Origin of the sequence: Paeniglutamicibacter gangotriensis Lz1y (genome assembly GCF_000348945.1) — a bacterium.
In the GTDB taxonomy this organism is placed as follows: domain Bacteria; phylum Actinomycetota; class Actinomycetes; order Actinomycetales; family Micrococcaceae; genus Paeniglutamicibacter; species Paeniglutamicibacter gangotriensis.
Window position 1 is genome coordinate 1 of record NZ_AOCK01000013.1, and the last position, 57320, is coordinate 57320.

49 protein-coding genes and 4 riboswitches (1 of these 53 running past the window's edge) are annotated in these 57320 nt (G+C 63.6%); of the genes, 19 read left to right on the forward strand and 30 right to left on the reverse strand.

All coding sequences use genetic code 11. The features are described 5' to 3' along the window. Positions 1-622, reverse strand: a 622-nt coding sequence (locus ADIAG_RS17880) for a hypothetical protein (RefSeq protein WP_043475885.1), incomplete at its 3' end; no start/stop codon positions are given. A 190-nt stretch (positions 623-812) separates the two neighbouring features. Between ADIAG_RS17880 and ADIAG_RS17885 the strand changes: the two genes are divergently transcribed. Together ADIAG_RS17885 and ADIAG_RS17890 are read left to right on the forward strand one after the other, a co-directional pair. Further along, positions 813-1718: a hypothetical protein gene (locus ADIAG_RS17885; protein WP_007272838.1), complete on the forward strand. Its 906-nt coding sequence runs from the start codon at positions 813-815 to the stop codon at positions 1716-1718. A 60-nt stretch (positions 1719-1778) separates the two neighbouring features. Further along, complete coding sequence (locus ADIAG_RS17890; protein WP_152426211.1) at positions 1779-2243, forward strand: subtilase-type protease inhibitor; 465 nt, start codon at positions 1779-1781, stop codon at positions 2241-2243. Positions 2244-2259: 16 nt separating this feature from the next. On the opposite strand, the gene ADIAG_RS17895 is transcribed toward ADIAG_RS17890, so the two are convergent. Both ADIAG_RS17895 and ADIAG_RS17900 read right to left on the reverse strand, forming a co-directional pair. Continuing rightward, a complete protein-coding gene (locus ADIAG_RS17895; protein WP_007272840.1) occupies positions 2260-2925 on the reverse strand; it encodes a response regulator in 666 nt (221 codons plus the stop codon). A gap of 2 nt (positions 2926-2927) precedes the next feature. Continuing rightward, the gene (locus ADIAG_RS17900; RefSeq protein WP_007272841.1) at positions 2928-4640 is read right to left on the reverse strand and encodes a sensor histidine kinase; all 1713 of its coding nucleotides are present in this window, start codon (positions 4638-4640) and stop codon (positions 2928-2930) included. Positions 4641-4847: 207 nt separating this feature from the next. On the opposite strand from ADIAG_RS17900, the gene ADIAG_RS17905 reads away from it, so the two are divergent. Both ADIAG_RS17905 and ADIAG_RS17910 read left to right on the forward strand, forming a co-directional pair. Continuing rightward, positions 4848-6275, forward strand: coding sequence for a CitMHS family transporter (locus tag ADIAG_RS17905; protein ID WP_007272842.1), 1428 nt, complete (start codon positions 4848-4850; stop codon positions 6273-6275). A 129-nt stretch (positions 6276-6404) separates the two neighbouring features. Continuing rightward, positions 6405-7976 (forward strand): Na+/H+ antiporter, encoded by a 1572-nt coding sequence (locus tag ADIAG_RS17910; protein WP_007272843.1) that lies wholly within the window; start codon positions 6405-6407, stop codon positions 7974-7976. A 33-nt stretch (positions 7977-8009) separates the two neighbouring features. Here the strand turns inward: ADIAG_RS17910 and ADIAG_RS17915 are convergent, their stop codons facing one another. The 5 genes from ADIAG_RS17915 to ADIAG_RS17935 form a co-directional block, all read right to left on the reverse strand. Continuing rightward, complete coding sequence (locus ADIAG_RS17915) at positions 8010-9119, reverse strand: ABC transporter ATP-binding protein (protein ID WP_007272844.1); 1110 nt, start codon at positions 9117-9119, stop codon at positions 8010-8012. Continuing rightward, positions 9109-9948, reverse strand: a complete 840-nt coding sequence (locus tag ADIAG_RS17920) for an ABC transporter permease (RefSeq protein WP_007272845.1) — start codon at positions 9946-9948, stop codon at positions 9109-9111. Before ADIAG_RS17920 ends, ADIAG_RS17915 begins: the two co-directional genes overlap by 11 nt. Then, positions 9945-10844 (reverse strand): ABC transporter permease, encoded by a 900-nt coding sequence (locus ADIAG_RS17925; RefSeq protein WP_007272846.1) that lies wholly within the window; start codon positions 10842-10844, stop codon positions 9945-9947. Before ADIAG_RS17925 ends, ADIAG_RS17920 begins: the two co-directional genes overlap by 4 nt. A 39-nt stretch (positions 10845-10883) precedes the next feature. After that, positions 10884-12008: an ABC transporter substrate-binding protein gene (locus tag ADIAG_RS17930; RefSeq protein ID WP_007272847.1), complete on the reverse strand. Its 1125-nt coding sequence runs from the start codon at positions 12006-12008 to the stop codon at positions 10884-10886. A gap of 331 nt (positions 12009-12339) precedes the next feature. Then, on the reverse strand, positions 12340-13281 hold the full coding sequence (locus tag ADIAG_RS17935; RefSeq protein ID WP_007272848.1) for an NADP-dependent oxidoreductase: 942 nt from the start codon (positions 13279-13281) through the stop codon (positions 12340-12342). A 355-nt stretch (positions 13282-13636) separates the two neighbouring features. On the opposite strand from ADIAG_RS17935, the gene ald reads away from it, so the two are divergent. Continuing rightward, on the forward strand, positions 13637-14755 hold the full coding sequence (ald, locus tag ADIAG_RS17940) for an alanine dehydrogenase (protein ID WP_007272849.1): 1119 nt from the start codon (positions 13637-13639) through the stop codon (positions 14753-14755). Positions 14756-14837: 82 nt separating this feature from the next. Here the strand turns inward: ald and ADIAG_RS17945 are convergent, their stop codons facing one another. Continuing rightward, complete coding sequence (locus ADIAG_RS17945) at positions 14838-15239, reverse strand: YchJ family protein (protein ID WP_043475888.1); 402 nt, start codon at positions 15237-15239, stop codon at positions 14838-14840. Between the two features lie 200 nt (positions 15240-15439). Between ADIAG_RS17945 and purS the strand changes: the two genes are divergently transcribed. From purS to ADIAG_RS17975, 6 genes are all read left to right on the forward strand, one after another. Beyond that, positions 15440-15691 carry a phosphoribosylformylglycinamidine synthase subunit PurS gene (gene purS / locus ADIAG_RS17950; protein WP_007272851.1) on the forward strand — a complete coding sequence of 84 codons (252 nt, stop codon included), beginning with the start codon at positions 15440-15442 and terminating at the stop codon, positions 15689-15691. Continuing rightward, positions 15691-16446 carry a phosphoribosylformylglycinamidine synthase subunit PurQ gene (gene purQ, locus ADIAG_RS17955; RefSeq protein ID WP_007272852.1) on the forward strand — a complete coding sequence of 252 codons (756 nt, stop codon included), beginning with the start codon at positions 15691-15693 and terminating at the stop codon, positions 16444-16446. Before purS ends, purQ begins: the two co-directional genes overlap by 1 nt. 38 nt (positions 16447-16484) lie before the next feature. Further along, on the forward strand, positions 16485-18770 hold the full coding sequence (gene purL, locus ADIAG_RS17960) for a phosphoribosylformylglycinamidine synthase subunit PurL (RefSeq protein WP_043475955.1): 2286 nt from the start codon (positions 16485-16487) through the stop codon (positions 18768-18770). Between the two features lie 314 nt (positions 18771-19084). Next, positions 19085-20419, forward strand: coding sequence for a Fic family protein (locus ADIAG_RS17965; RefSeq protein WP_007272854.1), 1335 nt, complete (start codon positions 19085-19087; stop codon positions 20417-20419). Positions 20420-20660: 241 nt separating this feature from the next. Continuing rightward, on the forward strand, positions 20661-22565 hold the full coding sequence (locus ADIAG_RS17970; RefSeq protein ID WP_007272855.1) for an FAD-binding monooxygenase: 1905 nt from the start codon (positions 20661-20663) through the stop codon (positions 22563-22565). Positions 22566-22825: 260 nt separating this feature from the next. Continuing rightward, positions 22826-23608 (forward strand): SDR family oxidoreductase, encoded by a 783-nt coding sequence (locus tag ADIAG_RS17975; protein WP_007272856.1) that lies wholly within the window; start codon positions 22826-22828, stop codon positions 23606-23608. Positions 23609-23708: 100 nt separating this feature from the next. Here ADIAG_RS17975 and ADIAG_RS17980 read toward each other — a convergent pair whose 3' ends face one another. The 15 genes from ADIAG_RS17980 to ADIAG_RS18050 all read right to left on the reverse strand — a co-directional run bounded on the left by ADIAG_RS17980 (position 23709) and on the right by ADIAG_RS18050 (position 41401). Continuing rightward, positions 23709-23999 (reverse strand): antibiotic biosynthesis monooxygenase family protein, encoded by a 291-nt coding sequence (locus tag ADIAG_RS17980; protein ID WP_007272857.1) that lies wholly within the window; start codon positions 23997-23999, stop codon positions 23709-23711. 93 nt (positions 24000-24092) lie between these two features. Further along, complete coding sequence (locus ADIAG_RS17985; RefSeq protein WP_007272858.1) at positions 24093-24758, reverse strand: DNA alkylation repair protein; 666 nt, start codon at positions 24756-24758, stop codon at positions 24093-24095. A gap of 168 nt (positions 24759-24926) precedes the next feature. Then, complete coding sequence (locus ADIAG_RS22580; RefSeq protein WP_007272859.1) at positions 24927-26330, reverse strand: DUF1990 family protein; 1404 nt, start codon at positions 26328-26330, stop codon at positions 24927-24929. An 8-nt stretch (positions 26331-26338) separates the two neighbouring features. Next, entirely contained in the window at positions 26339-26665 is a 327-nt protein-coding gene (locus tag ADIAG_RS17995; RefSeq protein WP_007272860.1) for a putative quinol monooxygenase, read from the reverse strand. A 24-nt stretch (positions 26666-26689) separates the two neighbouring features. Beyond that, positions 26690-27085 (reverse strand): MmcQ/YjbR family DNA-binding protein, encoded by a 396-nt coding sequence (locus ADIAG_RS18000; RefSeq protein WP_007272861.1) that lies wholly within the window; start codon positions 27083-27085, stop codon positions 26690-26692. Between the two features lie 155 nt (positions 27086-27240). Further along, positions 27241-28209 (reverse strand): class C sortase, encoded by a 969-nt coding sequence (locus tag ADIAG_RS18005; RefSeq protein ID WP_235045956.1) that lies wholly within the window; start codon positions 28207-28209, stop codon positions 27241-27243. A gap of 136 nt (positions 28210-28345) precedes the next feature. Then, the gene (locus ADIAG_RS18010; RefSeq protein ID WP_007272863.1) at positions 28346-29821 is read right to left on the reverse strand and encodes a SpaH/EbpB family LPXTG-anchored major pilin; all 1476 of its coding nucleotides are present in this window, start codon (positions 29819-29821) and stop codon (positions 28346-28348) included. Between the two features lie 111 nt (positions 29822-29932). Beyond that, positions 29933-32413: a DUF7927 domain-containing protein gene (locus tag ADIAG_RS18015; RefSeq protein ID WP_161623978.1), complete on the reverse strand. Its 2481-nt coding sequence runs from the start codon at positions 32411-32413 to the stop codon at positions 29933-29935. A gap of 542 nt (positions 32414-32955) precedes the next feature. Continuing rightward, positions 32956-33384 (reverse strand): CoA-binding protein, encoded by a 429-nt coding sequence (locus ADIAG_RS18020; protein ID WP_007272865.1) that lies wholly within the window; start codon positions 33382-33384, stop codon positions 32956-32958. A gap of 131 nt (positions 33385-33515) precedes the next feature. After that, positions 33516-34934 carry an NtaA/DmoA family FMN-dependent monooxygenase gene (locus ADIAG_RS18025; RefSeq protein WP_007272866.1) on the reverse strand — a complete coding sequence of 473 codons (1419 nt, stop codon included), beginning with the start codon at positions 34932-34934 and terminating at the stop codon, positions 33516-33518. Further along, positions 34935-36170, reverse strand: a complete 1236-nt coding sequence (locus ADIAG_RS18030) for an acyl-CoA dehydrogenase family protein (RefSeq protein ID WP_007272867.1) — start codon at positions 36168-36170, stop codon at positions 34935-34937. It lies immediately after the preceding gene. A 46-nt stretch (positions 36171-36216) separates the two neighbouring features. Then, complete coding sequence (locus ADIAG_RS18035; protein WP_007272868.1) at positions 36217-37854, reverse strand: dipeptide ABC transporter ATP-binding protein; 1638 nt, start codon at positions 37852-37854, stop codon at positions 36217-36219. Positions 37855-37867: 13 nt separating this feature from the next. After that, entirely contained in the window at positions 37868-38758 is an 891-nt protein-coding gene (locus ADIAG_RS18040; protein WP_007272869.1) for an ABC transporter permease, read from the reverse strand. 18 nt (positions 38759-38776) lie between these two features. Next, positions 38777-39736, reverse strand: a complete 960-nt coding sequence (locus tag ADIAG_RS18045) for an ABC transporter permease (RefSeq protein WP_007272870.1) — start codon at positions 39734-39736, stop codon at positions 38777-38779. 6 nt (positions 39737-39742) lie between these two features. Then, positions 39743-41401 (reverse strand): ABC transporter substrate-binding protein, encoded by a 1659-nt coding sequence (locus tag ADIAG_RS18050; protein WP_007272871.1) that lies wholly within the window; start codon positions 41399-41401, stop codon positions 39743-39745. 105 nt (positions 41402-41506) lie between these two features. Beyond that, a riboswitch (SAM riboswitch) is annotated at positions 41507-41601 on the reverse strand. A 425-nt stretch (positions 41602-42026) separates the two neighbouring features. On the opposite strand from ADIAG_RS18050, the gene ADIAG_RS18055 reads away from it, so the two are divergent. Further along, a complete protein-coding gene (locus tag ADIAG_RS18055; protein ID WP_235045957.1) occupies positions 42027-42650 on the forward strand; it encodes a DUF1345 domain-containing protein in 624 nt (207 codons plus the stop codon). A 69-nt stretch (positions 42651-42719) separates the two neighbouring features. On the opposite strand, the gene ADIAG_RS18060 is transcribed toward ADIAG_RS18055, so the two are convergent. Together ADIAG_RS18060 and ADIAG_RS18065 are read right to left on the reverse strand one after the other, a co-directional pair. After that, positions 42720-44123 carry an LLM class flavin-dependent oxidoreductase gene (locus tag ADIAG_RS18060; protein WP_007272873.1) on the reverse strand — a complete coding sequence of 468 codons (1404 nt, stop codon included), beginning with the start codon at positions 44121-44123 and terminating at the stop codon, positions 42720-42722. Between the two features lie 79 nt (positions 44124-44202). Beyond that, entirely contained in the window at positions 44203-45540 is a 1338-nt protein-coding gene (locus ADIAG_RS18065; RefSeq protein ID WP_007272874.1) for an acyl-CoA dehydrogenase family protein, read from the reverse strand. A gap of 6 nt (positions 45541-45546) precedes the next feature. Further along, positions 45547-45643: riboswitch (SAM riboswitch) on the reverse strand. 421 nt (positions 45644-46064) lie between these two features. Next, a riboswitch (SAM riboswitch) is annotated at positions 46065-46154 on the forward strand. Positions 46155-46158: 4 nt separating this feature from the next. Here ADIAG_RS18065 and ADIAG_RS18070 point away from each other — a divergent pair. The 4 genes from ADIAG_RS18070 to acs all read left to right on the forward strand — a co-directional run bounded on the left by ADIAG_RS18070 (position 46159) and on the right by acs (position 50994). Beyond that, on the forward strand, positions 46159-46971 hold the full coding sequence (locus tag ADIAG_RS18070) for an ABC transporter ATP-binding protein (RefSeq protein WP_007272875.1): 813 nt from the start codon (positions 46159-46161) through the stop codon (positions 46969-46971). 97 nt (positions 46972-47068) lie between these two features. After that, a complete protein-coding gene (locus tag ADIAG_RS18075) occupies positions 47069-48097 on the forward strand; it encodes an aliphatic sulfonate ABC transporter substrate-binding protein (protein WP_007272876.1) in 1029 nt (342 codons plus the stop codon). Then, a complete protein-coding gene (locus ADIAG_RS18080; protein ID WP_007272877.1) occupies positions 48097-48918 on the forward strand; it encodes an ABC transporter permease in 822 nt (273 codons plus the stop codon). Before ADIAG_RS18075 ends, ADIAG_RS18080 begins: the two co-directional genes overlap by 1 nt. A 105-nt stretch (positions 48919-49023) precedes the next feature. Beyond that, a complete protein-coding gene (gene acs, locus ADIAG_RS18085) occupies positions 49024-50994 on the forward strand; it encodes an acetate--CoA ligase (protein WP_007272878.1) in 1971 nt (656 codons plus the stop codon). Between the two features lie 4 nt (positions 50995-50998). On the opposite strand, the gene ADIAG_RS20525 is transcribed toward acs, so the two are convergent. Both ADIAG_RS20525 and ADIAG_RS18095 read right to left on the reverse strand, forming a co-directional pair. Further along, complete coding sequence (locus ADIAG_RS20525) at positions 50999-51646, reverse strand: methyltransferase domain-containing protein (RefSeq protein ID WP_007272879.1); 648 nt, start codon at positions 51644-51646, stop codon at positions 50999-51001. A 32-nt stretch (positions 51647-51678) separates the two neighbouring features. Continuing rightward, positions 51679-52230 (reverse strand): histidine phosphatase family protein, encoded by a 552-nt coding sequence (locus tag ADIAG_RS18095; protein WP_043475901.1) that lies wholly within the window; start codon positions 52228-52230, stop codon positions 51679-51681. 130 nt (positions 52231-52360) lie between these two features. After that, a riboswitch (SAM riboswitch) is annotated at positions 52361-52456 on the forward strand. Between the two features lie 172 nt (positions 52457-52628). Between ADIAG_RS18095 and ADIAG_RS18100 the strand changes: the two genes are divergently transcribed. Both ADIAG_RS18100 and ADIAG_RS18105 read left to right on the forward strand, forming a co-directional pair. Continuing rightward, positions 52629-53999 carry an O-acetylhomoserine aminocarboxypropyltransferase/cysteine synthase family protein gene (locus ADIAG_RS18100; protein ID WP_007272881.1) on the forward strand — a complete coding sequence of 457 codons (1371 nt, stop codon included), beginning with the start codon at positions 52629-52631 and terminating at the stop codon, positions 53997-53999. Then, positions 53999-54496 (forward strand): CoA-binding protein, encoded by a 498-nt coding sequence (locus tag ADIAG_RS18105; RefSeq protein WP_007272882.1) that lies wholly within the window; start codon positions 53999-54001, stop codon positions 54494-54496. Before ADIAG_RS18100 ends, ADIAG_RS18105 begins: the two co-directional genes overlap by 1 nt. A 303-nt stretch (positions 54497-54799) precedes the next feature. On the opposite strand, the gene ADIAG_RS20530 is transcribed toward ADIAG_RS18105, so the two are convergent. Both ADIAG_RS20530 and ADIAG_RS18110 read right to left on the reverse strand, forming a co-directional pair. Then, positions 54800-55165, reverse strand: a complete 366-nt coding sequence (locus ADIAG_RS20530) for a hypothetical protein (RefSeq protein ID WP_007272884.1) — start codon at positions 55163-55165, stop codon at positions 54800-54802. Between the two features lie 223 nt (positions 55166-55388). After that, the gene (locus ADIAG_RS18110; protein WP_043475904.1) at positions 55389-56168 is read right to left on the reverse strand and encodes a carbon-nitrogen hydrolase family protein; all 780 of its coding nucleotides are present in this window, start codon (positions 56166-56168) and stop codon (positions 55389-55391) included. 98 nt (positions 56169-56266) lie between these two features. On the opposite strand from ADIAG_RS18110, the gene ADIAG_RS18115 reads away from it, so the two are divergent. Continuing rightward, positions 56267-57320, forward strand: partial view of an MFS transporter gene (locus tag ADIAG_RS18115; RefSeq protein WP_043475906.1) — the 5' portion only. 575 nt of this gene lie beyond the right edge of the window; the window shows 1054 of its 1629 coding nt (coding positions 1-1054); its start codon is at positions 56267-56269; the stop codon falls past the right edge of the window.

Sequence of the window (57320 nt, forward strand, 5' to 3'; positions counted from 1 at the left end):
AGTCGTAGGTGTAGGCCAGGCGGCGGACTTGGTCGGTGAGCATGCGCTCTCCCATACCTTCCAGGGCACCGGGGGAACGGAGCAGGTCTGCGTCGAGCTGTTGGCGGTCTGCCGCCAGCAGGTGCGCGGATTCCTTGTCGATGATCATGGCCTGGGTTTCGTTGATGTCCCCGGCCAGTAGGGCTGCGAAGGTCAGGGGCAGGTCGGCGATCATGCGGGCGCAGTAGGCCATGAAGGCCCGGCCCTTGGCCGAGGATTCGCGGCGGGCTTGGCCTGCTTGGACTCCGATGCCGTAGGCGGGATTGTTTTCGTGGGTTCCGGATTCGACACGGATCTCCACCAGGCCTTTTTCCATCATGGATGCTGCAACGACTTGGGCTCCGCAGGCGGTGCCTTTGATCCGTTCGATCCTTTCCATGATTTCGTATTGCTCTGCGGCGGTGCCGCCGGGGAATAGTTGCGCTAGTCCGTTGCGGATGGTTTCGAGGTAGGCGAGGTCTTCGGTGTGGCTCCTGCCCGGGCGCGGTGGGGCGGGAATGATCCGGGGTGTGGGGTGTCCGGATCCAACGGTTTCGTCTGGAGGTTCGCCTCGCGAACCTGTTTGATTCTTTTCTTCGAACATACCTCCATTCTACGCTTGGGAACCGACGATTTGAAGAGGTAACTCTTTCTTGGGATTCGCTAAAGTCTCATGTCAGGTGTTGATTTTGGTTATCCACAGTACGACGGTAGACCCTTGACAAACCGGGCATCCCCGGAGCGCCAAAAAATCGAAATTGAGCCTGACAACTACTCCAAGCGATAATGAATAGATGCTTCCCTCCACGCTCACCTGGCTGCCCGAAGAGCAGTGGCGATCCGCGGCCGACGCCCACCGGGCACGAGCCACACGATTTGGCGAGCCTTTCACCGAGCGTCGAATGAAGCGACAAAAACACCCCGTCGAAGATTTCCTCTTCACCTATTACACACAGAAGCCCGGCCAGCTCTACCGCTGGCATCCGGGCCCCGGTGTGGTGCTCGCCGGAGCCGGGGCCGAGGAACGCGCGAACTGGAAGTTCTATCTCGAGGTTGTGCATCCCGAAACCGGCGAGCGCGGCTACACCGTTGACCTCGAGTCCTTCGCACACACCCGCACCGATGCCATTCGTTTTGCCAACGTCATCCTGGCCGGTGCCGTCACCCGCCCCGGGAACTTTGCTTGCTTCGGGCTGCACGAGTGGGCGATGGTCTACAAATCCGCGGGAAACGGGATCCGGCACGAATACTTGCCGTTGCGTCTGGGTGCCGAGGGGACCGACGCGGTGGTCGAGGAACACCGGATCCGCTGCACGCATTTTGATGCCTTTCGCTTCTACACACCCGAGGCCGTTCCTTTGAACGCACTGCAGCCCACCCGCGAGACCCAGCGCGACCTGGAGCAGCCCGGATGTCTGCATGCCAACATGGACCTGTACAAATGGGCCTACAAGCTGACCCCGGCGGTACCTAGCGACCTCGTAATGGACTGCTTCGAACTGGCCTGGGACATTCGCAGCATGGACATGCAGGCCTCCCCCTACGACCTGTCCGATTGGGGACAGGAACCCATCCGCATCGAGACACCGGCGGGCAAGTCCGAGTATGTACGCCTGCAGAAGGACTTCGCCGACCGGGCCCAAGAGTTGCGCGCCCGTCTGCTGGCCGTTGCCCAATCATTGCCCTTGCCACAGACTTAAGGGAGCTGGCCAACGTTCCCGGCCGGCGTCAGGCTGGAGGGCCGCACCATGCAGCGCACGATGACTTTGTTGTTAGCCGGGCTGTTGTTGGGTGCCGCCGCACTGCTGGCCGGGTGCGCGGACGATGGCGGAAGCAGCCAGAGCCCCGCTTCGCCCTCATCCACGGGTTCCTCCGTTGAAGCGCCCCTGACCGATCTGCAGGTCTCGATCAGGGCCGATGGCGCCGTCGAGAGTGCGCACTACCGTCTGGTCTGCGACGGAGACGCGCCACTGCCCGAAAGCCAACACCCCAACGCGGCAAAGGCCTGTGAACTGGTTCAGGCCACCCCGGCCCTGCTGGCCAGCCCCAAACCCGGCGTCAACGACGCCTGCACCATGCAATACGGTGGACCGGCGGTGGGCGTGGTCAGCGGGACGCTGGACGGGCGGGTGGTGAACCGCGAATTCAACGTGCGCGACGGCTGCGGTATCTCGGACTGGGATGCGGCCGTGCCGCTGTTGGTCGAGATGCCCTCCCTGCAATGATCCCGGTGCGGTGGGCTCAGTCTTGGACCAGGTAGCGATGCTCGGGCCGGCCCCTGCTGCCATAGACCAGCTCGAGACGCAGCGACCCTGCTTGGACCAGGTTGGCTAGGTAGCGTTGCGCGGTGGCGCGGGAGATCCCTACGGCGGTGACCACCTCCATCACGGTGGCAGGCTCCCCCGCCGCTGCCACCGCTGCCAGTACGGCAGCCTCGGTGGGGGTCGCCGCGGCCACCCCGGCCTCCTCGCCGGAAAGCAGCGCGCGCTGCGCCCTGTCGATGCCCTGCTGGTCAAGTCCCGCGGAACCTTCCAGCTGCCGGCGGTAGCGGGCGTAGCCGCGCAGCCGTGAGGCGAGCACCTTCGGGTCGAAGGGCTTCACCAGGTATCCCAGCGCGCCGCGCCTGATGGCGGTGCGCACCGCATCGACCTCGGTGGCCGCGGAAAGCACAAACGCGTCCACATCCAAGGTCGCCAGCAAATCCAACCCGGACCCCTGCGGTAGGTACACATCCAGCAGCAGCAAATCGGGGCTTCCCTCGGCGACAGCACGGGGCACCATCCGGGCATCGTGCACCGGAGCCAGGGCGCGGAAGCCCGGCACTGCGTCGACGTAGCCGGCGTGCAGCGCCGCGACCCGGAAATCGTCGTCGACGACCAGGACCTTGTAGTCGGTGTTCTCGCTCATCTTCACTTCTTCCCTTCGAAGGTTCCGTGTGCCGCCGTGCCCTGCCCTGAGGACAGCACCCCGGGAAGTCTGGCGGCAAAGACCGCTCCGGTGTGTTCGTCGCCGCGGCCCTCGAGCTCCGATCCGGGATCGGCGATCCAGACGTCCCCGCCGCGGGTGCGGGCCAGTCGGCGGATCAGCGGCAGTCCCACGCCCTGGCCGTGTTCCTCTGATTCGGGCAGCGTCCCGGTACTGACGCCTTCGGCGAAGACCTCAAGCCCCGGTTCGACCCCCGTCCCGGAGTCGGCCACGGCCAGGTGCAAGGTGCTGCCCTCGGAGAGCAGGTCCACCTCGACCCAGCGCGGCGTCGGGCCTTGCACCGCGGCACGCAGCGCATTGTCGATCAGGTTGCCCAGCACCGCGGTGGCGTCCTGCGCGTCGTTCAGCCGCCCATAGAGCGCGCTGGCCTCTCCGACCCGCAGCACCACGCCGCGTTCGTACGCCTGGACGCCCTTGGCCCCGAGGAAGGCGCGCAGGTAGGTGTCCTCGATGGCCGCAAGGTTCTGCACCGGTTCGCGCACCGGCCCAGAATCGATGACTTCGCCCAGATAGTCGCGGGCTTCGGCCACGTCCCCGTGGTGCAGCAACCCGGAGATGGTGTGCAGCCGGTTGGCGAACTCGTGGCGTTGGGCGCGCAGCGCGCCGGCCATGGTCTCCACCGCATCCAACCGCTCACCGAGGGTCTCGATGGTCGTGACATCACGCAAGAGCACCACCTGGCCCAGGTCGGAGCCGTCGCGGGTCACCTGGTGCACGGTGGCGACCAGTGCAGCCTGCTCGGTTTCCAGGCGCAGTGTGGCCCCGGTGCCCTCGGCGATGGCAGCAACCAACGGCGCGGGCAGCTTCGCTTGGGCATAGGGCAAGCCGATGATGTCGTCCGATTCGTGGCGGTGCGGCAGGCCAAGCATGATCCGGGCGGCCTTGTTGCGCACCGAAATCCTTCCGTCCGGTCCGATGCCGATGACGCCGTCGGCCACTCCGTAGAGCACCGCGTCGCGATCGCGCAGCAGCTGTGCCATCTCGGCCGGCTCCAAGCCCAAGGTCTGGGATTTGAGCCGACGCACCAACCAGCGGGTGGAGACCGCGGACAGGAGCAACGCTCCCAGCCCCAGACCCAGCACCCAGGCGGTGGCGGTGCGCAGCCGCACGGCAAGTTCCTGGACCCCGACCCCGACGCTGACCTCGCCCACCACCGTGCCGGTGCCCGGGGCGAACACCGGGACCTTGGCGCGCACCGATTCGCCCAGGGTGCCGTGCTCGCGGGAGACCGATTCGCTTCCGGACAGCGCCGCCGGGTGGGTGGAAACCTTCTGCCCGATCAAGGCGGGTGTCGGATGTGCCAGGCGGATCCCGCGGTCCTCGGTAACCACCACAAAAAACGCGCCGGTGCGCAGCCGCACGGCCTCGGCCGCCTCCTGCACCGGCCCGGCGCGCAGCGCTGCCGAATCCAGATCCTGCGCGTCGGCGTAGCGCTTCACCTGCGTTTGGAGTTCCGGGTCGGCTGCCAGTGTGCGGGCGATGGCCAGGGCCCGTCCCTGCGCCTGGTCGTTGACGCGCTCGACGGTCACCCACAGGGCGCCGGCCGCGGCCGCCAGAATCATCAGCCCGACCACCACAAACTGCAGGGTCATGATGCGGGCGGCGAAGCCGCGCCCGGGCTTGGGCTCGTGAGGCATGCAACCAGTGTAGAACCCGCGGTGGGCTTTATGAGCAAAAAAGGTTTTAGGGGAAGAACGGGGCTTTGTGCGCACAACCACATCGGCGTGATCGGGAACACGTAGCGTTATGCATCACGGCGCACGGACCGGTTCTCGTTTCCTCTTCCGCGTCGCCGACTCCCATCATCTGCGTTTACACGCACCACTTTTCGAAGGAGACCCCCCATGCTGGTAGCACTCGGGTTCCTGATGGTCGCCACCTTCATGGCGCTCATCATGACCAAGCGCATGACCCCGTTGCTGGCGCTGATCATCGTCCCGACCGTCTTCGGCCTGTTCGCCGGCGCCGGCCTGGGACTGGGCGATATGGTCATGGACGCCGTGAAGTCCATGTCCGGAACCGCGGCCCTGTTGATGTTCGCCATCATGTACTTCGGCATCATGATCGACGTGGGGCTCTTCGACAAGCTCGTCGACGGCATCCTGAAGCTGGTCGGCAACGACCCGGCCAAGGTCGTCATGGGCACCGCGGTGCTCACCGGACTGATCTCGCTGGACGGCGACGGATCCACCACCTTCATTGTGGTCACCGCCGCGCTGCTGCCGATCTACCACCGTCTGGGCATGAGCCCGGTGGTGCTGACCTGTGTTGCCGGCTTGACCAACGGCACGCTGAACATCGTCCCGTGGGGAGGCCCGACCGCCCGTGCCGCCGCGGCCCTGCACGTGGATGCCTCGGAGATCTTCGTCCCGATGATCCCCGCGCTAGCCGTGGGCCTGATCGTGGTCTTCGGCTTCGCCTGGACCATGGGCGTCTCCGAACGCAAGCGCCTGCAGCGTGAGGACCCGCTGCGCTGGGGCCCGGGTTCGGTCATGACCGAAGGCACCGGCGGAACCGGTGGAACTTCCGGCTCCGGCAAGACCCCGGCCGGTGGCCGCGGCGTCGCCCTGCTGGACAAGGTTGCTGTCCGCGGCGACGGCACCGAGTCCGCCACCATGGACGGCACCGTGCTGGACCCGACCCGTCCGACCCTGCGCCCGAAGCTGTTCTGGTTCAACCTCTCGATGACCGTGGCCATCTTCGTGCTGCTGATCGCCGATGTGCTGCCACTGTCCTACCTGTTCATGATCGGCACCGCCGTGGCCCTGCTGGTGAACTTCCCGAAGATTTCGGACCAGGCGAAGATGATCTCCTCCCACGCTTCCTCGGTGATCGCGGTGGTTTCCATGGTGCTGGCCGCCGCGGTACTCACCGGCGTGCTCTCGGGCACCGGCATGGTCGATGCGATGAGCACCTGGCTGGTCGACGTGATCCCCACGACGATGGGCCCCTACCTGGCTATCCTCACCGGCATCATCTCCATCCCCGCCACGTTCTTCATGAGCAACGACGCGTTCTACTTCGGCATCCTGCCGGTGCTCACCGAGGCCGGCGCCCACTACGGCATCGGTGCCGTGGATATGGCCCGCGCCTCGATCACGGGCCAGCCGGTACACATGCAATCCCCCTTGGTCCCCGCGATCCTGCTGCTGGTCTCGATGTCCAAGGTCGATTTGGGCGATCACCACAAGAAGGTCCTCTGGCGTGCCGCGATCGTCGCACTCGTGATGCTCGCCGTCGGTGTGCTCACCGGCGCCATCGGCATCGGCTAAGCAACACCGCACCACACCGCAGCAGGCGGGGAGCCTTGGCTCCCCGCCTGCTGGCGTTTGGGCCCGCGCGTCAGCAGGGCCCACCGAGATGTGAAAAACTGGGGGCACACATCTTGAGGGGAAACACCCATGGAATTCCTGCTGTTGCTCATCGGCCTGCTCTTCGGCACGGTGCTGGTGGTGGGGCTCGGCGAACGGATCCGACTTCCCTACCCGATCTTGATGCTGATGTTCTCCGCCGGTGCCGCGTTCCTGCCCTTCATCCCCGAGGTCCACATCAAGCCGGAACTGATCCTTCCGCTCTTTTTGCCGCCGCTGCTCTACGCCGCCGCGCAGCGCAGCTCCTGGTCGATCTTCAGGTTGCGCTGGCGTTCGCTGGTGCTGTTGGCGGTGCTGCTGGTGGTGGCGACCACCGCCGTGGTGGCCTCGGTGGCCTGGCTGATGATCCCGGCCATGGCCCTGCCGGCGGCGATCGCGCTGGGCGCCATCGTTGCCCCGCCGGACCCGGTGGCAGTGGAATCTGTCGCCGGCAAGGTCAAGATGCGCCGCAAGCTGATCACGGTGCTGCAGACCGAAGGCCTGTTCAACGATGCCATGGCCATCGTGATCTTCCAGGTTGCTGTCACCGCCGCGCTCAGCGGCGGCGAGGTCGGCTGGGATCTGGTTCCCCGGTTCCTGATCGGCGCGGCCGGGGCGATCGTGCTGGGTCTGGCCATGGCCTGGCTGGTCGGCACGCTGAACCGCTTCGTTCCGGACCTGGTCGCCCGCTCGGCCACCACGCTGGTGGCCCCCTATGCCATCTATTTGATCGCCGAAGAAGTGCATTTCTCTGGTGTGGTCGCGGTGGTGGTCACGGCGCTGGAATTGGGCCGGCGCGCCCGCCCGCAGGACTCCGAAGAGCGACTGACCCGCACCGCCTTCTGGGACGTGGTGGAGCTGCTAACCACCGGGGTGGCCTTCGGCCTGGTCGGCATCGAGATGCGCTATATCATCGAAGACGAGGGCGCGAACCTGCTCTCCTTCATTCCCGGGATCGTGGCCATCTGCGCCGCGGTAGTGTTGGTGCGCTTCGCCTGGATGATGGCGATGTACAAGATCGGCGGCACCGAGAAGAAGAACAAGACCCCCGGTTCGCTCAAGGAGGTACTGGTGCTCTCCTGGTGCGGTATGCGCGGACTGGCCACCCTGGCCCTGGCCCTGGCGCTTCCGGCCACGATGTCCAGCGGTGAGCCGTTGGAGGGCCGTAACTTCGTGGTGGCCACAGCCTGCGCGGTGCTCATCACCACGCTGGTCCTGCCCGGGCTCACGCTGCCGGCGTTGATGCGCGCGCTGAAGCTGCCCAACGATCATGCGGTGGAAGAACGCACCCAGCGGGCGCTGGCCCGCCGCGCGGAGAAGGTCGCCCTGGAAACCATGAAGCGTTCCACAGCGGCCTCGGCGCTGCCGCAAAAGCGTCGCGAGGCGCTGGCCCGACGCATGTCTTCGCTGCACACCATCCTCGAGTCGGACCTGGAGCAGGACCCTCAGAAGATGCTTCAGCTCAAGGCGATCCTCACCGTCATGGACGAGGTGCAGCGCGAGGCTCTCGATGCTGCCCGCGGCGAAATGCTCAAGGCCCGCAATGAGCCGGGCAACGACCCGGAGCTGGTGGACCGGGTGCTGCGCCGGCTGGATCTGCGCACCGTCACCCTGGATCACTAGCCGGCAGCCCCGGAAAAACCCGCCTCTGCGCCCTCAGTGCTTGATCCCCTGCAGTGCCACCGGCACTGGGTCGAATCCCAGTTCCACACGCTGGCCCGCCGTGTAGGCGGTGTGGGCATCGTGCTGGACGGCAACGGATGTTTCTCCGGCGTGGTCCTGGACCGCGACCACGGTGCGGCGCATCGAGCCCAGGAACCCCGAGGAGACGATCGTGCCTGGCAGCCCGCCGGCCCCGGGGTCCTCCGCCGTGAAGATCCGAATGTGCTCGGGGCGCACGTAGGCGATCGCCGGCTGCCCGGGTACCGCCCCGTTCTCCGAGGCCACGGGAAGCTGCTGTCCGTGGATCGTGAACCGCCCGTCCTCGAAGCTGCCGGTGATCTGGTTGGAGATCCCCACGAACTCGGCAACAAAGGGGGTTGCCGGGCGATGGTAGAGCCCCTCGGGGGTATCAAACTGTTCGATGCGCCCGGCATTCATCACCGCGACCCTATCGGAGATCGCCAGGGCCTCCTCCTGGTCGTGAGTCACGAACACCGTGGTGATGCCCAGCTCCGTGACAATGGCGCGGATCTGTTCGCGCAATCGGATGCGGACCTTGGCATCCAGTGCCGAGAGCGGCTCATCAAGCAGCAGCGCCCGGGGCCGTGTGACAAGTGCGCGGGCCAGGGCCACGCGCTGCTGCTGGCCGCCGGAGAGCTGGTGCGCATAGCGGTCCCCGTAATCGGCCAGCCCCACTGACTCCAGCGCCTCGGCGACCCGCCGGACGCGTTCGGCGTGCGGAACCTTGCGCATACTGAGTCCGAACTCCACGTTTTTCGCCACGCTCAGGTGCGGGAACAGCGAGTAGGCCTGAAAGACCATACCGATGTCGCGGCGGTTGACCGGAACACCGGAGACGTCCCTCCCGTCGATGAACACCTCACCGCTGGTGACTTCCTCAAGCCCGGCCAGGACGCGCAGCGCGGTGGTCTTTCCGCAACCCGAGGGGCCCAGCAGGCACACCAGTTCCCCCGGCTTGAGCTCCAGGTCGATGCCGTGCAGCACGGTGTTGGAGCCGTAGTTCTTGCTCACCTGCCGCAGCGCGATCCCCGTGCCTTCGGGGACGACTGCAGTGGTGCCGCCGGTAACTGGATCATGTGGCATGTGAAACCTTCTTTTGCTTCGGGGTGCGTGCAGGCGCCATCCTGCCGCGGGTGCTTCCCATGCCGGAGACCAACGCCAACAGGACAAACATGATCAACAGGGACAGCAGAGAAACCAGCACGGCGAGGTAGGGATCGGTCTGCGAGATCTGCAGCAACCCGGTCTGGAAGGTGTCACGGCTCAACAGCGAGGACACCGTGAATTCACCCATGACGATGGCCACGGTGAGCAGCGAGGCCGAGAGCAACCCGCGGCGCAGCCCGGGGATGAGCACCTTGATGAACACCGCCGGCCATCCGGCGCCCAGCGAGCGGGCCGCCTCGCTGAGCACTCGGGCGTCCATGCCGTGCAGGTCCGCGGCGATCGCGCGATAGGCAAAGGGCAGCACCAGCACGCCGTAGGCGAGGAACAGCGTCCATTCCCCGGAGCCCAGGGTGCGGCCCAGGATCCGGTAGATGGGGGCGAACCCGACCACCAGGGCGATGGCGGGGATCGCGATGGGCAGCACCGTCAACAAATCAAGCATCCGCTGCAGCCGCGCAAAGCGCAGGTGCACCCAGATGATCGTCGGGGCGAACACGCACAGCACCAGGCCCAGCGACAGTGCCGAGAGCACCAACGAGTTGCCCAGTCCCCGGGTCAGTGCCCGGTACTGGCGACTGTCCTGCAATTCACCGAGGCCCGCCCAATGTTCGAAGCCGTAGCCGCCGGTGGTGCTGCGCAGCGTGAACTCGGCCATGGCCGCCAGTGGCAGCAGGAAGAGCACCGAGATGACCAAGAGGATGGTGCGGCGCAGGGCCGGACTTGGCGGCGTGGAGACCTGGCTCATTGCTGCCACCGTGCTGCCCTACGCATCAGCAGGCTGTACAGGACCATGACCACGGCCATCACCAGGATCATGCCTAGCGCCAGCACCCCGGCGGTGTTGGCCACCGAAGCCCCCGTCTCGCCGATCAGTGCTGCACGGATCTGCAGCGGGACGATCTGCGCCCCCTGGCTGATCAAGGCAGCTGCCGTGGCATAGGAGGAGAAGGAGTTGGCAAAGAGCAGCAACAGGGCTCCCAAGAACGAGGGGGCAAGCACGGGGAAGCCGATGTGCCGCCAGTATTGCCAGCGGTTGGCACCGAGCGTGGCGCTGGATTCGACCCACTGCGGGCGCAGACGCTCGATCGCTGGCAGGAAGGTGATCACCATCAGCGGGATCTGGAAGTACAGGTAGGGAAGGATCAATCCCGGCAGCTGGTAGAGCCAGACTCCTTCGCCATAGATGTCGATGCCCCAGGTGTCGCGCAACCACACCCGCAGGATGCTTTGCGCTCCCATGGTCGCGATGAAGGCGAAGGCCAGCATCACGCCGCCGAATTGGGCGAGCACCGAGGCAGCTGCGTCCATAGAGCGGCGCAGCGGACCGTCGCTTCGCACCCCGGTCAAGGCCCAGCACACCAGGGCACCGAGCACCGCCCCGATGAGTGCGGTGAGAAGGCCGATGAGGCTCGAGGAGCCGAAGGTCTTCCAGATGACGGGGTTCTCGTAGACGGAGAAGTTACCCAGGGTGAAGCTGCCGTCGGCATCAACAAAGCCGCTGCCGATGGCCAGCAGCGTCGGCACCCCCAGGAAAGCGAGGATGTAAAGCGTGAAGGGAAGAAGTCCCAGCCACGAAAGCTTGCGCTTCAGGGGAAACCAGCGCTCCTTGGAATACTCGGTGGGTCCGGGCGGGGCTGCCACTGCGGCACGCCCCGCCCGGCGGATCTGCGAGGATAAAAATTACTGGGTGAGTTCCGACCAGCGCTCGCCCAGCAGCGTGTTTGCCGCCTTGGTTTCGGCTTCGCTGGGCGAGACCCAGTCCGCCGAGGTGGTGCCGAAGGTCGTGCTCTGCAGCAGCGCCTCATCGACGGTGCCGGATTCCTTCAAGGCATCGACTCTCACCGGCACCGAGTTGCCTTCCATGAAGAGCAGTTGTACCTCGTCGGAGAAGATCCATTCCTGCCACAGGCGGGCGGCGGCGGGGTGCGGCGCGTCGGCGTTGATCGCCTCGTTGTAGAACGAGACATATGCTGCGCCCGGCAGGATGGTTGCCTTGAAATCGGGGTTTCCCGCGGTGGCGGCGGCGTTGTTGAAGGACCAGTCGAAGACTACCGGGGTCTCGCCCGAGGCGATGGTCGCCGGCGTCGGATCGACGGTCAGGAAGTTTCCTGCGTCCTTGAGCTTGAGCATCCAGTCGATGCCCGGGCCGAAGTCAGCCACGCTTCCGCCGGCCAACTCAGAGATGGTACCCATGGCCGCGAAAGCGGCCCCCGCCTGCGTCGGGTCCCCATTCAGGGCCACTGCGCCCTTATAGTCCTCGCCCAGCAGCCCCTCTAGGTCCTTGGGCTCCGGGACGTTGGACGAGTCGTAGCCCACCGACATGATCCCGGTGTAGTTGTTGACCCACAATCCTTCGGGGTGTTTGTTGGCCTCGGGAATCGAGTCCCAGGTCTCGACCTTGTACGGGGCGAATTTGTCGGTGTTTGTCAGGGCGACTGCCGCCCCGAGGTCAAAGACGTCGGGCGCAGTGTCCTGGCCCTTCTGGTTGACTGCCGCCTGGATCTCCTCCGCCGAGGAGGCATTCGGGTTGGCCGAGTTCACCTCGATATCGTATTTTTCCTCAAACCCGGTGATGACTGCGCCGTAGTTGGCCCAGTCTTCCGGAAGTGCGATGACGTTCAACTCGCCTTCCAGTTCGGCTGCCTCGACCAGCTTCTCGATGCCGCCGAAGTCCGCGGCGCTGACGGCGGTGGCCGCGTCGATACCGTCGACGGATGCGGTGGACCCACCCCCCGAACCACAGGCGGCAAGTGTGGTGGACAGCGCAAGCACGACCGAAACGGCCAGCAAAGAACGACGCTTCATGTAAGAGGTTCCTTCCCCCAAGAATTCACAAACCATTAAAGGGCATGACTGACGCGACTACGTTCAGCATCCTTGGATCGGATGGCCCACTGACACAACCTACGGATGCCGAGAGGCCGAGGCATGGACCGAAATTGAACACTCCATGAAATCCCGGGTAAATCGCCGCCTCATCTTCTCCGCGGACCCTGGCGGCGCGCACCGACGGAACCTGTGCGTGCGGAACAACAAAAGCGGCCCCGACTCCCCGTGTTTCCCGGGGAATCGGGGCCGCGTAGCACCTCGTCGGAGCACCTATTGGCTGCAGGCGACCGACGGAGCCCGTCGAACGTCAGTCCGTGAAGCCGGTCAGCACGATTTTGCCTCCGGCGTGCCCGCCCATGCTTTCGGTGATTGCCGCGGCGGCCTCCTGCATCGGGTAGCTGGAGACGACGTGGACGCCGAGTGTGCCGGCCTCAACCAACTCGTTGAGCCGGGCCAGTTCCCGCCCATCGGGCCGCACCCAGATGTAGCGTCCGCCGTGCTCGCCCACGGATCCATCGGCGATCGACACGTGCTTCCCCGATTCCTTCAGCACCGCCAGGGTGTCCTCGAGCGCCTCACCGTGGAAGTCCGCCACCGCGTCGACTCCCTCGGGAACCAGCGCACGCACCGCAGCAACCAGACCCGAACCATAGGTGAGCGGTTCGGCGCCCAATCCGGCGAGCAGGTCGTGGTTCTTTTCCGAGGCGGTGGCCAGCACCCGAACCCCGGCCTGATGGGCGATCTGGATCGCCGCCTGTCCCACACCTCCGGCGCCGTTGTGGATCAGCAGGCTCTGTCCGGGGGCCAGCTGAAGCGCATCAAGGGCGCGCAGCGCGGTCCCGCCGGTCAACGGCAGCGCTGCGGCCTCTTCGAAGGAGAGCTGCGTTGGCTTGTGCGCCACGGCCCCGGCGGGCAGCGTGAGGTATTCGGCGAAGGAACCGATCCCCACGGTGTCGCGCCGGCCGTAGGCGTGAACCTCGTCGCCGATATTGAACTCGGGGGTGTCAAAACCGACGGCATCCACCACGCCTGCAACATCCCAGCCGGGAACTGCCGGGAAGTCCACCGCCATGATCGGGTCGAGGTATCCGGCCATGACCTTCCAGTCCACCGGGTTCACTCCTGCCGCCTTGATCTTGATCCGCACCGTTCCCGGTCCGACCTTCGGCAGCGGAAGTTCGAGCTGCTCCAGTTTCTCCACGCCACCGTAGCTCGCATACGCCATGGCCTTCATCGTTTGCTCATTCATGGTTTTTCCTGCTTTCGTTTCCGGGTTGGCCGGTCTCCCCATGGACAACCACGCCCGGGCCGAAATTATTCGTGGTTTCCTCACCCCTGTGGGCAACGACATCGGCACGGGATCAGATACGACGGCCCGACCCAGGACTTCTCCCATTATTCGCGTTGCTTCGCGGGCCTGCGCCCTGGTGTGCGCCCGCTTCCGGCCCGGCGCATCGTGGCGCCGGCCAGCCCGGTTGCCGTGCTGTAGCAACACCAGCACCTTGACATAAACCCGCGATTCCGGGCCTTTACCGCGCCCGAGGCCTAGACTCATCACCATCGCCCCGGATGGGGGCTGCCCTAAACCTCAGGAGAATTTTCCCATGATCGTTGCCGTGCCCAAGGAAACCAAGGACAACGAATTGCGTGTGGCCATCACCCCGGCCGGTGTTTCGGAGTTCGTGGCGCACGGCCACCAGGTCGTCGTCCAGGCTGGTGCCGGAATCGGCTCGGGCATCGAGGACGCCCACTACCTCGAGGCCGGAGCACGGATCGCCGACGACGCGCAGGCCACGTGGGCAGCAGGGGACATGGTGCTCAAGGTCAAGGAGCCCATCAACGAGGAATACGGCTTGCTGCGTGCCGGACAGATCCTGTTCACGTACCTGCATCTGGCGGCCTCCCGCGAGTGCACCGATGCGCTGCTCGCCGCAGGAAGCACCGCCATCGCCTATGAGACCGTGACCAGGGGCCGGACCCTGCCCCTGTTGGCCCCGATGAGCGAGGTCGCCGGCCGGCTGGCCGCACAGATCGGCGCCTACACCCTGCTGCAGCCCGCGGGAGGTTCGGGGATCCTGATGGGCGGTGTTCCCGGGACCCGCCCGGCCAAGGTCCTGGTGATCGGCGGCGGTGTCGCCGGGGAAAATGCCGCGGCAGCTTCCGCAGGACTCGGTGCCGAGGTCACCATCGTCGATGTGAACCTGGCCCGCCTGAAGGAAATTGACACCACGCACAACGGCCGGATCAAGACTTTAGCCTCCTCCACCCACGCCATTGCCCTCGAGGTCGCCGATGCCGACCTGGTCATTGGCTCGGTGCTGATCCCCGGGGCCGCGGCACCGAAACTGGTCACTCTGGAGATGGTTCAGAAAATGCGTCCGGGCTCGGTGCTGGTGGACATCGCCATCGACCAAGGCGGCTGCTTCGAGGGCTCGCACCCCACCACGCACGCGGCACCGACGTTCACGGTGCACGACGCCCTGTACTACTGCGTGGCCAATATGCCCGGCGCCGTCCCACAGACTTCGACCGCAGCGTTGACCAACGCCACCCTGCCATACGCGCTGCGCATTGCCGACAAGGGCTGGAAGCAGGCGATGGCCCAGGATGCGGGCCTCGCCAACGGTCTGATGGTGCATGAGGGCTCGTTGGTCTTCGGGCCTGCGGCTGAGGCCTTGGGTCTGGAGCACGTGTCGATCGAGAGCGTGCTGGCCGGGGCCTGAGCACGCCGCATCCGTTAACGACTGACGCCGGCTACTCGCACCATGGTGGGAGTAGCCGGCGTCAGCTGGCGGTTCTTCCCGCTTAGTCTTCGCCGTCGACGTAGTACCAGCGACCGTCTTCGCGGACGAACTCGCTGATCTCGTGCTGGGAGCTTGAATGGTTCAGCAAGCTGTAGTGGGCCTCGAACTCGACGACGCCGCGGCTATCGAAGGGGCCACCGGACTCGGTGCGGATGATGTCCAACCGGTGCCAGATCATGGCTTCGTCGACCACCAAGTCCGTCGGGCGGGTTTTTGCATGCCAAGTCGCCAGCAGGTATTCGGGCAGATTCACGGCGAAGGCGCTAAAGCGTGAGCGCATCAGCGCCACGGCGGTTCCCGGCCACGTCGGGGCCTGTGAGTCATTGAAACCTTGGTGATATCCACCACAGCAGGACCCGTAGGGTTCCCCGGAATTGCAGGGGCAGCGTGCGTCTTTTTCCATTGGACAAGCTTAAGGGCAGCAGGAAGCACAAAAAACCACTCGATGGTCCCCGGGTGTGGGGCTGAGTGCCCGGACACAAAATCAGCGGAACGACCCCGGGCCGGTAGACTGAGCAAGCAAGCTCGCGGAGCGCCCCCCACTAGGCGTGAGACGGCACCTCCGCAGGCGATTAACCACCCCTCGCGCACAGGAGAACCCGGATGCCCCGGATCGTTGTTGATGTTATGCCCAAGCCCGAAATCCTTGACCCGCAGGGCAAGGCCATTGTTGGCGCACTTCCCCGCCTCGGATTCACCGCTTTCAGCCAGGTCCGCCAGGGCAAGCGCTTTGAACTGACCGTAGATGGTGAGGTCACCGAGGAAATTCTGGCTCAGGCCCGCACCGCGGCCGAGCGGTTGCTCTCGAACCCGGTCATCGAAGACGTGGTCAACGTCGAGGTTGTCGCAGACTAATGAGTGCAACTGAACTTCCCCTGATCGGCGACTATTCAACGCCCGTCACCGCACTGTCCGGCGCCCGCATCGGCGTCGTCACCTTCCCCGGTACCCTCGATGACCGTGACGCTGCCCGTGCAGTCGGCCTGGCCGGTGCCGAGGCAGTGTCCTTGTGGCACGCCGATTCCGACCTGGCCGACGTCGATGCAGTGGTCATCCCCGGAGGCTTCTCCTACGGCGACTACCTGCGCGCCGGCGCGATCTCCCGCTTCGCCCCGATGATGGACAAGATCATCGACGCGGCGAACTCGGATGCCAAGCTCCCGGTCCTGGGCATTTGCAACGGCTTCCAGATCCTGACCGAGTCGCACCTGTTGCCTGGCTCGATGATCAAGAACGACCACCTGAAGTTCCTCTGCCGCGACCAGGTGTTGCGCGTGGATAACAACAGCACGGCCTGGACCAACCAGTACGCCCAGGGTGAGGAAATCACCGTCGTACTGAAGAACCAGGACGGCCAGTACGTGGCCGACGAAAAGACCCTTGACGCCCTTGAGGCCGAAGGTCGCGTGGCCTTCAGCTACGTGGGCTGGAACCCCAATGGGTCCCGCCGCAACATCGCGGGCATCACCAATGCCGCAGGCAACGTGGTGGGCCTCATGCCGCACCCGGAGCACGCAGTGGAGGCCGGGTTCGGCCCGGACCACACCGGAACCGACGGACTGGGAGTCTTCGCTTCCGTCCTGACCCACCTTGTTGGAGGCCAGAAGTGAGCGCCGCGGAGCAAACTGCAGAGCAGAAGAAGTTCAACATGGACACCGTGGCCAACGCCGCGGCCACTCCGCAGACCGAACTTCCCTGGGCCGAACTCGGCCTGAAGCACAACGAATTCGAGGAAGTCGTCAAGGTCCTGGGCCGCCGCCCCACCGCGGCGGAACTGGCCATGTACTCGGTCATGTGGTCCGAGCACTGCTCTTACAAATCCTCGAAGAACCACCTGCGCCAGTTCGGCGACAAGGTCACCGAGGAGATGAAGAAGGACATGCTCGTGGGCATCGGCGAAAACGCCGGCGTCACCAACCTGGGCGACGGCTGGGCCGTGACCTTCAAGATCGAATCACACAACTCCCCCACCATGATCGAGCCGTACCAGGGTGCGGCCACCGGCATCGGTGGCATCGTGCGCGACATCATCTCCATGGGTGCACGCCCGGTGGCAGTGATGGACCCGTTGCGTTTCGGGGCCATCGACCACCCGGATACCGCGCGGGTGATCCACGGCGCCGTTGCAGGCATCGGCGGCTACGGCAACTCGCTGGGTCTGCCGAACATCGGCGGCGAGGTCGTCTTCGACTCCGTCTACCAGGGCAACCCGTTGGTCAACGCTTTGGCAGTGGGCATCATGCGCCACGAGGACATCCGCCTGGCCAACGCGTCGGGACTGGGCAACAAGGTCGTGCTTTTCGGTGCCCGCACCGGTGGCGACGGCATCGGTGGCGCCTCGATCCTGTCCTCGGAGTCCTTCGACGACACCAAGCCCTCCAAGCGTCCGGCCGTCCAGGTGGGTGACCCGTTTGCCGAGAAGGTGCTCATCGAGTGCTGCCTCGAGCTGTTCAAGGGCTCCCTCGTAGAAGGCATCCAGGACCTCGGCGCCGCGGGCATCTCCTGCGCCACCTCCGAGCTGGCTTCCAATGGCGACGGCGGCATGGATATCGAGCTGACGTCCGTGCTGCTGCGCGATCCTTCGCTGACCCCGGGCGAAATCCTGATGTCCGAGTCGCAGGAACGCATGATGGCCGTCGTCTCCCCCCAGAACGTGGCGGCCTTCGAAGCGGTCATGGACAAGTGGGCCGTGGAATACTCCTGGCTCGGCGAGGTCACCGACACCAACCGCTTGGTCATCAAGTGGGATGGCGAAGTCATCGTGGATGTCGATCCGCGCACCGTGGCACATGACGGACCGGTCTACGACCGCCCGTACGCTCGCCCCCAGTGGCAGGATGCGCTGCAGGCGGACACATTCAAGGCCTCCGCGGCCGGGCAGAACCTGCCGGCCACCGGCGCAGAGCTCCGGGCAGCACTGGTGGAGCTCATGGCTTCGCCGAACATGTGCTCCAAGGACTGGGTCACCAACCAGTACGACCGTTACGTCGGCGGCAACACCGCGCTGGCCACCCCGGATGACGCCGGAGTGATCCGCGTCGATGAGGAAACCGGCATGGGCGTGGCCCTGGCCACCGACGCCAACGGCCGCTACACCTACCTGGACCCGTACCACGGCGCGCAGCTGGCCCTGTCCGAGTCCTACCGCAACGTGGCGACCTCCGGTGCGATCCCGCTGGCGGTCTCGGACTGCTTGAACTTCGGTTCCCCCGAGGACCCGGATGTCATGTGGCAGCTGGCAGAGGCCATTCGCGGCCTCTCGGATGCCTGCATGGAGCTCGGCGTCCCGGTCACCGGCGGCAACGTGTCGCTGTACAACCAGACCGGTACCACCGCCATCCACCCGACCCCGGTCGTGGCGATGCTGGGCAAGTTCGACGACATCGCACGCCGCACCCCCTCGGGCTGGCGCGCGGATGCCGACGGACAGGCCATCTACCTGCTGGGCACCACGTTCGATGAGCTCGATGGGTCGGAATTCGCGAACATCCGCGGGCACCTCGGTGGCATGCCGCCGAAGGTCGACCTTGCGGCGGAGAAGACCCTGGGTGCGATCCTGATCAACGCCTCGCGCGATGGCATGATCGACTCGGCCCACGACCTCTCCGAGGGCGGCCTGGGCGCCGCACTGGGCGAGATGGCGCTGCGCTACGGCGTCGGTGCCCGCGTGGCTCTCGATGATCTGTGCGAGCGCGACGGTGTGGATGCTTTCACCGCGCTGTTCTCCGAGTCGCAGGCCCGCGCCGTCGTCGCGGTTCCGCGTTCGGAAGAGGTCCGCTTCAACGACATGGCCACGGCCCGCCAGTTCCCGGTGGTCCGCCTGGGCGTGGTTGATGCCGCGAGCACCTCGCTGGAGGTCCAGGGCCAGTTCGATTTGGACCTGGCCGAACTGCGCGAGGCCCACGAGGCCACGCTGCCGAAGTACTTCGGCTAAGCACGCACAACAACAGGCTGCGGGGCGTAGGGGATTTTCCCCTACGCCCCGCAGGCGTTTAAGACGTGTTCGGGGGCAACGGGCCTGATCCATCGACGGCAAGCCAGCAGAGCTCACCGGGACAGGACCTCTGCTGCCTGCTGCTTTCCGTTTTGGGAGGCATCCGGATCGATCCGGCCGCCTGCGGCACCGACTCCAAATCAAAATTAGTATTTGGAGTTAATTTGGAGTTGGAGGTCTCGCGCCCGGGTGACTCAGGTTAGAATTACTCCAAATCCAAGCATCTACTTTGACTTTGAGTAAGAAGGTTCCCCATGAAGCTTCCCATGCCAGCCCCGGACTGGACGCACCTACTGAACGTAACGCTGAAAGAGAACCCGAAGAAACTCAACGAGCTCCTCCTCACGCAGTTTGACGACAGCGCCTACCTTCACTGGGACCAGCTTCGATACAAGACACCACCGGCGGGACTAACCCACGAGGAATGGTGGCTCGCACTTAAGTTGCGCCGAAACCAACAACGTCGCCAAGTCGAGCTTTTCGACAAGGAAGGCAATCGTTTTTGGTTCTCGATGACAGATCGACTGCTTCGCCTCAGCGAAGAAGTCGCCCGCCGAGCAGGTGCAAGCATTGCCAATCGCGACCAAATCCTCGGAGCCAAGAACCGCGAGAGCTACATCGTTCGCTCCCTCGTAGAGGAAGCTGTGACCTCGAGCCAGTTGGAAGGAGCCTCCACATCACGAAAGGTCGCCGTGGAGCTTCTGGATTCCGGGCGCGCCCCCCAAGACAAGTCCGAGATGATGATCGTCAACAACTATGTCGCGATGCAGCACGTCAAGGAATCGACAAAATCACCGTTGTCACCGGACTTCGTGCTGGAACTCCATGGAATCCTGACCGAGGGAACCCTCGACGACCCAAACGATGCGGGCAGACTTGAAACGCCGGACCACGATCGCGTTTCCGTCTGGGACAACGAAACCGAGGTCCACGCCCCACCTCCAGCGGAAGAACTACCTCGACGGTTGGCACAATTGTGCGACTTTGCGAACGCCAGCGACGCAGAAGCCGCCTACATCCCCCCAGTGGTGCGCGCGATCATCATTCACTTCATGATGGGGTTTGACCACTACTTTGCTGACGGGAACGGCCGCAATGCCCGGACCTTGTTCTATTGGTCAATGCTCCGGGAGGGATATTGGGTGAGCGAATACGTGACGATCTCGAGGCTCCTCAAGAAGGCCCCCTCAAAATACGGTGCCGCCTACCTGTTCACCGAGGACGACGACGGAGACCTCACCTATTTCATCCACTACCAACTCGATGTGTTCGTCCGCGCTCTCACCGATCTGGATTCCTACCTGAACGCCAAGGGGAAGGAATCAGCGGCCGTGCGTGCCGCACTTGCCGACGCTGGAATCGAACTCAACTTCAGGCAAGCCGACCTATTGGAGAAGTTGGCGCGTCAAGAGGAAGAATCCACCTCAGCGCTGTCGTTTGCGCATAGATATAGGGTCACTGACCAAACCGCCAGAGCAGATCTGGACGCCCTGACGAAACGTGGCTACCTAGTGAAGCACCGCAAGGGTCGCGCCTTCATCTGGAAGGCCACCGAATCCCTGGCAGTCAAGCTCACTCCCAATTCCTAAGAACTCCAAATTAGCTCCAAATTTGGATTTGGAGTTGGAGTTAATTTGGGGTTCCGCCCGCCCCGCAGGGTCCAGTGCGCCCAATGCATTCTCGCGTTGACTACAGCCACTTGTGAGCCACCTCTCCGATACAGTAGAGTTCTGTATCACAGACCAAGTTCTACTATCGAACTCGGTGTTCTAATATCGAACACACTGAGACGATGGTCCGGACTCAATAGCAGCGAAAAGAGGAAATCCCGTGCAGTTCCACCACCACGGTTACGTATCCGGTGACCCGCGTATCAAGCCAGCCGCCGGAGTCGGCATCAACCGCCCGGAGGAACTCCCCGAGGAAGTCGACGTACTCATCGTCGGCTCCGGCCCCGCCGGCATGCTCACCGCCGCCCAACTGTCCCAGTTCCCGGACATCACCACCCGCATCGTGGAACGCCGCGGCGGACGGCTGGAAATCGGCCAGGCCGATGGTATCCAGGCACGCAGCGTCGAGACCTTCCAGGCCTTCGGATTCGCCGAGGCCATCACCGCGGAGGCCTACCGGATCACCGAGATGGCCTTCTGGCGCCCCGACACCGAGAACCCGCAGAACATCGTCCGAGGAGGCCGCGCCCTGGATGACACCGTGGGCATCAGCGAATTCCCGCACCTGATCGTGAACCAGGCTCGCGTGCTCGACTACTTCGCCGAAGTTGCAGCCAACTCCCCCACCCGCCTGACCCCTGACTTCGGCTGGGAATTCCAAAACCTCGAGGTCACAGAGGAAGGCGAGTACCCCGTCAAGGTCACCCTGGTGCGCAGCGCCGGTGAGGATACGGGCACTACACGCATCGTGCACGCCAAGTACGTGGTCGGCGCCGACGGAGCACGCTCCAAGGTCCGCTCCGCGATCGGCTGCACCATGGCCGGAGACCAGGCCAACCACGCCTGGGGCGTCATGGACGTGCTGGCATCCACCGATTTCCCGGACATCCGCCTCAAGTGCGCCATCCAGTCCCACGACGGCGGCTCCATCCTGCTGATCCCGCGCGAGGGCGGCCACCTCTTCCGCATGTACGTCGACTTGGGCGTGGTGCCCGAGGGTGACAACGGCGCGGTGCGCAAGACCAGCATCGAGCAGATCACCGAGCAGGCCAACCAGATCATCCACCCGTACAAGCTCGAGGTGCGCAATGTCGCCTGGAGCAGCGTCTACGAGGTCGGCCACCGCCTCACCGACAGGTTCGACGATGTGCTCCCGGAAGACATCGGCACCCGCAATCCCCGCGTATTCATCACCGGGGACGCCTGCCACACGCACAGTGCCAAGGCCGGCCAGGGCATGAATGTCTCCATGCAGGACGGTTTCAATATCGGCTGGAAGCTCGCCCACGTGTTGGAAGGCCGCAGCCCCGAATCCTTGCTGGCCACCTATTCGGCCGAGCGCCAGATCGTGGCCAAGAACCTTATCGACTTCGACAAGGAATGGTCGACGTTGATGGCCAAGAAGCCCGAGGAATTCGAGAACCCCTCGGATCTCGAGGACTTCTACGTGCGCACCGCCGAGTTCCCGGCCGGGTTCATGACCGAATACGCGCCCTCCATGCTCACCGGCACCCCGACGCACCAGGAGCTGGCCACCGGCTTCCCACTGGGCAAGCGCTTCAAGTCCGCCATGACCTCGCGAGTCTGCGACACCAACCCGATGCACCTGGGCCACCACGCAACTGCCGATGGCCGCTGGCGCATCTATGTCTTCGCCGACCCGGCTGCCCCCGGCGCCGAGTCCCCGGTGGCCGAGCTGGCCCAGTGGCTGGCCACTTCCACCGAGTCTCCGCTGGCTGCGACACCTCAGGGCATGGACCTCGATGCTTGGTTCGATGTGAAGGTCATTTACCAGCAGAAGCACGAAGACATCGACATCAATGCGGTCCCCTCGGTCTTCAAGCCGGAGGTTGGCCCGTTCAAGCTCACCGAATACGAGAAGGTCTACGGTGTCGTTGAAGACAATGACATCTTCGACGTGCGCGGACTCTCCCGCGACGGCGTCATGGTCGTGGTGCGTCCGGACCAGTACGTTGCTAACGTCCTGCCGCTGAGTGCCACCGACGAACTTGCCGAATTCTTTGCGCAGATTCACGCGGAACTGCCCAAGAAGGCCACCGCCTGATTCAGTCTTTTTGAACAGTCGACCCGCAGACGCGGATCGGCAATGTAGTGCCCGCGGCTCCTGCCGCGGGCACTACACTTTTTTGTGCAAGCACCCTCAAGAGCGCCCGGGAAGCACCGCCCGAGCACGGTCGGCACCACCAATAAAGACCCAACAAGGCCGCCTCGCCGCAGGTCACCCAGGAATATTTCAAAAGATACATGTGTTTGCATATATAGCGGTGATCATCCCCGCTGAACTGATCGAAGGGAATTCCACACATGCAGAGGTTCGAAGACAAGACCATCATCATCAGCGGCGCCGGTTCCGGCCTGGGCCGCGCAGCGGCCATCCAGATCGCCAAGGAAAAGGGCAATTTGGCGCTGGTCGACCTGAACCCCGCCGGGCTGAAGGAAACCGAAACGGCCATCCGCGAACTTGTCCCGAACGCGGAAATCCTGTCGCTGAGAACCAACGTCGCAAATGAGTCGGAGGTCGAGGAATACGTCGCTGAAACCGTCAAGCGCTTCGGCCGCATCGATGGTTTCTTCAACAACGCCGGCATCGAAGGCAAGCAGAACCTGACCGAGGACTTCGGCTCGGACGAGTTCAGCAAGGTCGTCGACATCAACCTCAACGGTGTCTTCTACGGGCTCAAGCATGTCCTGAAAATCATGCGCGCCCAGGGCTCCGGCGCCGTGGTGAACACCGCGTCCGTCGGCGGAATTCGAGGGGTGGGCAACCAGTCCGGCTACGCCGCGGCCAAGCACGGCGTGGTGGGCCTGACACGCAACTCCGCCATCGAATACGGCCAGTACGGCATCCAAATCAACGCCATCGCACCCGGTGCCATCATGACCCCCATGGTCGAGGGCTCACTCAAGCAGATCGATCCTCAGAACTGGGAAAAGGTCGGCGAGTCATTCGTCGAGCCCAACCCGATGAAGCGCTTCGGCAAGCCCGAGGAAGTTGGCCAACTGGTCGCATTCTTGCTTTCCGGAGATGCTGGCTTCATCAACGCCGCAGTCATTCCGATCGACGGCGGCCAGTCTTACAAGTACTAATAATCCAAGAACCCGGCCCACCAGGGCCATGGCCTAGGCATGAGGCGGGGTCCGCAGCGATTCGCTGCGGACCCCGCCTCATAGCTGTGCGGCACCGGAACTATCCCAGGTCGACGACCTCGAACTCGAGCAATTCCATGCCGCTGGCTACCGGTGCCTGAGCCGAGTGGTCGTGCCCGGCCCGGTTGGCACGCCAGTTCTCGAAGTCCTCGCGGGTGGCCCACTGGGTATAGACGAAGTAGCGGTCTTCGCCTGCCACGGGGCGCAAAAGCTTAAACCCCTCGAAACCCGGGGAACCATCCACCGAGTGTTTGCGTGCTGCGAAGCGCGCCTCCAATTCGGATCCGGCCTCGACGGGGACCTTGAGCGCGTTGATGACAACGATGGACATTTGTGCTCCTTCCGGGCCCGGCGCCGGTGCGCGGGCCGCTTATTCTTCCAAGCTACCGCATCGCACCGAGGCGCCACGGACGGGCCACTATGATCAGCTTTTTCGATCCACCATTGCGTTGATCCAGATCGGCGCGAACGGGGAGGTGCAGTTCGGTGGCGTCGGATAATCCTTGAGGACCTCCAGGCGTTCGCCGATGTCCAGCGCCCGGGCACGGTGCTCGGCGTGTTCGATGCCAATGGTGGCAAGGGCCTGGTTCATGGCCCACTGCAGCCGATCGGGCTCATCCTTCATCCGGGCCTCGATGACATCCAATAGGGCGGGCAGATTCAGCCCCTCGGGCTTCTTCGCGATCCGTTCGCTGGTCAGCGCCCACCCCGCGCTGGCAACCACAGCATCGGTATCCGCGCTCCAAGCCATCCGCAATTCTTCGGCGTGCTTGGACTTCTTGACCACGTAGTTCACCAGCCAGTCGTGCACCTTGGGTGAGCGCGCCTCGCGCAACATGGTGTCCAGTTCCCGGGGCGTAAATTCCTTGGGCCGGCAGATCAACAGGGCCAGCAGTCGCGCGGCGGTGTCATTGGTGGCCCACAGTCCACGGGCCAATCCATGGTTGGTCTTCACCTTTTTGGCCACGGCCCGCAGCTTGGTCAGGTTCACCCCGTGGTCATCCCCGCGCTTGAGATTCGCCTCGCGAACCTTCGGATCATCGAGCGCGGCCAGCTCGGCCATCACCTCTGCCATTGTCATCTCAGACATGCCATCCTCCCGGTGTATGTTCTTGGTCAAGTCTACGGAGTCCACCCCGCGGAACAACGGTGTTTCGCAGCCGGGAGACGAATGCCCCGCACACCAATGCCGTACGGCAGAATGTTTAGAGCGTTAGGCATGGGGCCCCCGACCAACACCTGTCGGTAACGCCGCGGTTCAGCTGCTGCCGGCCAGCCGGCGGGCGGCAGCGACATAGCGCCCGGTGACCACGCGCTGGGTGGCTTCGGTGAACGGGGCCACCCACCGGTAGAACCGGTTTCCATGGCGAGACACCGCGTTGATTTCCACATACACCGACCCGTCGGCTTCAAGCACCGCTTCGAAGGATTCCTCACCGGATTCGGGATGCCCGGCCAGCGTCCCATAGGCGAAGCCGCGCCGGGTCTCCGAGGAGATCAGCCTCACGACCCTGCAGGGCGCGGTGATGCGCGCCGGGCCCAGCCCGATTCCCAACGCGACGTGGCTGCCAATCCGTGCCTCGGGGGTGTCCGCCCTGACGTCCAACCCGGCGCCCTCGTGCAGCTTCCACCCCGCGATGCCCGCAGCCAGGGCCTCGAAGGCCGCCGGCCCGTGGCCCACGTATTCGCGCACGTGCAGGGACTTGTAACCGGCCGGCGCAGTGCCGCCGGCGCTGATGGCAAGTGCCGGGTAGCTCAGGTCAGTGAGTACCCCGAGACGGTATAGCCGTCGTCGGGCGGCCATCTCGGCCGGTCCGCGCTTACCGAGCAGCAAGCCCGCCATCCCCAGGACCGTCTTGCCTCCCAGTCTGCCCGGAAGTGGAACCGGGCCCAGTGCCGCCGGCTCGAGCCCCAGGAGCGTGCGATGGTTTTCCGGAAGAGTCGCCACGACCGCGGCAAAGAGCAGCCGGTAGCCGGGCAACACCGCTGGATCCAGCGGCGGGTTCTTCAGGAAGGAGACGACCTCGGCAACGCGCGGTCCACCGGCCAGCTCGCCGCGGGACTCGTACCCGGCGATAGCTGCCTTGAGCTCGGCGTCGCTGCGCGGCGGGTTGGCCACGCCCATGAGTTCGCCTGCTGTGGCCCATTCGCGCACATACGCGTCGGCCCCTTGCGGGACGGGTCCGGTGAAGATCTCGTGGCTGCGCAAAAAAGCGTCGGCGAAGGCAATGTGCACCCAGGCCGAAAGGCCCGGGTCGTTGGCGGAATAGTCCTCACGCACCCCGACGCCCGAAACGTACCGACCGGTGACCGGGGTGTGGAGGTGCTTGACCCAGTCGCAGGCGGCATCGGCAGCGGCGGTGTCCCCATAGGTCAGGGTGAAGATCCAGCGGATGGTACCGGCCAGCCTGGCCAGCGGGTCCACCTGGTAGTTGGAGTGTTCGGCGACTCCGGCCAGGGCCCCGGGGTGCAGCGCCTGGGTCAGCAGCGCCCGAATGCCTGCGGCAATCGGGCTCATCCCGCCGTGCACCGTCCAGACGGCGGAGTCGTGGGCGAAGTACCCGGCATCGTCCCCCGCATCCAGCGCACGCTCCCAGACGGGGTCGTAGCTTTCCTGGGCGGAAAATGTCTGGTGTAGTTTGAGCCGGAGTGCGGAGAACATGGTGGGGGTTACTTCCCGATCTGCAATTCGCCCATTTCGCCCCAGGAATCGCCTTCCACCTTGCGCGAGACGATCTTCGGGGTGGAGACCAGTGCTGGGCGCATGGCCTCGAGTCCTGCCTTGAAGTGTGCGGAATTCACGTGGGTTCCGGCGGCTTCGTCGTCAAGGAAGGCCTCCACGAGGACGAATTCGGCGGGGTCTTCGACGCTACGGGACCAGTCGAACCAGAGGTTCCCGGGCTCGGCGCGGGTGGCGGTGGTGAACGGGGTCACCAGATCGATGAACTGTTCGGTGTAGTCGGGCTTGGTCTGGAATTTCACGACGATGAAGTACATATTCCCCAGCCTACCGATTCACCATCAGCCGCGCTCAACTAGGCCCTTCCAGCCCAGGGCCGCGCGTTCGGCGGCGGGCAGTGAGGCGACAACCAGGTCATAGGAATCCTCGATCATCGCCAGCATGGTTTCCGCATCCAGGCCCGGAGCCACGGTGTTCCAGTGCTTTTTGCTCATGTGGTAACCCGGGGTGATTTGCGGGTTTGCCGCCCGCAGCTGCTCGGCCAGGGTCGGGTCGCACTTCAGGTTCAGGTTCACCACACCGTTTCGGTGAACCATCAGGCCGAACATCTTGGCCTTCTTGTTGTCCCTGCGGGAAATCTTGAACACCGCCCACTCGGGGCCGAAGGGGAAGTCCTCGAATGCGCCGGGCATGGACAGAAGCACTGAGCGCCATGATTCGTAATCCACAGTGCCCATCCTAGTCCCGCGAAACTCTCCTGCGTGGAACAATCCTAATAAGGCCGGTCCGCCGTCTCCTGGGGGAAAGAGACACCGGACCGGCCGGTCTGGGGTTCGCCGCCTGCAGGTTCGAGTCCTATAGGCCGCGAAGAAATCAGCGAGGCACTGCGTGCCTAGGCCCGGCGCCGGGCCCTGCGCCGCACCGCCGCGGCGCGCTTGGCATCGGAGTAACCCGAGCGCCACACGTAGGCACCGATCAGCAATAGGCCGCTCAAGTAGGCAAGTGCCCACCACGGAAATCCGGGAATCGTCGGGTCCGCCCCGGCCTCGCGGATGTCCTGGATAGGGGTGGGAGTGACGCGTTCACCAGTCACCAGAATCCGGTGGGAGTTGATGCCCAACGGGGTGCAGGTCACCAACGTGACCATGTCCTTGCCCGCGACGGTCAGCAGGGTGTCGGTGTCCTCTGGTTCAACAACCTTGGTTTCACGCACCTGGTAGGTCAGTACTTCACCGAATACCTCCACGGTGAACGTATCACCGACAGCGACCCGGTCGAGGTTGGAAAACATGGTGGATTGGGCCAAACCGCGGTGGGCGGTGAGCACCGAGTGGGTATCGGACCCGCCTACGGGCAGATGGGATCCTTCCAGGTGGCCCACGCCCTTGAGCAGCACCTCGTCGCTGGTGCCATGGTAGATCGGCAGGTCCACATCGATGGCCGGGATCCGCACCCTGGCCATCACGTCGGAGCCGCTCGTGGAAAGGATGTTGTTGTAGATCAAGGTGTCATTGCTGGTGCTGCCGGCCCCGGTGGGCACATTGGTGTTGGCATCCAGCCGCACCCCCGAGCTCAACGCATCGTTGTAGTGGTATGCCGCCTGCAATTGCTCCATGCCGCCCGGACTGGCGTTCTCGATCTGTTCCGAAAGATCCCTGATGAGTTGCGACTGGTTGTAGGACGAGAGCCAGCTCGACCCTGAAGGATAGATCACGATGCTCAGACCGATCACCGCCAACAGCGCACTGACAATGGTCAGCGCCCCTGGACGCCACCGTCGCTTGGTGGTGAGAGGCTGCATGTCGTCGGCGTCGGGGACGACCGCGACCGGTGCCGGGCTGGGTGCGGTGGACATCTTCATACCTGTCTGGGCAATTCCTTGGTTGCGGGAGTACCCGCGGGCGCCGATGAGGGCGTGGTGTTGCGCTCAGGGCCGATGCTGGCGGGGGAACGGTGTTCCCCCGCCAGCGTCGGGCCGTGGCGCTAACAGCTAGCTGTTACTTCTGGCTTGTTGCACGGCGGCGGTTCAGCGCCACGAGGCCACCGGCGATCAGCAGGACCGCGGTGCCCCCGACAATCATGACCATCTGGCCGTTGGCGCCGGTGAGCGGCAGCTCAGGAACCTCCTGCTGGGTGTTCGTGATGGTCACGTCGAACCCGTTGGTGAGGCCCTTGGTGACGCTGACTGCGGTCAGGGCCTTGTCGCCTGCCGGGGTGACGAACCCGGAAGGTGCCTTGGTTTCCTTCAGCACGTAGCAGCGGGCTTCGGCGTTGATCGACTCGTTGACGCTGTCGCTGATGAACAAGCCGGCGATGTTGATGCTGCCATCGGTGCCGGAGGTGAATACCGGGCTGCCGTTGATGCTCAATGCGGCACCCGTGATTTCCTTGCCGCAGGTCGCTGCGTACGGATTCGCGGCTGCGTAGACCTCGAACTCGGCACCTTCCAGGCCCTTGGCAGGCTTGGACTCGTCGGTCTTCAGGATCTTCACGTCACCCCAGTTGGTGGTGACAGGATCGGACGTCAGTCCGTTTTTGTTCTTGGGGTCGTTCACGAAGACGGTTGCCTCGTTGGTGATCGCGCCGTCACCGATTTTGGTCACGGTGCCCTGGAACGTGGTGACGATCTGCTTCCCGCCCTTGGTCTTCAACCATGCCAGGCCCTCGGCGGTGAACTCGACGGTGGCCTTCTGGCCGACGGCCGATACCGCGTAGTAGGCAGCAGGAACATCGATGCCATCAAGCTTGACGGATTCGACACCCGCCGAGCCCAGACGGGAGTCCAAGGTATCGGTGATGATGTAGTTCGCCAGTTTGGAATCCTTGCCGAACGTCGGGACGTCGGTGGTGACAGGGAACTTGACGAGGCTTCCCAGAATCAGCCCCTCCTGCGGGGAGATGCTCTTCTCAATGCCGGAGGTACCGTTCTTCGGGTACACATTGACATCGTAGATCCAACCCTGATCGTGCGGGAGCGGGATCGTGACGATGAAAGGCAACGCCCGGTCGACAACCTTCGCCGGGGCATCTGTTTCGCATACGAGGTAGGCGCCAACGGAGAGTCCCCCGAGCGTAGCCAAGCCGGCAGCATTGGTCACATCCGATGCCTCAGGACCGAAGGTCTGGCCCGGCAACGAGCAATCCGCACCCGGCTTCAGGTCCTTCAGCTGGCCCCACGCCGCCGAGTCGGACAGGTTGATGCTGGTGATCTTACGTGCGGTGAACGTGACGCCGGCAATCGGATCGGAGGGAATTGCTGTGCCGCTTCCATCTGGGTTCTGGACCGCGTCGGTACCGTTCTGGTGTTTGTGCTTGTGGATGTTGATGCTGCCGGTGGCATCGTGATTGATGTTTCCGTAGTCCGTTGCCGCGGATGCCGCGGCACTGCCACCGATCAAGCCGGCGGCCGCCAGCGTGAGTGCTCCCATTCCGGCAAGCGCTCGTTTTCCCCAAGTAGCTTTTGAATCAGCCATGTCAGCTGTTGTTCCTTTCGGTTTGTGGCGCCGCATCCCCAGCGGTGCCCATGTAAAATCCTGAAAAATCGTGTTGTTGTTTTTAGTCGTTCCCGCGCGCTCATCGTGGTCTCACAAGGACGCTCCCTTCCGGCGGCGCCAACCGACCAGGGCGAGGGCCACCAGCAGGGTGGCCCCTCCACCGAAGAGGAAGGATTGTGATCCCAGCCCGCCGGTCAAGGGCAGCGCAAGTGCCGGCTGCTGCTCATTGACGATCGGATCCAGGAGAACCGCAAGTTGGATCGGTGAGCCTTCGCCGATGACGACGTCGTGCACTGTCGCATCAAGCAGGTAGCCAGCCGGGGCGCGGGTCTCCACGAGCGTGTAGGTGCCCCAGTCGAGGTTCCGCAGCTCAAATCCCCCGGCGGACGGATCTCGGTCGGGCCCGGAGCATCCGGCGGCGCTGTCGGCGATGCAGTCCTTGATGGACAGCGGATCGGTTTCGCCCGGTCCTGTCAGTTCCCACTCGGCACCGGCCAAGGCGTTACCCAGGCCGTCAACCTTTTCCCAAGACAGCGAGCCGAAGATCGGGTGCTCGGTGCAGTTCTCGATTTCCGGGTCGCATTCCTCCGGAGGGTTCTCCCCCTTCGGCAGCAGGAAGTTGCGGGCGATGCCGTTGCCGAAGCCCGTTTCCTTCACCGTCACCGAGTAGGTCACCTTGACGGTTCTCTCAGCCGCAACGGAACCGGTGATCCGGATTTCGTTTCCGTCGCGGACAGCGGTGAGACCCGTGCCGTCGTACGCGAACCCTGAGTTGAACACCGCATCGTCAAGCACATCCGTGAGGTGGTCGACGTGCTCAACGTCGATGCGCGAAGCGCCGGTGTTCTTGAACTCCAGCGTGTACTTCACGGTGCTGCCCGGTGCCACAAGGCTCCCGGATTCCGGGTCGGAGGACTTCTTCAGATCCAGGGCGCCCGGGATCGGGTGCTCGGTGCAATTATCTTTCTTCGGGTTGCAGACCGGTTTCTCCCCCTTCGGAACGAGGAAGTTGCGGGCGATGCCATTGCCGAAGCTCTTGGTCTTGACCTTCACCGAGTAGGTGACTGTGACAGTCCCGCCAGGCTGCACCTCCCCGGCGATCCGGATGCCCTCGCCATCACGGACCGCCTGGAGTCCTTTGCCGGTGACCACGATGTCGTTGTTGAAGTCGGCGTCGTCCAGCACGTCGGTTAGGTGATCGACGTGGTCGATCGAGATCGGGAAGAATCCCTCGTTCTTGAACGACAGGGTGTACTTAATAGTGTCGCCCGGTTTCACTTCCGTGCCCGATTTAGGGTCGGAGATCTTCGTGATGATCGGGACCGGCGGGAGCATCTTGTTGATGACTTCGCAGCTGACTGCGTCCTGGCGCTTGATGACAACAGTGAATCCGAGATCACCTGAGTTGGTTACCGGAACATTCTGACCGGTGGCGTTGTTCACGCACTTGGCATTCTTTGCACCCTGGGTCTCCAGCGCGTACCCGGGCTGCTGCGTTTCGGTGAACTGTACGGTGCGGGTATCCGAAACCAGGTCGTTGACCTTGAAGTTCACGGTGCCATCACTCTGGGTCACGGCATTTCCTGGCGTGATGTTGTCTCCCGACCGAGCGTTGAAGGCCCAGCCAGCCGACGGTGCGAGGTTGCCATCCAGATCACGCACCTGCTTCACGATGCTCACGGTTCCCTGGCAGTTCTTCAAGGCAATTTCAGCCAGTGCTGTCGCCAGCTGGTTGTAGTCACTGATCTGGTAATAGTCAGTCCCGGATCGTGTACCTGTAATCGCACTGATGTTGGCGAGGTTCACATCATTTCCAACTGCGAGGCCCATGACGAAGGCCCCGCTTCCTTTGAGTGCGTCGGAGGCCGTGACCGCACGCGACAGGTCGATGGCGTCAGACTTGGTACCAAAATCCGTATTGCCCTGTGGAATGGCTTGCCAACTGTTGGTGTGGGGCGTGCCATAGGCCGTGGGGTTTCCATCTGTTACAAATAGAACGATGTCGTATTGGCCCACCGGAATCTGCCGCAATGCTGCATCCCAGTTCGTACCGCCCACGTCACTTGGTACCCGCTTGATGCCAGCGATGGCACTTGTTACCGAGTTTGCCCCTGCCGTCGTGGACACCGATGTCTTGGACACCGCGGTGTTGGTTCTGTCAGGAGCAAAGGTGGCAAAAGTATAGACGCCGATTGCTGACGGAGTCCCGCGCAAGCTATCAACGACGCCCGTCGCGGCCTTTTTCGAGGCAACTACGTGCTCGTCTTTCAAAGAGTTCGACAAGTCCAAGACTATTGCCACTGATAGGCCGCACTTTGCGGGCAGCTGAGGGTTTGCCAAGCGCGCTGCCAAGGCCAGTGCCCGGTTCTTGGGGGCGGCGGGGTCCTCCACGGCCTCGTCATCGGGAGCAGCAGTGGCCCCCTCTTGTTCCACTGTCGCGTCGGAGCTTTTTCCGGCTACACCGGATTCTCGGCTTGCGGAATCGGGGGTCGCGGTGGTTCCTTCCGCAGGGCCCCCGGGCGATTTGCTGTCGTCGGCCTCGTTGTCGTCCGATGTGGGTACCTTCGGCATCAGTGATTGCTTGGGTTCCTCGGAAGCCACTGGAATGGTTTCGTCCGCAGGCCCGATAGTTGAGGGGTCCGCCACGGCGCTGTCCAATGTTTGTTCAACAATTGGGTTGCTTTCTCCGGCTGGTGACGCGCTGGCGGGATTGAAACCACCGCTGCCGAACATCATGGTGGCTATAAGCGCTGTCGTGGCGCCGGCGCCAACGACGGAACGGACAACGTCGTTTGTCCAAAGTGCGCGCAGAAGTGACTCGCGCTGCGATGCGCGATGACTTCCACAGTTCCGTGCAGCTTTATCCCCAGATTTGCCGAACACGTTCAAGTACCCCAATTACCCCAAGGGGCGCGGCAACCACACCGTAAACACCGTTTATGGCCCAGCGCAAGCCGGCCCGTTGGTTTAGTTCAAACCCCAAGTCTGAACTACACCCGATATTTACTTAGGTCCCCAGCACCCAGATTATGTTTTTTACGCTTCGCATAGCCAACCACACACTGCCAGGGAATCAAAATCGTGAGTTTCAAAGGGGCCGGACCGCTGGCCAGCTAGAGGTTTCGTACTTCGATCATGGGACAGGTGTCCATGACAACGTCCATCCCTGCTGCCCTCGCGCGCTGCACGGCGGCTTCATCAACCACACCGAGTTGCAGCCAGACGGCGTCGGCACCGATGGCAATGGCCTGGTCGACGATGTGGCCGACTTTTTGCGAGTTCACAAAACAGTCCACGACATTGATGTGGCCTGGGACTTCGCTCAGCCGCTTGTATCCAACGTTGCCCGTGACATCCTCGCCGCTCAGGGAAACGGGGATGATTTCCATGCCCAGTTGATCTTGTAGGAAGCGTGAGACCTCGGGCGCCACGCGGCGGGGATTATTGGTCAGTCCGACCACCGCCCAGCGTGCAGGGGTTTTCAGGAGCCGACGAATCACGGCTGGATCATTGACGTGGCGCCGGCCAGCCTCACTATTCATGACACCCACGCTACATCCATGATCCGTTTCCCGGGGCCTGGCCAAGGCCCAATATTTGCAGCGATGGGCGAGCAGGGAAGCTCGTCAGAGCTTGTCGACCCGCCCATCGCCTTCATACATTGAGCAGACAGCTAGTGCGCACGCTCTAGGGTCTGCTCCGTATTCGCGGCGGAGTATTCCCCGAAGACCCCGCGGAAACGCGCCGCCGGATGTGACTCCTCAAGTCGGGCCCCACGGCCAAACACCTTCTCGCGCAAGGTGCCTGGCGCGTACTCGGTCTGCGCGAGGCCGCGCTTGTGCAGCTCGGGCAGGATCCCGTCGATGAAGTCGGTGTAGGAGCCGGGCAGGATCTGGTTCATGATGTTCAACCCGTCCATGCCCGCATCCTGCCAGCGCTCGATTTCGTCCACGATCTGCTCCGGGGTTCCGGATATTTGCTGTGCCTTGGCGCGGTAGCGTGCCAGGTCGCCAATGGTCGGCTTGCCGCCGGGCACCGAGGCGATGGCCGCCTCGAGAACACCGCGGGCGCCCTCGGTCTCGATGTCGCCCAGCGGGGTGTCAAGGTCCAGTCCGCCCAGGTCAGCACCGATGCCCCCGCCAATGTGGGCGACAATCGCATGCAGGTCGAGGTATTCGTCGTACTCGGCTTCCTTGCGTTTGGCTTCTTCCTCGGTGCTGCCCACCACGAAGGACAGTCCCGCAAAGATCTTGACATCCCCCGTGGCACGTCCCGCCGCTGCCTCGAGCTCACGGATCTTGCCCACCTGCTTGGCAACGTACTCCGGGTGCGGGGCGAAGAGGAAGGTTGCCTCCGCGTGTTCGGCTGCGAACTGCTTGCCTCGAGTAGAGGAACCCGCCTGGAACAGGAACGGGGTGCGCTGGGGACTCGGCAGGGCCAGGTGCGGGCCCTCGATGGAGTAGCGCTTGCCCTGGTGGTGGATCTTGTTGACCTTGGCCGGGTCGGCGAAGATACCCGATTCCTTGTCGGCCAGCAGCGCGTCGTCTTCCCAGGAACCCTCCCACAATTTGTAGGTGGCCTCCACGTATTCCTCGGCCCAGTCGTAGCGGTCGTCGTGGGCTGCCAGCCCTGCCGCACCGAAGTTTCGATGCGAGTTCTCCAGCACGCTTGTCACGATGTTCCATGCCACCCGGCCGTTGGAGATGTGGTCGAGGGTGGACAGCTGGCGGGCGAACTGGAAGGGGGACGCCTGCACCACGGAGCTGGTCATGGCCAGGCCGATGTCGCTGGTCGTCGCGGCAAGCGCCGAAAGCAGCACCATTGGGTCGTGCGAGGGAACCTGCATGCCCTTGCGGACCATGGAGGCCCAGCCTCCCTCGTGATCGCCGTATAGGCCCACGACGTCGGCAAAGAACAGGTTGTCGAACTTGGCGTCTTCGAGTTGCTTGGCTAGATCGGTCCACAGCTTCAGCTCGTTGAAGCGGTGTTGCTGGGCCTCCGGATGGCGCCATTGGCCACCCAGAATGTGGCTTGAGGTGTTCATGAGGAATGCGCTGAGCAGCAGCCGGGGCCGTGCGTTGAAAGTACCCATTTACTTGCTCTCCGATTTCGAGTCTTTAGCTTCACCGATGGAGTGCAGCCCGGTCGGGATCGTGCCATTGATGTAGTGGTCGCCCACCGAACGGGCCTTGAAAGCCACGGGATTGTGTGTCGCCACCGTCCGGGCGTTGCGCCAATGGCGGTCCAGGGACTTTCCACGCGACACCGAAGATGCCCCGGTGACGTCGAAGAGTTCGCTGGTGGCATCCAGGACGAGCTTCGGAACGGCAACATGGGCCTGTTGCACGGCAATTTCGGCGCGGATGAACGCCGCGGTCGGGTCCAGCCCCAGCGACCGGTCAACTGCGGCATCCAGATCACGGGCCGCGGCAAAGACGATCGAGTCCGCGGCGTAGACTGCTGCAGCAATCCTGCCGACCTTTTCCTGGATCAGCGGATCGTTGCGGAACAGGTCGCCGGAACCGGTGTTGAATGTCCGGGTGCGGTTGCGCACCAGGTCCGCCGCATCCTGCAGCGCCGCGCGGCCAATGCCGGCAAGCACGCTCAAGAGCGCGAGCTGGAAGAAGGCAGGTTCGAGCGTGGAGGAGACCTTGCGCTGGATGATGTCGTCGAATTCCACTACGACACCATCGAAGATCGCGGTGCCGGTGCCGGTCAACGGCTGTCCGAAGCCGTCCCAGTCATCAATGATCCGCACGCCCGCGGCATCCGCACGGACGATCGCATACTGGCGCCCCTCGACACCCTCGGTGCTGGCCATGACGACCACCCAGTCGGCAAAGATGGATCCGGTGGTGTAGTACTTTTCACCGCTGAGCAACCAACTGCCGGCCGCTTCGCGCAGCTTTGTATTTGTGGTGCCCAGCGCGTTGCCGCCCTTTTCGGTGGCGGCGTTGCCGAAGATCTCCCCGGCGAGAACGCGCGGGAACCAGCGAAGCTGGAACTCCTCCGGCTGGAGGGCGATGGTTTCGACAAAGGAAAAGTGTGAGCGCAGCAGATGACCCACGTTGGAGTCGGCCGCGGAAAGTTCAACTATCAGTCGGAAAAGATGTTCGTGGCTAACCGGGTCCCCGCCATGCGTGGCCGGGACCCGCAGCGTCGTAAAACCAGCGGCCTTCAACCATTTCACTGGTTCGAAGGGCAATACGTGGTTGTTTTCCCGTTCGACAGCGCCTTCCGCGATGCGCGCGAACACCGGGGTGAAGCGCGCGCTCAATTCGGCGTAGCGGGCTTCTGCGCTTCGTTCATGGACCTGCGTTGTACTCATTTGTCTTCCTTTGCATCAATAAGTTTCAAAGAATCACTAGTCAAATTCAGTTGTTGGCCATCTCGCGCAGCAGTGCCCCGGGGTTCGAATCCAAGAGCAATCTGGTGTACTGGCTGGCAGGGTTGCCAAACACCTGTTCCGTGGTCCCGACCTCGACCAGTTGGCCGCTCCGCATCACTCCCACGTCGTGGGAAATGCGTTCGACAACGTGTAGGTCGTGGGAGATGAACAGGTACGACAGTCCCTGGTTGACCTGCAAGTCTTCGAGCAACCTCAGGATCTGGGCCTGGGTCAGGACGTCGAGTGCCGACAAGGCTTCGTCAAGCACCAGCGTCTTGGCGCCCAGGGCCAAGGCCCTGGCGATGGCTACCCGCTGGCGTTGGCCGCCGGAGAGTTCCTTGGCCCTCAGCTCTGCCATACGGCTGGGGAGGTTCACAGCGTCAAGAAGTTCCGCAACCCGGGTCCGCCGTTCTGCCTTGCTTCCGATGTTGTAGTTCTCCAACGGTTCGCTGATGATCCGGGAGACCGAGTAGCGCGGGTCAAGCGCCGAATCGGGGTTTTGGTAAACCAGCTGCAGGCTGCGCCACAGGTCTCGCTTGGCTGCCCCCTGCACGTTTGTGACATCCTGCCCGTGGATCTTCACCGCGCCGGCAGTGGGTTCCAGCAACCGCATGACCATCCGTGCGGTAGTGGATTTCCCGGAACCCGATTCCCCCACCAAGGAAAATGTCGTGCCGGGGCGCACCACGAACGAGACCTCGTCGACTGCTGCACGCCGGGTTTTGCCGTGGCCGTAGACCTTCGTCAGGCCCACCACCTCGATGGCTGGAACTTCGGGGGCTCCCGCGCGTTCCCCAGTCCGGGCCCGGAAATCTGCCGGGGTGGCCTCGTCGAGCAGCATCCGAGTGTATGGATCTTCCGGCGCCCGCAGGATCTCCCGCACGGTATTGTCTTCCCTGATCCTTCCGTGCTGCATGACCACGATCCGGTCGGCAATGTCGGTGGCCACGGCCAGATCGTGGGTCACGAAGATGACAGCGGTGCCGAGTTCGCGGGCGAGTTTGGTGAAGACTTCCAGGACCGTCAGTTGCACCGTGACGTCCAGGGCGGAGGTGGGCTCGTCGGCAATCAGCAGCTCGGGTTCCAAGGCGAAGGCGATGGCGATGAGGACCCGCTGCTTGAGCCCGCCTGAAAGCTCGTGCGGGTACTGGCCAATGCGCTGTTCCGGGGTATCGATGCCGACCAGCTCCAGCAATCGGATGACTTCCGTGCGCAACTGGGCCTTGGAGCGCTTGTGTCCTTGGGGATGCAGGCGGAAGACTTCGGCAATCTGTGAGCCGATGGTCTTCACCGGGTCCAAGGAGGCACCCGGATCCTGCGGAACCATTCCGATACGTCGTCCGCGCACTTCCTGCATCTGTTTGTTGGTGTGTGCCAGCAGGTTCTCTCCCGCCAGTTCGACGGCACCGCCGGCAATGTGTGCCGAGTCTGGAAGCAACCCGATGATGGCCTTGGCGAGGGTGGTCTTGCCGGAACCCGACTCCCCGACCAGGGCAACGATCTGCCCGGCCTTGAGTTCAAGGTCGAGGTGGTCCGCGGCAATGACAGCGTCTTTCCCGGTGCCGTATGTGATGCTAAGCCCACGGATATCCAGCAATGTGGGTGTTGAGGTGTTGGTGCTCATGCTGTTCCCCTGACTACAAACGGAAGATCTTGTGAAGTTGGCGCCCCAGGCCCGCCAGCAGGATGACCACCGCGACGATGACCACGCCCGGAAGCGTCGTAAGCCACCAGGCCGAAGCGAGGTACTGGCGTCCCTCGGCAATGAGCAGGCCCCATTCGGGGGTCGGCGGCGGGGAACCGAAGCCCAGGAACCCGAGCCCCGAGATCGCCAGGATGGCCACCCCGAGATCCACGGCAAGAAGTGCCAGGACCGGACCGCAGGAGTTGGGCAGGATGTGCTTGAAGACCACTGACCAGTAGGTTCCGCCGTTCATGAACGCCGCTTCCACGTAGTCCAGGCTTCGAACACGCAGGACTTCGGAACGGACGACACGGGCAAACGAGGCGATTGAGGCAATACCGACGCCCACGCCCAAGGAAATCGGTCCGGGGGCAAATGCCGTAACGATGATCAGTGAGATCAGGAATCCCGGGACTGCCAGCAGCACATCAATCAGACGCATGGTGACCGCATCGGCGGCCCGTCCGGCCGTCGCGGCAATCAGTCCAAGGCCGGTCCCCACTACAAGCCCGATGGAAACGGCCAGTCCCGCAGTGAGCAGTGTCTGGCTGGTTCCATGGACCACCCGGCTAAAAACGTCCCGTCCGAGGTGGTCGGTACCGAACCAGTGGCCCGCCCCGGGTGCCTGGAATTTCTCGGCGGGGACGCCACTGATGGGGTCGAATCCGCTGAACAACGACGGGAACAGTGCCCACCCCAGGACCATGACAAGTGGAGCGCAGGTGAGCCAGAACATGGGGGAACGCAGGGCGCGCGCTTCCTTCTTCGGCGCGGCGATGACTTCAACGTCGAAGGGTGCAACCACGGCGGCCCGAGTCAATGGTTCTTCCAGCTTGATGCTCATGTTTTTCTCCGTTCGTTCCTAGGCCACGAGCGCGCGCGGTGCCCCGTGCGTTCCACTCTTGAGGATCCGTGGATCCAATAACGGGTACAGCAGATCAACGGCCAGGTTCACCACAACGAATGCCGTGGCCGTCAGCAGCACGAGCCCCTGAACCAGGGCCACGTCCTGCGCGGTGACGGCCTGCAGCACCACCTGGCCGAGGCCGGCGCGGGCAAACACCGTCTCGGTGATGACCGAACCGGCCAACAGGGTTCCGACGGTGATGCCGCTGATGGTCATGGCCGGCGCCGCAGCGTTTTTCAGGACGTGTCGGAAGAAGATCCAGGACGGCGAGGCGCCCTTGGCCCGCAACACATCCACGAACGGTTGTGTGTATACGTTGTCCACGCTCTTGAGCAGCACCTGCGCGATCGGGGCCGAGACATGGATTGCCAGGACCAACACCGGAACGGCGATCGAGGCGAAGGATCCGTCCGGGAAGAGCGACATGACACCGAGCTGGATGGACAACACCTGCAGGAGCACCAGTCCAAGCCAGAACACCGGGACCGCAGCGAAAAGCGGCGGCAGGTTGATGATCAACCGCTTCAGCCACGCGTGGCGGGCCAACGTGGCAGCAGCGACCAACAGCACCGCGAACAGCACCGCGGTGACGAAGGCGCTGGAGGCCAGCACCAGCGTCGAGCCGACCACGGCGCCGATGCGTTCGGCGACCGGCTGGCCCGAGGCCAGCGAGTAGCCGAAGTCCCCGGTGAAGAGGCCGGCCAGTTGGCTGAAGTACTGCACGAGCAACGGCTGGTCGTAGCCGTACTGCGCCTTCATGGCGGCAATGGTGGCCGGGTCGGCCGCAGCATCGGCTGAAAGGAAGATCGTTACCGGGTCATTGGGCAGCAGCTGCACGGCCAGGAAGACCAGGGTGTAGGCAAGCCAAATGACCAGTAATGCTTGTCCGATGCGTCGCGCGATGTATGCGGCCATGGTTGGCTACTTTCCGGTCTTCCAGGCGCCCTGGAAAATCGGGGCGGTGCCGGAGGTGAATTCAATGTGCGCATCCGAATTGCCGCCGTAGACCTGGACTTCGTCCCACAAGACGAGGGACAGGGCCTTTTCGGTGACCAGCTGGCGCTGTTCCTCGGCGACAAGTTCCTTGTGCTCCGCGTCGCTGGTGGCGGCGCGTTCCTTGGCGAACAGCGCGTTGAGCTCGGTGTCGGCGTTCAGCGTCTGGGTGTTGTTGGCCGGCCCGAAGACCGGGCCCAGTCCGCCGTAGGCAAACTGGCGGGTTCCGAAGAACTCGATGTTCTTGTCGATCATGGCCGTGGCCAGGAAGGTGTTGTCGGCGGCGCGGTTGATGAGTTTGACGCCGATTTCGCGCCACTGTTGTTCGATCAATTCGAAGGCGGGCTTGATGACAACGGAGTTGTTCGAGCTGGTGATGGTGAGTTCCAGCTTCTTGCCGTCCTTCTCGCGGACGCCGTCGGCTCCCACGGCCCAGCCCGCCTCGTCAAGCAGGGCCTTGGACTTTTCGGGGTTGTAGGCCAGGTCCGCGGACAGGTCGATGAATCCGGGTGCCGCATGGTTCAGGACCGAGTCGGCAATGACGTAGCTGTCTGATAGCACCGTGTCCTTGATGGACTGGCGATCGATTCCGGCCTGGAGCGCCTGGCGTACTTTGGCATCTGCGAGCGTGCCGCTGCCGATACGAACTGCTGCCATGTTGGTGGTCAAGTCAACGCCTTGGGCGGGAAGAACCTGGTCGCCGCTGCCCTTGAGCGCTTGCTCGTCCACGGGCTGGAGTCCGCGGACCAGGTCGACCTGGCCGGTTTGCACCGCACCCGCCCGGTGGGCCACCTCGGGCAGGTACTTCACCACGAGCTTGTCCAGGTATGCGGCTCCCTGGTTGGCGGCCGTTTCCGGGGCCCACTTGTAGTCGGCACGCTTGGCGAACGTGACCTCCTCATCGGTCTTCTCGGATTCGAAGACAAACGGGCCGGAGCCAACGATCTTGGCGATCGCCGACTGGCCGGCGTTATCCAGCTTCAGGGTGGCCGGGGAAACGAGGCCCGCGGTGACGGACGACGTGGCACGAAGGAAGTTGGCGTCCGGATCCTTGAGCGTGACCTTGACCTTGTTCTTTCCCACGACTTCGGCGGATTTGTAGGCAGTGAAGTCGACGTTGGGTGCAACCTGTGCGTTCTTGATGCCCAGCCCCAGGGCGTCAAGGTTCCCCTTCACCGCTGCGGCATCAAGTGCTGTGCCGTCGGAGAAAGTCACGCCATCACGAATCGTGAAGGTGAATTCGGTCTGGTCCTTGTTGGCGCCGAATTCCGAGGCAATCCAGCCCTCGAGCTTCCCCGTTTCAGTATTGAAGTAGGTCAGGCGGTCCAGCACGCTGTTCAGTACGTTGGATTTCTCATAGAAGCGCGCTGCCTGGGTCTGCCAGTTGTTGATCGGGGTGACCTCTGCATATACGAAGGTGCCACCCTGGACTGGTTCGGTGCTGACCGGGCCCGCGGCATTGCCCGCGGCCTGCCCGCCCGAACCGCAGGCGCTCAGCGCGAGGGTGGCAACGGAAAGGACGGTAAGGAGCTTGACGCCGAGGCTGGCGCGATCGCGCCGCTTCGCCGGTGGGTTGGTGTTTCCCATGAGTATTTCCTCTCGGTTCACCCGAGGAACGCCGCGACACGGCCGATCATTCGAACACCCTACGAAAGCATCGGGGTATTCGGCGGACCGCGCAGAGTTTGGCTATCTCCATCGGTCCTGGCGGTAGCACCGGCTTCCCATGACGGGAGTGGTTGCTGCGGCGTCAACGAGCCAGGTCTCTCAGCCGCTCTGGATGGTGTGTGCGCAAGATGGCTGGTTTGCCAACCTCGAACAGCTCAAGTGTGTCGCAGGATCTTCGATACGACCAACCAAAAAGCCCTCCGAATGAAACATTCCGACGCACAGGGTGGATTTTGGCCCGGGATTGCTTCACGAAACGTCACAAGACGGATTGTGAAGCACGAATCACCAACGGCTTGCGTCATCGCCGCGTCATAGTGATAATGCAGGGGCCATGCTTCCTGGTGCAAGGCATGGCGCCGGAACCCCGGCGCGGTGGCCAAGGGTCGTCCGTTGCCAGGATTGGCTGGGGGCCCCGGGGGTTTTGGATCGAGCACCTCCCCACTCTCGGAATCCGGTCTCCCAACCACAGGAGCACACCTCTGCGCCGGGGAACAATGCGTGGCAGGATCAACTCATGAAAAGCACACGATGACGGCGTTCGTTGCACCGCAGGCTGCGCGTCCTGGGAATGCTCGGTGCCGGCATTGCCGCCGCCGGCCTGACCGCTGCACTGGGCCAGTGGCTCTATGCGCCGGCAGTGGGCTGGACCATCGCGGCCCTGATCTACAACGTCACGGTGTGGCTGAGCATCGCACCCATGGACCATGTGCGAACAGCCGACCACGCCCAGGAAGAGGACCCCGGATTGCAGACCACCGACCTGCTGATCATCTTGGCCGCCGTCGGTTCGTTGGCGGCGGTTGTGCTGGTTATCGCCGGAAGCAAGGATGTGGCGGGATCGGCCAGGCTGCTACTGGCATTGTTTGCCCTGATGTGCACGGCGATGTCGTGGCTGATGGTTCACACGCTCTATACGCTGCGCTACGCCACGATTTATTATGGCGCGGTTCCCGGTGGCATCAGCTTCAACCAGAACGAACCTCCGCAGTATACGGATATCGCCTACATGGCCTTCAGCGTCGGGATGACCTATCAGGTCTCGGACACCGATATCACCACCCGTGAGATGCGCTCGGCCGTTTTGCGCCACAGCCTGCTGGCGTTCCTCTTTGGCACAGGCATCCTGGCCACGACCATCAACCTGGTCGTCAGCCTGGCCGCTTAAACGCCTCGGGTGGTGGCGCTCCCCCAAGCAGCGCCACCACCCAAAACTACTGGCCGTAATTACGCCAAGCTACTTCACCCCGGCGTTGACGAACCGGTAGTTCGCCGCACGGTGCGAGTCTTGGACGCGGTCACCCTTGCCGAAGAGCTTGTTGCGCAGCGTTCCCTCGACGTAATCGGCCGGGTAAGCACCGCGGGCTTGCAGCTCGGGAACGATGAACTCGACGATGTCCTCGAAGGTGCCCGGGGTGATGGCGTAGGCCAGGTTGAACCCGTCCACATCCGTTTCCTGGACCCAATCGATGAGTTTGTCGGCGACCTCGGTCGGCGAGCCCACGGTGATCGGGCCGAAGCCGCCAACACCTACCCATTCGGCCAGCTGGCGAATGGTCCAGGGGTTGCCGTCGTCTCCGCTGGCCTGCTGGAACATCTCAACGGACGACTGGATGGCGTTGGACTTCACGTTGGCACCGATGACGTCGTCCGGCCCATAGGTGGACAGGTCGACGCCCATCCAACCCGAGATCAGTGCCAGCGCCCCGTCGATGTCGGCATAGGACTTGTAGTCCTCGAACTTGGCCTGCGCGGCGGCGGAGTCCACATCGGTGATGATCGTCTGCATGGCGTAGATGCGCACGTCGTGGCGTCCACGGCCGGCGGCCTCGGCGGCGTCGCGGATCTTGGTGACAGTCGCCTTGAGCATGTCCTTGGTGGGGCAGGTGACGAAGACCGCCTCGGCATTGGCCGCGGCGAACTTCATGCCGCGCGAGGAGGTTCCAGCCTGGAAGATCACCGGGGTGCGCTGCGGGCTGGGCTCGGTGATGGCGATGCCCGGGACCTTGAAGTACTTGCCCTCGTGGTTGATGTCATGGACCTTGGACGAGTCGGTGAAGATGCCGCGCTCGACGTCCTTCACCACCGCGTCTTCTTCCCAGGAACCCTCGAGCAGCTTGTAGACGACCTCGAGGTACTCGTCGGCATGGTTGTAGCGCTCGTCGTGCTCGAGCTGGTCTTCCTGGCCCATGTTCCGGGCAGCGGAGGGCAGGTAGCCGGTCACGACGTTCCAGCCGATGCGGCCCTTGGTCAGGTGGTCAAGGGTCGCCAAGCGGCGGGAGAAAGGGTACGGGTGTTCGTAGGAGGTGCTGGCGGTGACGCCGAAGCCGAGGTTCTCGGTCACAGCGGCCATCGCGGAGACAAGCATGAGCGGGTCGTTGACCGGGACCTGGGCGCCGGTGCGCAGCGGAACCTCGTTGGATCCGCCGAAGACGTCGTAGGTGCCCAACACATCGGCGATGAAGATGCCGTCGAACTTGCCCTTTTCCAGGGTCTTGGCCAGATCGGTCCAGTAGGACAGGTCCTTGTAGCGCGCGGACTGGTCCTTGGGGTGCTTCCATAGCCCTGGGGACTGGTGTCCGACGCAGTTCATGTCGAAGGCATTGAAGCGGATTTGGCGGGGGGCGGGATTCGTACTCATTTTTGTCCTTCGCGGAGTGTTGGGTATTAACGGATCCGGTGATGCGCGGATCAAGTTTTTGGTTCGGGTGGTCGAAGTTTTACGGGACGCCGGTTGGTGGGGTCGCACCCACATCGCCAATGGCATTGAGTTGTTGCGGTGCCGTCCCGTTGACTTCGTAGTCACCGATGATGCGGGACTTGTAGATGGCAGGGTTGTGGGTTGCCACGGTGCGCGCATTGCGCCAATGACGGTCCAGGTTGCAGCCCCTGGCCGTAGCCGATGCGCCAAGTCCGTCGAAGAGCTTGGTAGCCGCCGAGAGCACCAACGGTTGGACAACGGCCTGGGCTCTGTCGGCGGCGAGCTCACACACCGCGAACCGTTCGGCCGGGCTCAGCAACGCATCAGCCAACGCAACTTCGATCTCTGCCACGGAGGCCAGCACGATCGAGTCCACGGCAAACGCCGTTCCGGAGATTTCACCCACCAGCTGCAGCACTTGGGGCTCCTCGCGCACCGGGACACCCGTACCGGTACTGAAGGACCGGGTCCGGGCCTGGACCGAGGAGCGCACGTCGTTGAGCACCGCACGGGCGATTCCGGCCTGGACCCCGAGGAGCACCAGCTGGAAGATCGAGGATTCCGGATCATTGATCTGCTGTTCGTCGGGCAGGATCGTGTCGACAGGAACGTTCTCGAAGGTGGTCGAGCCCGTACCGGTGAGCTGCTGGCCGAAACCGTCCCAGTCATCGAAGATCTTGACCCCGGAATGCTGCGTGGAGACCACGGCGATCTGCCGTCCGGCCCGTGCCGGGTGGGCCACAGCCACGGCGACCCAATCGGCGTAGATCGTGCCGGTGCAATAATACTTTTCCCCGTTGAGAATCCAGCGCTCTCCGGACCGGGTGATGGTGGTGTTCAGGGTCCCCAACTGGTTGCCGCCGCGCTCGGTATAGGCGTTGCCGACGATCTGCCCGGCCACGATGCGTTCGATCCAGCGATGCCGGACGGCTTCGTCCTGGAGCTGAAGCACCGATTCCACGAAACCTATGTGCGAACGCCACAGGTGAGCCACCTGCGAGTCGGCTTCGCCGAGCTCGATGAGCAGGCGGAACAGATCCAACAGACTGGCTCCGTAGCCGCCCTCGCTTTCCGGGATGCGCAGGGCACCGAAGCGCACACGATTCAGCCATCCGACGGGTTCGAAGGGAAGAATCCTGCCGGCATCGCGTTCGCTGGCGCCCTCCGCGATCTTGGCGAAGACCGGACGGAATATCGCGGCCAGCTCATCATAGTGCCCGTCCCGGGGCACCCCGGGTGTGAGCTTGAGCAGATGGCGCGCAGGCGTGCTGCTGGTGAAGGCATCAAGGGTGACGCCCCCAAAAATGTTCGGGTCTGTTTCGACCAGGTGTGCCTCGGCGTACGACTCAACAGCCATAAATTCTCTCCATCGGTTCTGGCGTGAGCACCTACCGCCCAATGAAGGGGAGGGGTTGCTGCGGCGTCATCGAGCCAGATCTCTCGGCCGCTCTGGATGGTTGTTGGTCATATTTCTACACGGCCCGGCGCGGCGGTGACAACCCGGTTCGTCACACTTGAAGGGTGCGTCACAGGACAAAACGCGATTCCCGGGCCGTCGAGGCAAGGGAGGAGCACCGGCGCACCGGCATTCCGCCAGCCGTTCGTTCGATGGCGGCGGGAGCAATGTTGGAGACCCCTGCACCAGAGGCCCCGTATGCCACCGGCCCGCTGTGCACGAGTTCCCGGGGTCTATGCCGACGATCCCGAGTACGGCATCCGCTGCCTGTCTCTCTCAAAGTCCCACAATCTGATTGAACGAATGATCCACGATTTTCCGCAGATCATTCGACACAGGATTGTTAATTTCCTTCTTGTCGAACATTCCGTCATATTACGACGGGTTTGCTCCAATGGCGCCACATCGACTTTGATAGGGGTCATAAGCCATCCCGAGCGGCCGAGAGATCTGGCTCTATGACGCCGCAGCAACCACCTTTTTGAGGCCGGTGCTACCGCCAGGTCCGATGGAGAGATCATGACTTCCACGCTTGACCACCCCACGCTTGTCGCACCGACAAGCGTTTCCAGCACCGCGCTTCGCGTGACATTCCAGGGTGTTGGCCGCAGCTTCGACGGTCGCGAGGTACTGCGCGACGTCGACCTCGAGGTTACCCCCGGAGAAGTCGTGGCAATCCTCGGCCCCAGCGGCTGCGGCAAGTCCACTTTGCTCCGATCCGTGTCCGGGCTGGACCAGCCTTCCGCGGGGCGGGTACTGATCGACGGTACCGCCGTCAACGGACTGGACACCCGCTGTGCGGTGGCCTTCCAGGAGCCGCGCCTGCTGCCATGGCAATCCGTGGCGCGGAACGTTTCCTTGGGCCTTCCCCGGGGAACCGACCGGGCAAGCGGATCCGCTCGAGTGGCCGAACTCCTTGAACTTGTTGAGCTCGACGCGCACAGAGATTTGCGCCCGAGGGAAATCTCCGGCGGCATGGCCCAGCGCACCTCGCTCGCCCGGGCCCTGGCCCGACGCCCCGGCGTCCTGCTCCTGGATGAACCGTTCGGTGCCCTGGATGCATTGACCCGTTTGAAGATGCAGGATCTCCTGCTGGATATCCACGGCGCGTACCCGACCACTGTCTTGCTGGTCACCCACGATGTTGACGAGGCACTCCAGCTGGCCGACCGCATCGTGGTGCTGGGGCGTCCGGACGATGCCACGGCAGCAACCGTCACCCAGCTGCTCACGGTCCAGGGGGCACGTCCGCGAATCCGCAACGACGAAGCCCTGGGCCGAATGCGCAGCTCGCTTCTTGCATCGCTGGGCGTCGACGCACACCGCCACTGATCCGGCACCCAGGCACAGCCATTTCGCTTCACATCCCTCGCATCTCTTGAACGGCCGTCATTCTTGGCATGCGTTCACCCACTCAAGGAATTCACCCATGAACCGAAACTTCTTCACACGCCGCACCCTCATTGCCACCACCGCACTGGCGGCTGCAACCGCGTTGCTGACCGGTTGCGCCGGCGAAGGCTCCGGCGCCGCCAGCGCCGAGGCAGCCACGACCCTCAACATCGACTTCGCCACCTACAACCCGTTGTCCCTGGTGCTCAAGGAAAAGGGATGGTTGGAAGCCTCGCTGACGGACCAGGGCGTCACCGTCAACTGGGTGCAGTCGGCCGGTTCGAACAAGGCCAACGAAGCGCTTCGCGCGGGGGCAATCGACGTGGGATCCACCGCGGGATCCGCCGCCTTGCTGGCCCGGTCCAACGGTTCCTCGATCAAGACCATCGACATCTATTCGCAGCCAGAATGGGCTGCCTTGGCCGTTGCCAAGGACTCACCCATCAAGGAAGTGAGCGAGCTCAAGGGCAAGTCGGTCGCCGCCACCAAGGGCACGGATCCTTACTTCTTCTTGCTGCAGGCCCTGGAACAGGCAGGCCTTGGCCCGGACGATGTGACCGTGGAGAACCTCCAGCACGCCGATGGCCGCGCCGCCCTGGAGAACGGTTCCGTGGATGCCTGGAGCGGATTGGACCCGATCATGGCCGGCGCGGAGGAGAATGGCGCCACCTTGATCTACCGCAACCTGGATTTCAACACCTATGGTGCCTTGAACGCGACGGAATCCTTCCTGAAGGATTCGCCGGAAATCGCCCAGGTCGTGGTGGACTCCTACGAAAAGGCCCGCGAATGGGCGGCCGAGAACCCGAAGGAAACCGCCACGGTCCTCGCCGACGTGGCGGGGCTGGAAACACCGGTTGCCGACAAGGTGATCCTCGAGCGTTCCAACCTTGATGTCTCCGCGGTGCCCGGCCAAAAGCTGGTCGACGTCTTGGCTGTCGTGGGACCGATCTTTGTCGAGACCGGCGATGTCACCAACCAGGCCAAGGTCGACAAGGCCTTGGGTTCGCTCATCGATGATTCCTTCGCCAAGAAGGCCGACGCCTCGAAGGTCAAGGGTTCGTAATGTCGACAGACTCGTCCCTCGACACCAGGGAAGCGACGCCGACCAGCACCTCCGGGTCGCGGATCCCAGGCTCCGCCCTGGGCCGCATCGGGCTCGGCGCACTGGTGCCGCTGCTTGTCCTCGCCCTGTGGCAAAGCGCCACCTCCCTCGGCTGGGTCACCTCCGCACAGCTCCCATCCCCGGCTTCGGTGTATTCGGCCGCAGTGGACCTGATCGAGCGCGGGGAACTTGCCACGCACATCGGCATCTCCACCCAACGCGTCTTGGTGGGCTTCGCCATCGGTGCGGTGCTTGGGCTTGGTTTTGGCGCCTTGGTCGGGCTCTCGCGGCTAGCCGACGCCTTGCTTGGCCCGACCATCGGGGCCTTCCGTGCGGTGCCGTCGTTGGCTTGGGTTCCCCTGCTGATCCTGTGGATGAAGATCGGTGAGGACTCGAAAATCACGCTGATTGCCATCGGTGCCTTCTTCCCGGTGTTCACCACCGTGTACCTGGCGCTGCGCCATGTGGACAAGAACCTGATCGAAGCCGGACGTGCCTTTGGCCTCAAGGGGATCAAGTTGCTGACCACCATCCAGCTTCCCGCCGTGGTTCCTGCAATATTCTCCGGCCTCCGGCTCGCCCTGGCACAGGCATGGCTTTTCCTGGTGGCCGCGGAACTGATCGCGTCTTCCATGGGACTTGGCTTCCTGCTCACCGATTCACAGAACAACGGCCGGATCGACAGACTGATTCTGGCAATCATCCTGCTGGCTGTGATCGGCAAGGCCACCGATGCACTGGTGGGTCTGGCCGAACGCTGGGCCGTCAAGCGCTGGGCCTAAAGCCAACCAACCACCCATTTCGAGCGGCCGAGAGTTCTGGCTTGATGACGCCGCAGCAACCACCTTGTCGAGGCCGGTGCCACTGCCAGGAGAAAAGGATAAAAAATGACTGAAACTCTGTCCCCCGCAGCCGGCATAGCCGACGATGAAACTTGGACCGAAGACGAACGCCTCGCGTTCTGGGACGCCGCGGCGCGGCGCCTGAGCTGGTCCGATCACTGGCACACTACCCACACCAGCACCGGCGTCGACGCCGCGGCGCGCCGAGGCCCCGAGCTGCGCTGGTTCGAGGGCGGCAAGCTCAATGCCGCCTACAACTGCGTGGACCGCCATGTGGAGGCCGGCCGCGGCGACAAGGTCGCCCTGCACTTCGAGGGCGAGCCCGGCGACAGGACCACCGTCACCTACCAGGACCTGCAGGACCGAGTCTCCCAGGCGGCCAATGCGCTGCTGGCCCTGGGCATCACCAAAGGGGACCGCGTGGTCGTCTACCTGCCGGTGCTCATCGAGACCATTGTCATCACCCTGGCCTGCGCCCGCATCGGCGCGGTGCATTCGCTGGTCTTCGGCGGGTTCTCCGCCGAGGCGCTGAAGTTCCGCGTCGAGGACACCGGTGCGAAGCTCCTGGTCACCACCGACGGACAGTTCCGCCGCGGGAGCGCCGTTCCGGTCAAGGACAATGCCGATGCCGCGGTCTCCGGGGAGAACAGCATCGAGCATGTGCTGGTTCTGCGCCGCACCGGGTCGGAGATCGCTTGGACCGAGGGTCGGGATGTGTGGTGGCACGAGGCGGTCGACACGGCAAGCACCAAACATGTGCCCGAGGCCTTCGACGCAGAGACTCCCTTGTTCATTATGTATACCTCTGGGACCACCGGCCAGCCCAAGGGGCTGGTCCACACCACCGGCGGCTACCTGACCCAGACCTCGTGGAGCCACGAGTTCCTCTTCTCAAATCCGGATGCCTCGCAACGCGAGAACGATGTCCACTGGTGCACCGCGGACCTGGCTTGGGTCACCGCCCACACCTATGAGATCTACGGCCCCCTATCCAACGGCGTCACCCAAGTCATCTACGAGGGCGTGCCCAATGCTCCGCACCCAGGCCGACACTTCGAGATCATCCAGCGTTACGGCGTAACCAGCTACTACACCGCGCCCACCCTGGTGCGCTCACTGATGGGCTGGTTCCCCGACGGCGTCCCCGCCGCATACGACCTCTCCTCGATCCGCTTGTCCGGCACCGTCGGCGAGGCAGTAAACCCGGAAGCATGGCGCTGGCTGCGTAGCCAGGTCGGGCGCGACACCGCGGCCGGCATCCCGATGGTCGACACCTGGTGGCAGTCCGAAACCGGCGCCACCATCCTCTCCCCGCGTCAGGACGACACCGCGTTCAAGCCGGGTTGCGGTACCCGTGCCCTCCCGGGGGTGGAGGTAGACATTGTCGACGATGCCGCTCAAACCGTGGAAAAGAACCTGCAGGGCTACATCGTGGTGACCAAGACCGGGCCCGCCATGGCCCGCACTGTCTGGGGGAACCCCGAGCGCTACTTCACCAGCTACTGGGAGAAGTACGCGCAGCAGGGCTGGTTCCTGGCCGGCGACGGCGCACGCTTCGACGAAGACGGGGACATCTGGATCTTGGGTCGCACCGACGATGTCATCAACATTTCCGGGCATCGCCTCTCCACCATCGAGATCGAATCGGCTTTGGTCACCCACCCGGCCGTGGTCGAGGCCGGGGTATGCCCCATCAGCGATGCGAAGACCGGGCATGCTGCAACGGCGTTTGTTGTGCCGTTCGACAAATCCGTGGTGGGAACGGACTTGAGTGGCAAAGCGCTGGAAAAGCAACAGGCCCTGGTCGCCGAACTGCGCAACCACGTGGCAACCCAGATCGGGCCCATCGCCAAGCCACGAGAAATCGTTTTCGTGCCCGACGTACCCAAGACCCGCTCTGGAAAGATCATGCGCCGGCTGCTGACCCAGCTCTTCGAGGGAAGCACCCTGGGTGACACCACCAGCCTGCAGAACGAACCGTGTATCGCACAGATCAAGGAGATCTGCGACGCCTGAGGTTTCAGCCCCCGATTTCGAGGTACGCCATGGCCCCGCGGCGAGTGAGGCGGACCGGGCCGAGTTCGGCGGCCCGCGCTTGGTCAAAGAGTTCGGCTCCGGTACGTGCGGCGGCAATGTCACCATGGTTCTTCAGCAGGCCCAGATACGCATTTGACCAACTGGAGGCCTCGACCAAGGAGCCCAGATACATGGTTCCGTTGGGAGCCAGCTGCTGTCCCAGTGCTGCCACCACCGCTGGCACATCCGGCACCAGATGCAGCAGACCGAGACCAAGGATCGTGTCATAGCGTTTGTTTCCGGTCGCGGCGAGCATGTCCCGGCATTCCAGGGAGATCCTGTCCGGCAGCGTACCCCCGGCTGCCCGGGCAATGGACCGTCCGGCCAATGCCAGCATCGGCGCGCTCATGTCCACCAATGTCGTCTCACGCGAGCTGGCGACATGAAGTGTCGCGGTGGCCTGCGCCGTACCGACGGCGACTTCGAGCAGCGGCCCCCGCCTGGACCCGATGGCCCGGGCAGCAAACTGGGCATAGTGCCGGGGGTTGGTTCCCCAGAAGATCCTGTTGTACAGAGCTGAGCCGACCATCGCGTCGTAGGCCTTCGCCCAACGGGCGTAATACTCCGGATCCCCAAAAAAGGTTTCGTCCATGCCAACATGGTGCGCTTTGGGAATGCCGTTTTCTAGTGCACGGGTGTGCCGAAGTATTCCCGTAGTTTCGCGACGTCCACGTGGACGCTTTCGCCGTTGCGCAGGATCGTGCTCCGGGTCCCACCGGTGATGGTGTCCAAGGCCAAGCGGATCAGCGTTCCGTGTGCCACAGCCACGATGCGCCGGCCTTCGTGGCGCTGGACGAGTTCGTGAAGAACTGCCAACCCACGGCTTGCCACGACTTCCTCGGGCTCGGCGGAGCGCAGCAGTTCATCGATCCGCGGGCGTGGAAGATCACGCACCACTTTTCCCTCGGCGTCGCCATAATGGCGTTCCTTCAGGTCCTCGAATTTTTCGGTGAGAGCCAGATCAAGCTTCCGTCCGATCAGTTCGGCCGTCTCAATGGCCCGCCCCAGCGAGGAAGAGACCAAAACGTCCCACGAATCCGCGCCAAGTTCCAGGCCGGCTGCGCGGGCCTGTTCCCGGCCCAAGTCGTTGAGCGGAATATCCGTTTGCCCCTGCAAGCGGCCTTCCGCGTTCCACGCAGTCTCGCCGTGCCTAACCAAAACCAATGTTGCACCCATACCCACAAGCTTACCGGGCGGGAATGGCGTCCCACATTGATGCAGGATCTTCGATTTGTCGATCCCACCACGCAACCTAAGCTCACATTCTTTGGCCATGGACCATTTTCTTGCCACAATGGATCGCAGACCACCATCCCGAGCGGCCGAGAGATCTGGCTCACCGACGCCGCAGCAACCTTCCACACTCCGGTGGACAAGGTGCTACCGCCAGAAACGATGGAGAGCGCGCAAGCAATCTTTGGTGCCGACCGCCCCACGGGGTCCATGTGACCCATGGAACCGGCGGCAGGCATTGTTCCCGGGAAGATCCGCCATACAGCCCCACACCTCAGGGCACGGCAGTCCACTGACAGTGGAACGCCGCACCCGCACATGCAAGGAGTCAGCCACCGATCATGGCCGAACATCAATTTGGATTCCGTACGCGCGCACTGCACGCCGGCGGCACGCCCGACGCCGAGCACGGCTCACGCGCCGTGCCGATCTATCAGACCACCTCGTTTGTCTTCAAGGATTCCGACGATGCCGCGAACCTCTTTGCGCTGCAAAAGTACGGCAACATCTACTCGCGGATCGGCAACCCGACGGTCGCCGCCTTCGAGGAGCGCATCGCTTCGCTCGAAGGAGGAATCGGCGCGGTGGCCACCGCGTCGGGCATGTCGGCCGAGTTCATCACCTTCGCGGCGCTGACCGGCGCCGGGGACCACATCGTGGCCTCCTCCAAGCTCTACGGCGGCACCATCACCCAGTTGGATGTGACCCTGCGCCGCTTCGGCGTAGAAACCACCTTCATCGACTCCACGGATCCGGCCGAATTCGCCGCCGCCATCCGGGAGAACACCAAAGCGATCTACACCGAGATCGTTGCCAACCCTTCCGGAGAGATCGCCGACCTCAAGGGCCTGGCCACGGTCGCCCGTGAAGCCGGCATCCCGCTGGTGGTCGACTCGACGATGACTCCCCCGTACCTGTTGCGGCCCATCGAACACGGTGCTGACATCGTGATCCACTCCGCCACCAAGTTCCTCGGCGGGCACGGCACCACCCTGGGCGGGGTTGTCGTTGAATCGGGCACCTTCAACTGGGGCAACGGCAAGTTCCCGTCCATGACCGAGCCGGTGGCCTCCTACGGGAATGTCTCGTGGTGGGACAACTTCGGCGAATACGGCTTCCTGACCAAGCTGCGCTCCGAACAGCTGCGTGACATCGGGCCCGCTCTGCCGGCACAGTCCGCGTTCCAACTGCTGCAGGGCGTCGAGACCTTGCCCCAGCGCATGGACTCGCACCTGTCCAATGCCATTGCCGTGGCCAACTGGCTCGAAGCCGATGATCGCGTCAGCTACGTGAACTTCGCCGGGCTCCCGTCCCACCCGCATTACGAACGCGCCAAGGAGCTACTGCCCCTGGGCGTCGGCTCGGTGTTCAGCTTCGGCGTCAAGGGTGGGCGTGCCGCAGGGTCCACCTTCATCGAGGCGTTGCAGTTGGCCAGCCACCTGGCCAACATCGGCGATGTGCGCACCCTGGTGCTGCACCCGGCCTCCACCACCCACCAGCAGCTTTCCGCCGACCAACTGGCCGCAGCAGGCGTCCCGGAGGATCTGATCCGCCTCTCCGTAGGCTTGGAGGATCTCGACGACATCCTCTGGGACTTGGACCAGGCCTTGACCGCTTCCCAGCAAGCGGCTTCGGCCCCGGCCGAGGAAAGCTATGACGGGGCGGCCTGCTCCGTGGATGCGGCCCGCGCCGCCGTGACAGGAGCCAAGTAATGACCGCAACAGCCATCCGCAGCTGGGTCGGACCGAACGCCGCCGAACGTCTAGAAATCCTGCGCAACACCAAGTCGATTGCGATCGTGGGCGCCTCCAACAAGCCTTCGAGGGCCAGTTACTTCGTGGCCACTTACCTGCTCTCATCGTCCAAGTACAAGGTCTACTTCGTGAACCCCGTGCTAGATGAGATCCTGGGCCAGCCTGTCTACAAGTCCCTTGCCGATCTGCCCGAGGCTCCCGACCTGGTCGAGGTTTTCCGTAAGCACGACGATCTACCCGGGGTGCTGGAGGAGACGCTCGCCGCAGGCGCCAAGACCTTATGGCTGCAGCTGGGTACCTGGCACGAGGAGGTCGCGGCCCGGGCCGAAGCCAACGGGCTGAACGTGGTGATGGACCGTTGCGTGAAGATCGAACATGCCCGATTCCATGGCGGACTGCGTCTGGCCGGTTTCAACACCGGAGTCATTTCTTCCAAGCGCCAGTTGCTCGCGTAACCACGCACTACTGGCATCGGCAGGCGGTGGCCGGACCCTCGGGTTCGGGCCACCGCCTGCTGTCTTTGCGGCCGGCGGCCTTGCCTCTGGCTCCGTTGATCGCAGGTTTCGGCTATCCGGTATGGGTTGGGCCGGGCTGCTGTGGTTTTGCGCGGGGATCACGGTCTTCGCCACCGCATTGGCCGTGGCAAACCGACCGTTACGCACCCTGCCTAACCAAGCGAACTGGGCGGAGCACGCAGCTGCCCACGCCCGGGACGACGCCGCCCTCGAGGCACCCTAGGCGTTGACTCCTAACGCGATCTACCAACCGGACTCATCATCGTCATCGGCCTCGGAAATCCCGAGGTGTGGCTGTTGGTTCGCATCGAATTCCGCCCAGGCTTCAGCAAACCCGAGGATGTCTTCGAGCGCCTCTTCCTCGTCGTCCTCCAGCAGCTCCAACGCGCCGGGCGTGTCAAGGATGGCGCCGATGGCCGCAGCCGGGTGCTCTTCAAAATAGTCTACGGGGGAATGTTCCGAGCTAAACGTCAGGTTCTTGCTCTGCTCATAGAGTTCGATGAAGGCACGAACAGCCTTCGGCACCCGGGCCATGTTAAGCCCGGTCAACGAGTCGTTGTAGGCCTGGGCGGTGGCTTCGGCCCATTCTTCGATGATCGCTTCGTTCATTTGAGAATCCGTAGTACCCACTGCGTTGTCCTGCCTAATCGGAGTTGCGTCGAGCATCAATAGTAGTGCGCAGCGCCCGGGGCGTACATGCCGAAAATGTGAAGTTCGTCGGGTCTGCCCGAGTCTGCTGAGTACTGGGTCGCAGGATCCCCTGTCAACAGAAGAGACGGCCCGAGCGGATACCTACTTTGACCCGCCGGGACCGCTTCATACTGTCTCTTGCTTAGAGCCGGCGGTTCACCAACACCGGCAGAAATTCACGGACCTCGTCGATGCGACGCCGGGACACATCGGTGGTCACCACGGCTTCGGCATCGTCACCGAGATATTCGATCGGCACGCCCATGGGATCGAGAATTGCAGAGTGCCCAATGGTGTGTGCGGAACTGGTGCCGGCGGCCGCGACCCAGACCGTGTTCTCGATGGCGCGGGCCCGCAACAAGGTTTCCCAGTGCTCGATCTTGTGCTCGCCCTTGAACCAAGCGGCAGGAACCAACAAAAGCTCCGCACCCTCGTTGACCAGTCGTCGAGCGACCTCCGGGAAGCGCAGGTCGTAACAGGTCAAGACGCCGACCTTCAGGCCACCGAACTCGAAGATCGGGACCTGGTCAACGTCCCCGGCTTTGATAGATTTCGATTCCTGATAGGAGAAGGCGTCGTAGAGGTGGATCTTGCGGTAGGTGCCACGGATCGTGCCCTCCGCATCCAAGACCACCAGAGTGTTGTAGGGGCGGTCCTCACCGCTTTGCTCGTAGCCGCCCGCCACGATCGCCACGCCGTTCTCGGCGGCAATAAATGACAGCTGCTGAACAAAGGTGCTCCAGCCTCCCTCGACCGCAGCGGTCAAAGGGCCGGAAATCTTTGAAACGGCAAGCATGGCTTCCTCAGGGAACAGCACCAGCTCGGCGCCCTCGGCCTTCGCCTTGGCAACCAATCCCTGGATGGTTTCCAGGTTCTCGGTGACGGACCCCGTGGGGGCGAACTGACCAACACTGACCTTCATGGCGATTCCCTTCGTCGCTGTGTGCTTATCCTCCACCCTAACGACAATCACCCATCCGGTGGATCCGCTTCGAGAGTTTTAGTCTTAGCCTCGGTATTGTGACGAGAAAACATGACAACAAATGGCTGACGCTGGCGGTGCTGGCGGGATCCTTGGCCATGATCGTGCTCGATGGCACGATCGTCGGGGTTTCGCTTCCGGCGATGATCCAGGATTTGGGCATGGACCTGACCCAAGGCCAGTGGGTGAACTCCCTGTATGCCGTGGTGATGGCGGCGCTGCTGATGACTTCGGGGCGACTCGGGGATCGGGTGGGCCGCCGAAAGCTGCTGGCCTGCGGTGTGGGGCTCTTCGTGCTGGGAAGCTTGGCCGCAGCACTGTCCACCGGTGCTGGCATGCTGATCGCCGCTCGTGCGGTGCAGGGCATCGGCGGGGCAGCCGTGCTGCCTTCCACCCTCTCGAGCATGAACGCGATCTTCCGCGGCAGGGAACGCGCCGCTGCATTTGGTGTGTGGGGCGCCGTCATGTCCGGGGCTGCGGCCATCGGGCCGTTGGCCGGAGGCGCATTCACCACCTACTTGGACTGGCGTTGGATTTTTTGGGTTAATCTTCCCTTGGGATTGTTGGTCCTGTTCGGAATCCGTCGTTTCGTCCCGGAAACTACCACCGCAAACACCCGGGGCGGCTTTGATGTGCTGGGGGTCTTGTTCAGCGCACTGGGATTCGGATTGCTGGTCTTCGTACTCATCGAGGGACCCAGCTGGGGCTGGCTGAGCCCTCGCCGGACGGTGGACATCGGCCCATGGCAGTGGCCAGCAGAGGCCGTGGTGTCACCGATTCCCGTCCTCGGTGCCGTGTCTCTGCTGGCCCTGGCCGCATTCATTGGTTGGGAGCTGCGCCGGTCCCGGCACAAGCAGAGCACCCTGCTTGACCTTTCACTCTTCTCATATTCGACGTTTACCTGGGGCAACGCCACGGCGGCCATGGTGGCAATGGGCGAGTTCGGACTGCTGCTCGTGCTCCCGTTGTACCTGATCAATGTGTGGGGAGCCGACCCCATGGGTGCTGGGCTGATCCTGGCCGGCATGGCCGCCGGGGCCTTCCTTTCCGGCGCCCTGGCCCGGCGTCTGGCCGCGCGCATGGGCGCAGACC

Excerpts from the sequence above, each read along its gene's own strand:
- ADIAG_RS17885 (WP_007272838.1), top strand. The coding sequence starts at position 813 with ATGCTTCCCTCCACGCTCACCTGGCTGCCCGAAGAGCAGTGGCGATCC.
- ADIAG_RS17890 (WP_152426211.1), top strand. The coding sequence starts at position 1,779 with ATGACTTTGTTGTTAGCCGGGCTGTTGTTGGGTGCCGCCGCACTGCTG.
- ADIAG_RS17895 (WP_007272840.1), bottom strand. The coding sequence starts at position 2,925 with ATGAGCGAGAACACCGACTACAAGGTCCTGGTCGTCGACGACGATTTC.
- ADIAG_RS17900 (WP_007272841.1), bottom strand. The coding sequence starts at position 4,640 with ATGCCTCACGAGCCCAAGCCCGGGCGCGGCTTCGCCGCCCGCATCATG.
- ADIAG_RS17905 (WP_007272842.1), top strand. The coding sequence starts at position 4,848 with ATGCTGGTAGCACTCGGGTTCCTGATGGTCGCCACCTTCATGGCGCTC.
- ADIAG_RS17910 (WP_007272843.1), top strand. The coding sequence starts at position 6,405 with ATGGAATTCCTGCTGTTGCTCATCGGCCTGCTCTTCGGCACGGTGCTG.
- ADIAG_RS17915 (WP_007272844.1), bottom strand. The coding sequence starts at position 9,119 with ATGCCACATGATCCAGTTACCGGCGGCACCACTGCAGTCGTCCCCGAA.
- ADIAG_RS17920 (WP_007272845.1), bottom strand. The coding sequence starts at position 9,948 with ATGAGCCAGGTCTCCACGCCGCCAAGTCCGGCCCTGCGCCGCACCATC.
- ADIAG_RS17930 (WP_007272847.1), bottom strand. The coding sequence starts at position 12,008 with ATGAAGCGTCGTTCTTTGCTGGCCGTTTCGGTCGTGCTTGCGCTGTCC.
- ADIAG_RS17935 (WP_007272848.1), bottom strand. The coding sequence starts at position 13,281 with ATGAATGAGCAAACGATGAAGGCCATGGCGTATGCGAGCTACGGTGGC.
- ald (WP_007272849.1), top strand. The coding sequence starts at position 13,637 with ATGATCGTTGCCGTGCCCAAGGAAACCAAGGACAACGAATTGCGTGTG.
- ADIAG_RS17945 (WP_043475888.1), bottom strand. The coding sequence starts at position 15,239 with ATGGAAAAAGACGCACGCTGCCCCTGCAATTCCGGGGAACCCTACGGG.
- purS (WP_007272851.1), top strand. The coding sequence starts at position 15,440 with ATGCCCCGGATCGTTGTTGATGTTATGCCCAAGCCCGAAATCCTTGAC.
- purQ (WP_007272852.1), top strand. The coding sequence starts at position 15,691 with ATGAGTGCAACTGAACTTCCCCTGATCGGCGACTATTCAACGCCCGTC.
- purL (WP_043475955.1), top strand. The coding sequence starts at position 16,485 with ATGGACACCGTGGCCAACGCCGCGGCCACTCCGCAGACCGAACTTCCC.
- ADIAG_RS17965 (WP_007272854.1), top strand. The coding sequence starts at position 19,085 with ATGAAGCTTCCCATGCCAGCCCCGGACTGGACGCACCTACTGAACGTA.
- ADIAG_RS17975 (WP_007272856.1), top strand. The coding sequence starts at position 22,826 with ATGCAGAGGTTCGAAGACAAGACCATCATCATCAGCGGCGCCGGTTCC.
- ADIAG_RS17980 (WP_007272857.1), bottom strand. The coding sequence starts at position 23,999 with ATGTCCATCGTTGTCATCAACGCGCTCAAGGTCCCCGTCGAGGCCGGA.
- ADIAG_RS17985 (WP_007272858.1), bottom strand. The coding sequence starts at position 24,758 with ATGTCTGAGATGACAATGGCAGAGGTGATGGCCGAGCTGGCCGCGCTC.
- ADIAG_RS22580 (WP_007272859.1), bottom strand. The coding sequence starts at position 26,330 with ATGTTCTCCGCACTCCGGCTCAAACTACACCAGACATTTTCCGCCCAG.
- ADIAG_RS17995 (WP_007272860.1), bottom strand. The coding sequence starts at position 26,665 with ATGTACTTCATCGTCGTGAAATTCCAGACCAAGCCCGACTACACCGAA.
- ADIAG_RS18000 (WP_007272861.1), bottom strand. The coding sequence starts at position 27,085 with ATGGGCACTGTGGATTACGAATCATGGCGCTCAGTGCTTCTGTCCATG.
- ADIAG_RS18005 (WP_235045956.1), bottom strand. The coding sequence starts at position 28,209 with ATGAAGATGTCCACCGCACCCAGCCCGGCACCGGTCGCGGTCGTCCCC.
- ADIAG_RS18010 (WP_007272863.1), bottom strand. The coding sequence starts at position 29,821 with ATGGCTGATTCAAAAGCTACTTGGGGAAAACGAGCGCTTGCCGGAATG.
- ADIAG_RS18015 (WP_161623978.1), bottom strand. The coding sequence starts at position 32,413 with ATGCCGAAGGTACCCACATCGGACGACAACGAGGCCGACGACAGCAAA.
- ADIAG_RS18020 (WP_007272865.1), bottom strand. The coding sequence starts at position 33,384 with ATGAATAGTGAGGCTGGCCGGCGCCACGTCAATGATCCAGCCGTGATT.
- ADIAG_RS18025 (WP_007272866.1), bottom strand. The coding sequence starts at position 34,934 with ATGGGTACTTTCAACGCACGGCCCCGGCTGCTGCTCAGCGCATTCCTC.
- ADIAG_RS18030 (WP_007272867.1), bottom strand. The coding sequence starts at position 36,170 with ATGAGTACAACGCAGGTCCATGAACGAAGCGCAGAAGCCCGCTACGCC.
- ADIAG_RS18035 (WP_007272868.1), bottom strand. The coding sequence starts at position 37,854 with ATGAGCACCAACACCTCAACACCCACATTGCTGGATATCCGTGGGCTT.
- ADIAG_RS18040 (WP_007272869.1), bottom strand. The coding sequence starts at position 38,758 with ATGAGCATCAAGCTGGAAGAACCATTGACTCGGGCCGCCGTGGTTGCA.
- ADIAG_RS18045 (WP_007272870.1), bottom strand. The coding sequence starts at position 39,736 with ATGGCCGCATACATCGCGCGACGCATCGGACAAGCATTACTGGTCATT.
- ADIAG_RS18050 (WP_007272871.1), bottom strand. The coding sequence starts at position 41,401 with ATGGGAAACACCAACCCACCGGCGAAGCGGCGCGATCGCGCCAGCCTC.
- ADIAG_RS18060 (WP_007272873.1), bottom strand. The coding sequence starts at position 44,123 with ATGAGTACGAATCCCGCCCCCCGCCAAATCCGCTTCAATGCCTTCGAC.
- ADIAG_RS18065 (WP_007272874.1), bottom strand. The coding sequence starts at position 45,540 with ATGGCTGTTGAGTCGTACGCCGAGGCACACCTGGTCGAAACAGACCCG.
- ADIAG_RS18070 (WP_007272875.1), top strand. The coding sequence starts at position 46,159 with ATGACTTCCACGCTTGACCACCCCACGCTTGTCGCACCGACAAGCGTT.
- ADIAG_RS18075 (WP_007272876.1), top strand. The coding sequence starts at position 47,069 with ATGAACCGAAACTTCTTCACACGCCGCACCCTCATTGCCACCACCGCA.
- ADIAG_RS18080 (WP_007272877.1), top strand. The coding sequence starts at position 48,097 with ATGTCGACAGACTCGTCCCTCGACACCAGGGAAGCGACGCCGACCAGC.
- acs (WP_007272878.1), top strand. The coding sequence starts at position 49,024 with ATGACTGAAACTCTGTCCCCCGCAGCCGGCATAGCCGACGATGAAACT.
- ADIAG_RS20525 (WP_007272879.1), bottom strand. The coding sequence starts at position 51,646 with ATGGACGAAACCTTTTTTGGGGATCCGGAGTATTACGCCCGTTGGGCG.
- ADIAG_RS18095 (WP_043475901.1), bottom strand. The coding sequence starts at position 52,230 with ATGGGTGCAACATTGGTTTTGGTTAGGCACGGCGAGACTGCGTGGAAC.
- ADIAG_RS18100 (WP_007272881.1), top strand. The coding sequence starts at position 52,629 with ATGGCCGAACATCAATTTGGATTCCGTACGCGCGCACTGCACGCCGGC.
- ADIAG_RS18105 (WP_007272882.1), top strand. The coding sequence starts at position 53,999 with ATGACCGCAACAGCCATCCGCAGCTGGGTCGGACCGAACGCCGCCGAA.
- ADIAG_RS20530 (WP_007272884.1), bottom strand. The coding sequence starts at position 55,165 with ATGAACGAAGCGATCATCGAAGAATGGGCCGAAGCCACCGCCCAGGCC.
- ADIAG_RS18110 (WP_043475904.1), bottom strand. The coding sequence starts at position 56,168 with ATGAAGGTCAGTGTTGGTCAGTTCGCCCCCACGGGGTCCGTCACCGAG.